The sequence below is a fragment of the Corynebacterium tuberculostearicum genome (assembly GCF_022347235.1).
GTDB classification, from domain to species: domain Bacteria; phylum Actinomycetota; class Actinomycetes; order Mycobacteriales; family Mycobacteriaceae; genus Corynebacterium; species Corynebacterium tuberculostearicum_F.
This window is the reverse complement of the sequence record NZ_JAKRDX010000011.1, coordinates 1-57,025: the sequence shown is the minus strand read 5'-3', so window position 1 is coordinate 57,025 and position 57,025 is coordinate 1. Positions and strand designations below refer to the sequence as shown.

At 58.9% G+C, this 57,025-nt stretch carries 55 protein-coding genes and 1 tRNA gene (1 of these 56 cut by a window edge); 14 read left to right on the top strand and 42 right to left on the bottom strand.

The window, feature by feature from the left end; genetic code table 11:
• Window positions 1-176, bottom strand: the beginning of a protein-coding gene (locus tag MHK09_RS07435) for an alpha/beta hydrolase family protein (RefSeq protein ID WP_250413113.1). It extends 982 nt beyond the left edge of the window; only the first 176 of its 1,158 coding nucleotides appear in the window; it begins with the start codon at window positions 174-176; its stop codon lies off the left edge, out of view.
• Window positions 177-263: 87 nt separating this feature from the next.
• Between MHK09_RS07435 and secA2 the strand changes: the two genes are divergently transcribed.
• The 5 genes from secA2 to MHK09_RS07410 all read left to right on the top strand — a co-directional run bounded on the left by secA2 (window position 264) and on the right by MHK09_RS07410 (window position 5,262).
• Entirely contained in the window at window positions 264-2,555 is a 2,292-nt protein-coding gene (gene secA2, locus MHK09_RS07430; protein WP_250413112.1) for an accessory Sec system translocase SecA2, read from the top strand.
• An 85-nt stretch (window positions 2,556-2,640) separates the two neighbouring features.
• Window positions 2,641-3,075, top strand: a complete 435-nt coding sequence (odhI, locus tag MHK09_RS07425; protein WP_005324732.1) for an oxoglutarate dehydrogenase inhibitor Odhl — start codon at window positions 2,641-2,643, stop codon at window positions 3,073-3,075.
• Window positions 3,076-3,173: 98 nt separating this feature from the next.
• Window positions 3,174-3,920, top strand: a complete 747-nt coding sequence (gene ftsR, locus MHK09_RS07420) for a transcriptional regulator FtsR (RefSeq protein ID WP_005324733.1) — start codon at window positions 3,174-3,176, stop codon at window positions 3,918-3,920.
• 38 nt (window positions 3,921-3,958) lie between these two features.
• Window positions 3,959-4,552, top strand: coding sequence for a bifunctional nuclease family protein (locus MHK09_RS07415; RefSeq protein WP_250413111.1), 594 nt, complete (start codon window positions 3,959-3,961; stop codon window positions 4,550-4,552).
• Between the two features lie 146 nt (window positions 4,553-4,698).
• The gene (locus tag MHK09_RS07410) at window positions 4,699-5,262 is read left to right on the top strand and encodes a MerR family transcriptional regulator (RefSeq protein ID WP_005324738.1); all 564 of its coding nucleotides are present in this window, start codon (window positions 4,699-4,701) and stop codon (window positions 5,260-5,262) included.
• Between the two features lie 283 nt (window positions 5,263-5,545).
• Here the strand turns inward: MHK09_RS07410 and MHK09_RS07405 are convergent, their stop codons facing one another.
• The 4 genes from MHK09_RS07405 to gnd form a co-directional block, all read right to left on the bottom strand.
• Window positions 5,546-6,391, bottom strand: coding sequence for a hypothetical protein (locus MHK09_RS07405; RefSeq protein ID WP_250413110.1), 846 nt, complete (start codon window positions 6,389-6,391; stop codon window positions 5,546-5,548).
• A gap of 40 nt (window positions 6,392-6,431) precedes the next feature.
• Window positions 6,432-7,280 carry a 3-methyladenine DNA glycosylase gene (locus MHK09_RS07400; RefSeq protein WP_250413109.1) on the bottom strand — a complete coding sequence of 283 codons (849 nt, stop codon included), beginning with the start codon at window positions 7,278-7,280 and terminating at the stop codon, window positions 6,432-6,434.
• A 19-nt stretch (window positions 7,281-7,299) separates the two neighbouring features.
• On the bottom strand, window positions 7,300-8,598 hold the full coding sequence (locus MHK09_RS07395; RefSeq protein ID WP_250413108.1) for a DEAD/DEAH box helicase: 1,299 nt from the start codon (window positions 8,596-8,598) through the stop codon (window positions 7,300-7,302).
• A 109-nt stretch (window positions 8,599-8,707) separates the two neighbouring features.
• Entirely contained in the window at window positions 8,708-10,159 is a 1,452-nt protein-coding gene (gene gnd, locus MHK09_RS07390; RefSeq protein ID WP_250413107.1) for an NADP-dependent phosphogluconate dehydrogenase, read from the bottom strand.
• A gap of 59 nt (window positions 10,160-10,218) precedes the next feature.
• Here gnd and MHK09_RS07385 point away from each other — a divergent pair, with 59 nt between their 5' ends.
• Window positions 10,219-10,665: a PaaI family thioesterase gene (locus tag MHK09_RS07385; protein ID WP_005329576.1), complete on the top strand. Its 447-nt coding sequence runs from the start codon at window positions 10,219-10,221 to the stop codon at window positions 10,663-10,665.
• Here MHK09_RS07385 and MHK09_RS07380 read toward each other — a convergent pair.
• Complete coding sequence (locus MHK09_RS07380; RefSeq protein ID WP_250413106.1) at window positions 10,662-11,828, bottom strand: saccharopine dehydrogenase family protein; 1,167 nt, start codon at window positions 11,826-11,828, stop codon at window positions 10,662-10,664. The two genes, MHK09_RS07385 and MHK09_RS07380, sit on opposite strands and share 4 nt — an antisense overlap.
• Window positions 11,829-11,851: 23 nt before the next feature.
• Window positions 11,852-12,925, bottom strand: a complete 1,074-nt coding sequence (locus tag MHK09_RS07375; protein ID WP_005329588.1) for a magnesium and cobalt transport protein CorA — start codon at window positions 12,923-12,925, stop codon at window positions 11,852-11,854.
• 108 nt (window positions 12,926-13,033) lie between these two features.
• Here MHK09_RS07375 and MHK09_RS07370 point away from each other — a divergent pair, with 108 nt between their 5' ends.
• Window positions 13,034-13,636: a class I SAM-dependent methyltransferase gene (locus MHK09_RS07370; RefSeq protein ID WP_250413105.1), complete on the top strand. Its 603-nt coding sequence runs from the start codon at window positions 13,034-13,036 to the stop codon at window positions 13,634-13,636.
• Here MHK09_RS07370 and MHK09_RS07365 read toward each other — a convergent pair.
• The 4 genes from MHK09_RS07365 to MHK09_RS07350 all read right to left on the bottom strand — a co-directional run bounded on the left by MHK09_RS07365 (window position 13,633) and on the right by MHK09_RS07350 (window position 18,193).
• Window positions 13,633-15,168: a bifunctional hydroxymethylpyrimidine kinase/phosphomethylpyrimidine kinase gene (locus MHK09_RS07365; protein ID WP_250413104.1), complete on the bottom strand. Its 1,536-nt coding sequence runs from the start codon at window positions 15,166-15,168 to the stop codon at window positions 13,633-13,635. The genes MHK09_RS07370 and MHK09_RS07365 overlap by 4 nt on opposite strands.
• On the bottom strand, window positions 15,161-15,790 hold the full coding sequence (thiE, locus tag MHK09_RS07360; protein ID WP_005329593.1) for a thiamine phosphate synthase: 630 nt from the start codon (window positions 15,788-15,790) through the stop codon (window positions 15,161-15,163). The genes MHK09_RS07365 and thiE overlap by 8 nt, the downstream gene beginning before the upstream one ends.
• The gene (gene thiM, locus MHK09_RS07355) at window positions 15,791-16,603 is read right to left on the bottom strand and encodes a hydroxyethylthiazole kinase (RefSeq protein WP_250413103.1); all 813 of its coding nucleotides are present in this window, start codon (window positions 16,601-16,603) and stop codon (window positions 15,791-15,793) included.
• Window positions 16,604-16,849: 246 nt separating this feature from the next.
• Entirely contained in the window at window positions 16,850-18,193 is a 1,344-nt protein-coding gene (locus MHK09_RS07350; RefSeq protein ID WP_005329603.1) for an NAD(P)/FAD-dependent oxidoreductase, read from the bottom strand.
• Between the two features lie 233 nt (window positions 18,194-18,426).
• Here MHK09_RS07350 and MHK09_RS07345 point away from each other — a divergent pair, with 233 nt between their 5' ends.
• The gene (locus MHK09_RS07345; RefSeq protein WP_005324757.1) at window positions 18,427-19,740 is read left to right on the top strand and encodes a class I SAM-dependent methyltransferase; all 1,314 of its coding nucleotides are present in this window, start codon (window positions 18,427-18,429) and stop codon (window positions 19,738-19,740) included.
• Window positions 19,741-19,766: 26 nt separating this feature from the next.
• Here the strand turns inward: MHK09_RS07345 and MHK09_RS07340 are convergent, their stop codons facing one another.
• The 4 genes from MHK09_RS07340 to MHK09_RS07325 all read right to left on the bottom strand — a co-directional run bounded on the left by MHK09_RS07340 (window position 19,767) and on the right by MHK09_RS07325 (window position 22,990).
• Entirely contained in the window at window positions 19,767-20,675 is a 909-nt protein-coding gene (locus MHK09_RS07340; RefSeq protein ID WP_250413102.1) for a Dyp-type peroxidase, read from the bottom strand.
• A gap of 1,089 nt (window positions 20,676-21,764) precedes the next feature.
• On the bottom strand, window positions 21,765-21,941 hold the full coding sequence (locus MHK09_RS07335; RefSeq protein ID WP_005324759.1) for a hypothetical protein: 177 nt from the start codon (window positions 21,939-21,941) through the stop codon (window positions 21,765-21,767).
• A 2-nt stretch (window positions 21,942-21,943) separates the two neighbouring features.
• Complete coding sequence (locus tag MHK09_RS07330) at window positions 21,944-22,645, bottom strand: YceI family protein (protein ID WP_005324760.1); 702 nt, start codon at window positions 22,643-22,645, stop codon at window positions 21,944-21,946.
• Window positions 22,646-22,648: 3 nt separating this feature from the next.
• Window positions 22,649-22,990: a hypothetical protein gene (locus tag MHK09_RS07325; protein WP_034655353.1), complete on the bottom strand. Its 342-nt coding sequence runs from the start codon at window positions 22,988-22,990 to the stop codon at window positions 22,649-22,651.
• A 130-nt stretch (window positions 22,991-23,120) separates the two neighbouring features.
• Between MHK09_RS07325 and MHK09_RS07320 the strand changes: the two genes are divergently transcribed.
• A complete protein-coding gene (locus MHK09_RS07320) occupies window positions 23,121-23,504 on the top strand; it encodes an RNA polymerase-binding protein RbpA (protein WP_005324763.1) in 384 nt (127 codons plus the stop codon).
• A 79-nt stretch (window positions 23,505-23,583) separates the two neighbouring features.
• On the opposite strand, the gene MHK09_RS07315 is transcribed toward MHK09_RS07320, so the two are convergent.
• From MHK09_RS07315 to MHK09_RS07305, 3 genes are read right to left on the bottom strand one after another with little or no spacing between them, the layout of a single operon-like run.
• Complete coding sequence (locus MHK09_RS07315; protein ID WP_005324764.1) at window positions 23,584-24,477, bottom strand: polyprenol monophosphomannose synthase; 894 nt, start codon at window positions 24,475-24,477, stop codon at window positions 23,584-23,586.
• Between the two features lie 5 nt (window positions 24,478-24,482).
• On the bottom strand, window positions 24,483-26,012 hold the full coding sequence (lnt, locus tag MHK09_RS07310; protein ID WP_005329610.1) for an apolipoprotein N-acyltransferase: 1,530 nt from the start codon (window positions 26,010-26,012) through the stop codon (window positions 24,483-24,485).
• On the bottom strand, window positions 26,012-26,614 hold the full coding sequence (locus MHK09_RS07305) for an FxsA family protein (protein WP_005324766.1): 603 nt from the start codon (window positions 26,612-26,614) through the stop codon (window positions 26,012-26,014). Before MHK09_RS07305 ends, lnt begins: the two co-directional genes overlap by 1 nt.
• A gap of 85 nt (window positions 26,615-26,699) precedes the next feature.
• On the opposite strand from MHK09_RS07305, the gene MHK09_RS07300 reads away from it, so the two are divergent.
• Complete coding sequence (locus tag MHK09_RS07300) at window positions 26,700-27,485, top strand: hypothetical protein (RefSeq protein ID WP_005324767.1); 786 nt, start codon at window positions 26,700-26,702, stop codon at window positions 27,483-27,485.
• A 14-nt stretch (window positions 27,486-27,499) separates the two neighbouring features.
• On the opposite strand, the gene MHK09_RS07295 is transcribed toward MHK09_RS07300, so the two are convergent.
• The 13 genes from MHK09_RS07295 to MHK09_RS07235 all read right to left on the bottom strand — a co-directional run bounded on the left by MHK09_RS07295 (window position 27,500) and on the right by MHK09_RS07235 (window position 42,742).
• Entirely contained in the window at window positions 27,500-28,246 is a 747-nt protein-coding gene (locus MHK09_RS07295) for an SDR family oxidoreductase (protein WP_005324768.1), read from the bottom strand.
• Window positions 28,246-29,373, bottom strand: coding sequence for a M24 family metallopeptidase (locus MHK09_RS07290; RefSeq protein WP_005324769.1), 1,128 nt, complete (start codon window positions 29,371-29,373; stop codon window positions 28,246-28,248). The genes MHK09_RS07295 and MHK09_RS07290 overlap by 1 nt, the downstream gene beginning before the upstream one ends.
• A 32-nt stretch (window positions 29,374-29,405) precedes the next feature.
• Entirely contained in the window at window positions 29,406-32,222 is a 2,817-nt protein-coding gene (locus tag MHK09_RS07285; protein ID WP_250413101.1) for a DEAD/DEAH box helicase, read from the bottom strand.
• A 21-nt stretch (window positions 32,223-32,243) separates the two neighbouring features.
• A complete protein-coding gene (gene tatC / locus MHK09_RS07280) occupies window positions 32,244-33,338 on the bottom strand; it encodes a twin-arginine translocase subunit TatC (protein WP_005324772.1) in 1,095 nt (364 codons plus the stop codon).
• A 108-nt stretch (window positions 33,339-33,446) separates the two neighbouring features.
• Window positions 33,447-33,710: a Sec-independent protein translocase subunit TatA gene (tatA, locus tag MHK09_RS07275; RefSeq protein WP_005324774.1), complete on the bottom strand. Its 264-nt coding sequence runs from the start codon at window positions 33,708-33,710 to the stop codon at window positions 33,447-33,449.
• 97 nt (window positions 33,711-33,807) lie between these two features.
• Window positions 33,808-34,764 (bottom strand): helix-turn-helix transcriptional regulator, encoded by a 957-nt coding sequence (locus tag MHK09_RS07270; RefSeq protein ID WP_150851347.1) that lies wholly within the window; start codon window positions 34,762-34,764, stop codon window positions 33,808-33,810.
• A 2-nt stretch (window positions 34,765-34,766) separates the two neighbouring features.
• Window positions 34,767-35,753 carry a helix-turn-helix transcriptional regulator gene (locus MHK09_RS07265; RefSeq protein ID WP_250413100.1) on the bottom strand — a complete coding sequence of 329 codons (987 nt, stop codon included), beginning with the start codon at window positions 35,751-35,753 and terminating at the stop codon, window positions 34,767-34,769.
• A 36-nt stretch (window positions 35,754-35,789) separates the two neighbouring features.
• Entirely contained in the window at window positions 35,790-37,169 is a 1,380-nt protein-coding gene (pafA, locus tag MHK09_RS07260) for a Pup--protein ligase (RefSeq protein WP_250413135.1), read from the bottom strand.
• A 38-nt stretch (window positions 37,170-37,207) separates the two neighbouring features.
• Window positions 37,208-37,399 carry a ubiquitin-like protein Pup gene (locus MHK09_RS07255; RefSeq protein ID WP_005329640.1) on the bottom strand — a complete coding sequence of 64 codons (192 nt, stop codon included), beginning with the start codon at window positions 37,397-37,399 and terminating at the stop codon, window positions 37,208-37,210.
• Between the two features lie 44 nt (window positions 37,400-37,443).
• A complete protein-coding gene (gene dop / locus MHK09_RS07250) occupies window positions 37,444-38,976 on the bottom strand; it encodes a depupylase/deamidase Dop (protein ID WP_250413099.1) in 1,533 nt (510 codons plus the stop codon).
• Window positions 38,973-40,538 carry a proteasome ATPase gene (arc, locus tag MHK09_RS07245; protein WP_250413098.1) on the bottom strand — a complete coding sequence of 522 codons (1,566 nt, stop codon included), beginning with the start codon at window positions 40,536-40,538 and terminating at the stop codon, window positions 38,973-38,975. The genes dop and arc overlap by 4 nt, the downstream gene beginning before the upstream one ends.
• Before the next feature lie 85 nt (window positions 40,539-40,623).
• Window positions 40,624-41,460 carry a tRNA (adenine-N1)-methyltransferase gene (locus tag MHK09_RS07240; RefSeq protein ID WP_005324783.1) on the bottom strand — a complete coding sequence of 279 codons (837 nt, stop codon included), beginning with the start codon at window positions 41,458-41,460 and terminating at the stop codon, window positions 40,624-40,626.
• Between the two features lie 28 nt (window positions 41,461-41,488).
• Window positions 41,489-42,742: a M18 family aminopeptidase gene (locus MHK09_RS07235; protein WP_250413097.1), complete on the bottom strand. Its 1,254-nt coding sequence runs from the start codon at window positions 42,740-42,742 to the stop codon at window positions 41,489-41,491.
• Window positions 42,743-42,788: 46 nt separating this feature from the next.
• Here MHK09_RS07235 and MHK09_RS07230 point away from each other — a divergent pair, with 46 nt between their 5' ends.
• A complete protein-coding gene (locus MHK09_RS07230; RefSeq protein WP_250413096.1) occupies window positions 42,789-43,619 on the top strand; it encodes a RecB family exonuclease in 831 nt (276 codons plus the stop codon).
• Between the two features lie 12 nt (window positions 43,620-43,631).
• Here the strand turns inward: MHK09_RS07230 and MHK09_RS07225 are convergent, their stop codons facing one another.
• The 9 genes from MHK09_RS07225 to MHK09_RS07185 form a co-directional block, all read right to left on the bottom strand.
• Window positions 43,632-45,299 carry a formate--tetrahydrofolate ligase gene (locus MHK09_RS07225; RefSeq protein ID WP_250413095.1) on the bottom strand — a complete coding sequence of 556 codons (1,668 nt, stop codon included), beginning with the start codon at window positions 45,297-45,299 and terminating at the stop codon, window positions 43,632-43,634.
• Between the two features lie 138 nt (window positions 45,300-45,437).
• Window positions 45,438-46,745 carry an anaerobic C4-dicarboxylate transporter gene (locus MHK09_RS07220; RefSeq protein WP_179386511.1) on the bottom strand — a complete coding sequence of 436 codons (1,308 nt, stop codon included), beginning with the start codon at window positions 46,743-46,745 and terminating at the stop codon, window positions 45,438-45,440.
• 353 nt (window positions 46,746-47,098) lie between these two features.
• Window positions 47,099-48,658: an aspartate ammonia-lyase gene (aspA, locus tag MHK09_RS07215; protein ID WP_005329649.1), complete on the bottom strand. Its 1,560-nt coding sequence runs from the start codon at window positions 48,656-48,658 to the stop codon at window positions 47,099-47,101.
• A gap of 110 nt (window positions 48,659-48,768) precedes the next feature.
• Window positions 48,769-49,614 carry an ATP phosphoribosyltransferase gene (gene hisG, locus MHK09_RS07210; protein ID WP_005324791.1) on the bottom strand — a complete coding sequence of 282 codons (846 nt, stop codon included), beginning with the start codon at window positions 49,612-49,614 and terminating at the stop codon, window positions 48,769-48,771.
• A 29-nt stretch (window positions 49,615-49,643) separates the two neighbouring features.
• Window positions 49,644-49,907: a phosphoribosyl-ATP diphosphatase gene (locus tag MHK09_RS07205; protein WP_005324793.1), complete on the bottom strand. Its 264-nt coding sequence runs from the start codon at window positions 49,905-49,907 to the stop codon at window positions 49,644-49,646.
• Window positions 49,908-49,959: 52 nt separating this feature from the next.
• Window positions 49,960-50,682, bottom strand: a complete 723-nt coding sequence (locus MHK09_RS07200; protein WP_366511712.1) for an HAD family hydrolase — start codon at window positions 50,680-50,682, stop codon at window positions 49,960-49,962.
• 124 nt (window positions 50,683-50,806) lie between these two features.
• Window positions 50,807-51,190: a hypothetical protein gene (locus MHK09_RS07195; protein WP_005324796.1), complete on the bottom strand. Its 384-nt coding sequence runs from the start codon at window positions 51,188-51,190 to the stop codon at window positions 50,807-50,809.
• 24 nt (window positions 51,191-51,214) lie between these two features.
• On the bottom strand, window positions 51,215-52,453 hold the full coding sequence (gene mshC / locus MHK09_RS07190; RefSeq protein ID WP_250413094.1) for a cysteine--1-D-myo-inosityl 2-amino-2-deoxy-alpha-D-glucopyranoside ligase: 1,239 nt from the start codon (window positions 52,451-52,453) through the stop codon (window positions 51,215-51,217).
• A 25-nt stretch (window positions 52,454-52,478) separates the two neighbouring features.
• Entirely contained in the window at window positions 52,479-53,333 is an 855-nt protein-coding gene (locus MHK09_RS07185; protein ID WP_250413093.1) for an undecaprenyl-diphosphate phosphatase, read from the bottom strand.
• 66 nt (window positions 53,334-53,399) lie between these two features.
• Between MHK09_RS07185 and MHK09_RS07180 the strand changes: the two genes are divergently transcribed.
• Window positions 53,400-54,446 (top strand): YncE family protein, encoded by a 1,047-nt coding sequence (locus tag MHK09_RS07180; RefSeq protein WP_250413092.1) that lies wholly within the window; start codon window positions 53,400-53,402, stop codon window positions 54,444-54,446.
• 4 nt (window positions 54,447-54,450) lie between these two features.
• On the top strand, window positions 54,451-55,566 hold the full coding sequence (locus MHK09_RS07175; RefSeq protein WP_250413091.1) for a quinone-dependent dihydroorotate dehydrogenase: 1,116 nt from the start codon (window positions 54,451-54,453) through the stop codon (window positions 55,564-55,566).
• A gap of 90 nt (window positions 55,567-55,656) precedes the next feature.
• On the opposite strand, the gene MHK09_RS07170 is transcribed toward MHK09_RS07175, so the two are convergent.
• Window positions 55,657-56,049, bottom strand: a complete 393-nt coding sequence (locus tag MHK09_RS07170; protein ID WP_005324805.1) for a hypothetical protein — start codon at window positions 56,047-56,049, stop codon at window positions 55,657-55,659.
• On the bottom strand, window positions 56,049-56,588 hold the full coding sequence (locus MHK09_RS07165; RefSeq protein WP_005324806.1) for a YbhB/YbcL family Raf kinase inhibitor-like protein: 540 nt from the start codon (window positions 56,586-56,588) through the stop codon (window positions 56,049-56,051). The genes MHK09_RS07170 and MHK09_RS07165 overlap by 1 nt, the downstream gene beginning before the upstream one ends.
• A 227-nt stretch (window positions 56,589-56,815) precedes the next feature.
• Between MHK09_RS07165 and MHK09_RS07160 the strand changes: the two genes are divergently transcribed.
• Window positions 56,816-56,901 (top strand) — tRNA-Leu (locus MHK09_RS07160).
• Window positions 56,902-57,025: the final 124 nt, after the last annotated feature.

Below are 57,025 nucleotides of genomic sequence, written 5' to 3'. Positions count from 1 at the left end.
GCGATGCCGAACTCAGTGAGCTGTTTCGCAGTGCGGGCGGCGCCGGGAGTGTGGCGGGAGCCGGCGAAGCAATGGGCAAAGATGGCATAGGCGATCGGGGGAGAATCCGGGAAGTCGATGGTTCCGGCCATCTCGGTACCCCGGCTCGAAGGCAGCTTTACATTGACAGATTGCATGAGAACTAGAATAACGGGCCTCTTACCCGCAAGCCATACCAGGTTGACTACAGTCGATAGGAGCAATCCAAATAAGGAGGATGAGGTATGGGCGCGTTTGATTGGTTCTGGAAGGCAATGGGCTCGCAAAGCGAACGTAACGATAAGAAATCCAAGGCCATCGTGGGTTCAGCCGATGAAGCGGCACGGGCATTGGGCCAGCAGGACGACGCAGCTGTAGCCCAAGCCGCACGCGATGCCGTAAAAGGCGGCGAGATCGCCGATAAGGCGCAGTTCCTCGCGGCCTTAGCAGTAGCGTGTGAGCGCACCTTGGGCTTGAATCCCTTCAACGTGCAATCCCAGGCAGTCCTGCGCCTGCTCACCGGAGACGTCATCCAAATGGCAACCGGCGAAGGCAAGACTTTGGTGGGCGCCATGGCGGCTACAGGTTTCGCGTTGACTGGCAAACGCGTCCACGTTGTCACCGTCAATAACTATCTCGCCGCCCGCGACGCCGAATGGATGCGCCCTGTCGTGGAGTTCTTTGGCTTAAACGTTGCCTCGGTAACAGAGGGCATGACACCGGACGAGCGCCGCGCTGCCTACGCGCAGGATATTATCTACGCACCGGTCAACGAACTGGGCTTTGATTTGTTGCGCGATAATCAAATTACCGACCGCTCCCACACGGTGCAGGCCGCTGGCGACGTTGCCCTCGTAGATGAAGCCGATTCCGTCTTGGTGGATGAGGCCCTTGTGCCCCTAGTGCTGGCCGGTAATCGGCCGGGTGAGGCCCCCACCGGGCACATCACCAATGTGGTTTCCCGCCTGCGCGAGAAGCTGGACTACTCCATCTCTGAGGACGGCCGCACCGTTCAGCTGACCGAGACTGGTGCACGCCGCGTGGAGCAAGAATTGGGCATTGATTCACTCTATTCGGAGGAGAATATCGGCACCATCTTGGTGAAGGTCAACCTCGCCCTGCATGCCAAGGCCCTGCTCATCCGGGACATCCACTACATCGTGGTCGATGGCAAGCTGCAGCTTATCGACGCCTCCCGGGGCCGCGTTGCCGACCTCCAACGCTGGCCCGACGGGCTCCAGGCGGCAGTAGAAGCCAAGGAAGGCCTAGAGGTTTCCGAAGGCGGGCGCATCCTCGACACCATCACGCTGCAAGAACTTATGCGGCGTTACCCACTCGTGTGCGGCATGACTGGTACCGCGGTGGAGGCGACCGATCAGCTGCGGCAGTTCTATGGTCTTCATGTATCCGTGATCGACCGCAATAAGCCGCTGCAGCGCTTTGACGAGCAAGACCGCATTTTCGCGACAGTCGATGATAAATCCGCCGCCATCGTGGAGGAAATAGCCACCATTCACGCTACGGGTCAGCCCATCCTCGTGGGCACGCAGGATGTCGCCGAGTCGGAAGATCTGGCGGATGCCTTGCGCGAGCGCGGCATTGACGTCAATGTGCTCAACGCCAAAAATGATGAGCAGGAGGCACAGATCGTCGCCGAGGCCGGCGATATTGGACGCGTCACCGTCTCTACCCAGATGGCCGGACGCGGCACCGATATTAAGTTGGGCGGCGCTAACGAAGCTGACCATGATGCAGTAGCGGAGCTGGGTGGCTTGGCGGTTATCGGTACCTCCCGCCACCGCACCGCCCGCTTGGATAACCAATTGCGCGGCCGTGCAGGCCGGCAGGGCGATCCGGGCCTGTCCCTATTCTTCGTCTCCCTTGAAGACGATGTAGTCCAGCAAGGCGGCGACGGCGAGACAGTGCGTGCCCAACCAGCAGAAGACGGGCGCATTGAATCCAAGCGAGTGAGCGATTTCGTGGCCCACTGCCAGCGCGTGACCGAGGGCCAACTACTCGAAATTCATGCCCAGACCTGGAAGTATAACCAGCTTCTGGCGGATCAGCGCATTATTATTGATGAGCGCCGAGCCAAGCTGTTGGATACTGATCAAGCCTGGCAGGAACTATCCGAGCGTGCCCCGGAGCGCGCAGCAGAGCTAACAGAAGTTCCTGAGGAAGCCCGCATCAAGGCCGCGCGCGAAATCATGCTCTATCACTTGGACTTGGCCTGGGCCGACCACCTGGAGCTTATGGACGATGTGCGCGAGTCCATCCACCTGCGCGCCATCGCACGTGAGACGCCGATCGACGAGTACCACCGCATTGCGGTGAGGGAGTTTAAGGACTTGGCCCAGCGGGCCGTCGACAAGTCTGTGGAGACTTTCCGCACAGTGCTTATCGACGCCGCCGGGGCACACCTCGATGACGCCGGCCTCGCTCGTCCGAGTGCTACATGGACCTACATGGTCTCCGATAACCCCCTTGCGGGCAAGGGAAATTCCGTGCTGAGCGGCATCGGAAACATTTTCCGGTGAAATTATTCCCCGCGAAGCGGTCACGGACTCACATGAGTCGCTAGTATTGTTATAAGTAACTCGTAACTAATCCCCGGAGGTAACAATGAGCGAGAACACCGGAACCCCGGAACCACAGGTAGAGACCACATCTGTATTCCGCGCAGACCTGCTCAAGGAGATGGAAAACGGCGCGAATGGCAATGATGCCACCGCTGCCGGCACCGACAACCTGGCGGAAGGTCAGGCCCTCCTCGTGGTAAAGCGTGGCCCGAATGCGGGTGCCCGCTTCTTGCTGGATCAGGCGACTACAACCGCCGGCCGCCACCCCGAGGCAGACATCTTCCTCGATGACGTTACGGTGTCCCGCCGCCACGCGGAGTTTCGCAAGAATGATGACGGCAAGTTTGAGGTAGTTGATGTGGGATCCCTGAACGGAACCTACGTTAACCGCGAGCCCCGTAACTCCCAGGTGCTCGAGGTGGGAGACGAAATCCAGATTGGCAAGTTCCGCCTGGTTTTCATCGCGAACCAGAGCTAATTATTTTCGTAGACTAGCCGCACTTCCTTACTAGGAGGGGCGGTGTAGTCTGCTTATGGCACGATAAGAACTTTCAGTACCCCTAAGAGATAGACACAGTGAGCGCAGCAGATTCTTCGGCAGCAGCAGTACGCCGCACCAGCCCTAAAGCTAAGAAGCCAAAGACCATGTCCATTGGCGTGGTTTTGGAGACGTTGAATCAGCAATTCCCAGACGTCACGGTGTCTAAGATTCGCTTCCTTGAATCTGAGGGGCTCATCAGTCCACAGCGCACGGCCTCGGGCTACCGTCGGTTCACCCAAGAGGACGTGGACCGGCTGCGGTATATTCTCACCACTCAGCGCGATAACTATACGCCGCTGAAGGTTATCCGTGAGCAGCTAGAAGCCATGGATTCCGGCCAGGTGACCGCCATCGTTTCCGCAGGAAATGCGGAAACCCTGCTCTCGCCGCAGCAGTTTAAGGCGCCTGTGGTCACCCGTCTGACCGATGTAGAGGTAGCTACCCAAGCTAGTGCCAGCGAAGATGATGTAGCCTCCTTGGTTAAATATGGCCTCATCCGCCCGGATGCCGCCGGCTTTTTCAATACCGACGACGTAGCCATTGTCTCTGCCGCAGTGGCGCTTAAGGCATTTGGTTTCGGCTCCCGTGAACTTAAGTCCCTGCGCAATAACGCCCGCCGGCAGGCAGACCTGATCTCCCAGGCGGCAGCTCCCGTGGCGCACTCCAACTCTGATACCGCGCATCAGAAGGCGGAGGAAATCTCCCAGCAAATGACCGCGCTCGTGGTGTCCTTGCACGCAACTCTGGTGAAATCGGATCTGCGCGACGAATACCACTCCTAATACACACACGCTCCCGTCTTTGTGGGAGAGTGGTAGTTATGAGTGATGTATCCCTAGAGTTCCACGGTATCCACCAGGTCGGCCCCGAAGACGATGTGTGCGCTTTGCTGCGCTGGCCGGAAGAAAATCGCTTGATTCCCGTGTGGATTTCTCCCATCGAGGGTATGCAACTGGCCGCAGTCTTGGACGGACACCAGCCAAACCGTCCCACCTCACACGATCTGATCTGCGAGGTACTAGAGGGCACTGGCGGGGTAGATGCGATTGAAATTGCCAATTACCACCAGGGAACCTTCATGGTAGATATCAAGGCTCCGAACGGAGAGGTTTATGACTCTCGGTTAAGCGACGCACTTGCAGTGTCCGAATATTTCAACGTCCCGATTTCAGCCGAAGCAGATCTCCTTGCCCAGGTGTCCGTTTATGCCAGCGATGCGGATGTGAAAGAGTACTTCGACCTGGAAATTTCCACCCCCGCCGCAGCCGATAATCTATCGACCAGCGAAAACAATGATTCCTCGACCTCGGCGTCAGGAAATGCGCAGGCAGATGCAGATTTTGAAGCCATGATGAGGTCTTTGGGTATGGACGAAAAGGATTTCCTTTCGGGGGATGACGACGAAAAAAATTAATGACACGCGTGTGACTAATGGTGACAATGGGGTTTGAGAAGTCTAAAGTTGTACTTGACAGTTGAGCAAGCAGCGCTTGACGGGCGTATGTGCGTGGCTTTTAATTGATCTTTAGAACTTCCAACAAACCCCATTGGAGTAATTACGTGAGCATTAACGAGGACTCCCAGTCCGAATCCACCTACGTGCAGGAATCACTTTTTGACGTCGGACCTGACGAAGAAGTGGGCTACCGCGTTCCCATCGCTTGCCAGGTAGCCGGCATCACCTACCGCCAGCTGGACTATTGGGCTCGCACCAACCTGGTCAACCCTTCCATCCGCACGGCGCGTGGCTCCGGCTCCCAGCGCCTGTACTCCTTCAAGGATGTGCTGGTACTCAAGATCGTGAAGCGCCTGCTGGATACTGGTATTTCCCTGCAGAATATCCGTTTGGCAGTTGAATCCCTGCGCGATCGTGGCGTAAATGACCTGGCAAAGCTGACCCTTGTCTCCGATGGCACCACCGTGTACGAGTGCCGTTCCAACGATGAGGTCATTGACTTGCTCGCTGGCGGCCAGGGCGTCTTTGGCATTGCGGTTCCGGGCATCTTGAAGGAGCTGTCCGGCACCATTTCTTCCTTCCCTTCGGAGCGCATCGATGACTTCGCCGAGGACAACGTGGTCGGCCTCGACGAGTTGGCTGCTCGTCGCAAGCGCAAGAGCTCCTAAGCTCGTCCACACAGAATCCACCCTCCTTCCCAGCTCACGGGGAAGAAGGGTGGATTTTTGATCTCTATCGTCTTGAGACAACAATGCAAGACAGTTCTTTTCCGCGCTGTGTGGCTCGCGGGATCGAGGTCGAGCTCTGCCTTAGAACCCGTGCCGGCCTTGTGCTTAAATTGGGTGGAGTGCCCGTGGGTGGGCTGTGTATGAGAGCTCTAGTCTTTTTAAGGGCAAAAAATTAAAGCACCGCACGAGACTTCGTACGGTGCTGGGAAAAATCGGTTCCTCGTTAAATGCCGACGGCCTTGTTGATTGCTCCCGAAAGCTGGGTCTCATCGGTGGAATCAACGGAAGTGAAGCTATCAGCCGCGGACTTCAGTGCGGCATCGACATTGCCTTCACCGACATGAACGACGCTGAGAGAAACGTCCTTGGAGGCGGCGTCGTCAAGAGCGGACGTGAATTGAGCATCATCCATGTCTTGCTCGGTGCCGGTAGTTACGACAAGCACGCGCGCCTTATCGCCGCTGCCTGCAGCTTGGTCGGCGGCATTGGCTACTGCCGCTACCACTGCGCTGCGCGTTTGCGGAACACCGCCAGTTCCAAAGCCACTGAGCGTGCCGGATACAGCGTTGCCATCGCCAAAGCCCAGGTTTTGACGGAAGCCAACCGTGGCGGTCTCTGAGATAGGAGAGGAGTAGTTCCACAACGAGACTGCCCCGCCGTCTGCGGCTAGGTCAGAAGCAGTGGTGCCCAAGGCTTCGGATACAGGGCCGTACATCGGCGCCATGGCCGAAGAAGTATCCAAGAGCAGGAGCGTATTTGCCGCCATCGTCACATCGGGCGTGGGAGCTGCTGCGGAACTCGTCGCTGGAGCGGAGCTCTTCGGGGACGAAGAGCTCGTAGGCGCAGCGGACGTGGAAGCACTGGAAGCAGCTGCCGTGCTGGTTTCCGGTGCAGCCTCGGTGCTGGTTTCCACTGCGCCGGGTGCGGCGGAGTCTTCGCCGTCGTCGTTGCCCGCGCCGCGTAAAAGGAAGGTAACCAGGGCGATTATGGCCAGCAGCGCGATAATAGCCACCGCAATAACCCATCCCGCTACTGCGAAGCTATTTTTCCCGTTTGAATGCCGTGCCATGTGGTGTTTTCCTCCCAAGCAAACTGCCGTTGTTAGTGGCTCATTCTAGCGGGGCAAGTGCCTGATCTATCACAGCGACAAGCCGTTCTCGCAGTGGTTCAGCTTTGTGCGCCAGCGTTCTTTGCCTCGAGACGTATTCGGCCTTGCCCTCAGGTGTTTCGATGGGCACGACGCCAAGTCCCCAATCACGGCAGTCATAAGGGGACGCCTCCATGTCAAGGATGCGCGCTTCAATCGCCAGATTCAGGCACTCAAGGAAAAGTTCGCCTGGAACCAGTGGTCCCAGCTTCCAGGCCCACTTATATAAATCCATTGTGACGTGTACGCAGCCTGCCTGGTCATTGTCGGGCTGATCCTCACGATGCAGGACAGTGAGGTTAAGAGGGCGAGCGGGAGGAGTAAAGAACCGGAAGGCATCATAATGAGAACACTTAATTGAGTGCTCATCGACAACCCGATTGGTCCCGTCCGCACCAAGCCGCAAGGGCAGCGAATGTCGCGGGGAATCCGTGTGGTAGACCATTGCCCATTCATGCAGACCGAAGCAGTCAAAGTGGGCCGGATTGGTAGCGGAACGCCGAAGCAGATTAGAAATATACCGAACCGAGTCACCACGACGCTCTAGAAAGCTGCCGATGTCGACGGTGATGCCGTCTGAGGTGGCGTGGTAATCCCGCCATTCGGCATGCGGAGGAGTGCCCGTTAGCGCAGTTCCTACACCTGGGTGCCAGCGCTTTAGGTGAGAAGGGCGTACGGGGTAGTACTCAAAGAGAAAATCGAAAACAGGGTGGTAGCTGCCAGGATGTCGGAAGCGCTCCAAGCGGTCGGTGGCTTGCTTTTCGTGTTCATGCTGTTGAGCACTCCATTCCTCAGGGCTCAAGATACGCATGAGAGTTAACCTCCTTGACTTAGCGGCGTCGGCGGCGGGCGACTTTGCCGCCTGAGCGGCGGCGTTGGGAATGAGATTTCTTGACAGATTTCGCCGGTTTCTGAGGCGCGTCCTGCCCCGGTGGCGGAAGCGCAGGACCATTGGGCTTGCGAGCACCCGTAATCTCCTTAAGTACCGGCGCACCTGCAGGATTGTCACGGTGAGAAATATCGTGCTCCGTAGCCGTGACACCAGCCTTCTTTATGAGTGCAGTTACTTCTTTGCGTTGTTCATCCATGACCAAAGTGATCACGGTACCCGCAGCACCGCCGCGTGCCGTGCGACCGGCGCGATGGAGATAGGCTTTGTGCTCTGCGGGCGGATCGACGTGAACGACGAGTGAAACGTCTGCAATATCGATACCGCGGGCGGCAATATCGGTGGCGACCAAGACTGGAATGCTGCCATCGGCGAAGCCTTCGATTGCGCGGGTACGCGCGCCTTGGCCTTTATCGCCATGCAATGGATAAGCGTTGATGCCGGAGCGACGCAATTTCTTGACCTGCCTGTCCACGCCGTGCTTCGTACGCATGAACATGATGGTTTTGCCTTGGCGGGCAGCAATGCGCAGCACCACCTCGTTGCGGGCGGTCCGCTCGCCGACGAAAAAGAGGTGATGGGACATGGAATCCACTGCAGCTTGCACCGGCGCAGTGGTGTGGACCACCGGTTCGTGGAGGAATTGCTCCACCAGCTTGTTGACGTCGCCGTCAAGCGTCGCCGAAAACAGCAAGCGCTGGCCTTTAGCCGGAGTTAGGCGCAGCAGCTTGCGTACCTGGGGCAAAAAGCCCATATCGGCCATCTGGTCGGCTTCATCCAGTGCAGTAATCTGGACCGCATCCAAATGCAGCTTGCCCTGGTCAATTAGATCCTGGGCACGGCCAGGGGTAGCGACAAGTACATCGACGGGGCGGGCGAGGGAGCGGATATGGTGATTGATATTTACCCCGCCCACGACAGCGAGCACTCTTAAGCCCAGCGTTGCCGCTGGTTCATCAAGGCGCTGGTGAATCTGAGTGGCCAACTCGCGGGTCGGGGCGAGGATAAGCGCACGGGGATGAGCAGGCTTGGATGCACCTGTTCCGGCAAGGCGGGCAAGTATGGGCAAGCCAAAGGTATAGGTCTTGCCCGACCCGGTAGGGCCGCGGCCGAGTACGTCTTTGCCGGCCAGGGCGTCGGGAATCGCGGCTTTTTGAATAGGAAACGGTTCGGTAATGCCTTCGTTGTGCAGAACGTGTACTAGGCGCTGGGGAAGGCCGAGATCGGCAAAGGTAGTCATCGCTTTCCCATCCTATCGGCAGCGCGGCGGATCGCCGCATTCCATGAGAAAGACCTGCTTGGAAAAGGCGAAAGGGCCCCGAAGGGCCCCTAATCACGTCACTGCGAATCTAGTCGGTTTGGGTCAGGCTGCGGTCACCGGACCACTCAATGTGGAAGGTACCTGGTTTGTCGGTGCGCTTGAAGGTGTGGGCGCCGAAGAAATCTCGCTGGCCCTGGATGAGAGCGGCCGGCAGGCGCTCGGCACGCAGGCTGTCGTAGTAGGAGAGGGACGACGCAAAGACCGGCGCCGGAAGTCCCAGCTGGGTAGCGGCGACGACCACGCGGCGCCAAGGGTCGATGAGGTCTTCCAGCTCGCCCTTGAAGTAGGGGTCGAGAATGAGGGCGGGCAGGTCCGCATTATTGTCGTAGGCTGCGCGGATGCGATCCAAGAACTTGGCGCGGATGATGCAGCCGCCGCGCCAGATGGTTGCTAGATCGCGCGGGTCAACGTCCCAACCGAATTCTTCGGACCCAGCCTTAATCTCGTCAAAGCCCTGGGAGTAGGCAATGAGCTTGGCAGCGTAGAGCGCGCGGCGCACATCCTCGATGAAATCTGCCTTGTCCACGTCCAGCGCCTTGATGGTGCCGGCGGGAAGCTGGCCTTCTTGCGCTGCGCTGCGCTGCGCGGTGGAGGAGGACAGCGCGCGGGCGAAGACGGATTCGGCAATACCGGTAATCGGAACGCCGAGCTCTAGGCCGTTGATGGCGGTCCAGCGGCCGGTGCCCTTCTGGCCGGCAGCGTCCACGATGACGTCGACAAGCGGGGCGCCAGTCTCCGGATCCTTTTGGGCCAGAACCTCGGCGGTGATTTCAATGAGGTAGGAATCAAGGTCGCCGGAGTTCCATTCGCGGAACACCTCTGCGATTTCGGCCGGTTCCATGCCCGCGCCATAGCGCAGCAGCTGATAAGCCTCGCCGATGACCTGCATATCGGCATACTCGATACCATTGTGGACCATCTTGACAAAGTGGCCGGCGCCGTCCGCACCAATGTGGGTTACACACGGAGTGCCGTCCACGTTGGCGGCAATGGACTCAAGAATCGGGCCGAGGGTCTCCCACGATTCCTTGGGGCCGCCAGGCATGATGGCCGGACCGTTGAGCGCGCCCTCCTCGCCGCCGGAGATTCCGGCGCCGACGAAGTGCTTGCCGCGGGCGGCTACGTCCTTCTCGCGGCGAATGGTGTCAGTGAACAAAGCATTGCCGCCGTCGATGATGATATCGCCCTCATCCATGGCCTCGGCCAGCTGATCGATGACGGCATCGGTGGCCTTGCCAGCCTTGACCATAATGATTGCCTTGCGCGGGCGCTCCAAGGAAGCCACAAAGTCCTCGATGGTTTCCGAGGGCACGAAGTTGCCTTCCTCGCCGTGGGCCTCAATGAGTGCATGAGTCTTTTCAGGGCTGCGGTTATACACCGCTACGGTATTGCCGTTGCGGGCAAAGTTACGGGCCAAATTAGAGCCCATGACCGCCAATCCCACGACGCCAATCTGAGCAAGTTCATTCTTTTCAATCATGCTGCCTATCCTACGTCACTAGGATGCGAGGCTGGCATCAATGGCTAGGCTGGTGGACTATGTCGGATACGCAGAAACTCAATGACTTGCTCCACCTCGCGCACACGCGAGTGCTCAATGCAGAAGAACTGGAGTCTCTCAACGCCTTAAACGGCGGCCTTGCGGAATTGCTAGGACTGCAGTTCACCCACGTGGGCCCGCGCGAGGCCCGTGCGAAACTGCAGGTGCGGCCGGAGCATCACCAACCCTGGGGAGTAGCCAACGGTGGGTTGTATTGCTCCATCGCAGAAACCGTGGCCTCCATTGCCAGCGTTGCGGCTGCCGACGCCCCCGCAGTCGGCGTCAATAACTCCAGCGACTTCATTTGCTCCACAGGAAAGGGCGAGTTAGAAGCCGTGGCTACGCCCGTGCAGCTAGGCGGCCGCACCCACGTGTGGAGCGTCGAGATGCGGCAAGGCCGCGAGCTTATCGCCCGCACCACCTTGCGCACTATGATTCTGCGCTAGTCCACCCGAGCGGCGGTAAAAGACATGCCGTGGGAGTTTAGCCGCTCAAGATAGGGCTTTCCAAGCCCGGTGGCCGGGGTGAGTACGCCGCCTGCACGGCCGGCATTAGAGCGCGACTCGAGCAAGCAGAGCGCAGCCTGGCTCAGCATCATTGCGGTGACTTCATATCCTGGGTCACCCTCGGCAGAAACAGTTGCCCGCCAGCGTTGGCCATCTTCGGTAATGCCGTGGTAGCTGACCTGGAAATGCGCGCCCTTAGGGCCGGGGGTGGGCAGGACCTTTTCCACCAGTGGGCGCAGGCGCGACTGAGTGCCATCAAAAAGTAGCTTGGTGGCGAGCGCCAGCCCATAGGCGCGGGCGCGCCCGGGAAGACCGGTGCCAGCCCACCATGCTTCCTTGTAAAACAGGCGTGTGCCCCACGCGCGCCCCAGCAGAGCGTTAGAGCGGCGCACCACGCGGGTATTGAACATGGACATGAAAAAGGGGCCTACCCAGCCCACGCCGTCGACTTCTTTGATTTCGAAGTCATTCTGGAGGCCGTCTAAGCGTGGACCGGCCTTGGGGTCCGGGTCCAGTGAGTAAGGATTGTGCAGGTTGCGGGCTACCTCTTTATCCGCGTGCGCGGCATGCGAGACCTGCAGGGAAGACTCGATGGTGCCCGGTGAGATTCCGCCTTTGAGCTTGTCGACGACCATCTGCACCCGTGCAAACGGCTTTCCTGCCGCCTGGTAGAGATTGAGCATGCCAATATCCGAGGGAACGGAATCAAAACCGCAGGAGTGGACGATGCGCGCACCCGTGGATTGGGCGGTGGCGTGGTGAGAATCGATGCTGCGGCGAATAAAGGGAACCTCGCCGCATAGGTCAACATAGTCCACGCCATGGCGCGCGCAAGCGGCAACGACGTGGCCGCCATACAGGCTATAGGGACCGACCACAGTGATGAGCACCTTGGTACCTTTCACCATGCGCTCCACAGCGTCAGCATCATCGGCGGCGGCGATGGCGATGTCCCAGTGCGGATTGAGTTCATCGCGCAGCGCGGCGAGCACCGGTCGGTTCCGGCCGGCCAGAGTCACAGAGGGCGCGTTAATCGAGGCAAGGTAGCGCGCCACCAATTGGCCGACCAGCCCGGTAGCGCCGTAAACAGTGATATCGCTCATAGTGCACGAGCGTACCGGAGGGTTTAGAGCCAGTGGTTCTTTCGGAACCACGCCCACAGGCCCACAACGACCAAGATCATGATGATGATAGCCATGGGGTATCCCTGCGCCCAGTGCAGCTCCGGCATGATATCGAAGTTCATACCGTAGATACCCGCCACCAAAGTAGGCGCGGCCCACATGCCAACGACCGCGGAAATGGTGCGCATATCCGAGTTTTGTTGCATCGTTACCTTGGCCACGGAGGCGTCGATAAGCGAGGTAAGGCGCTCATCGAAGCTGGATATTTGGTCCTTGACCACAAGCTCATGGTCGTTGACGTCGCGCAGGTAGGAGCGCAATTGCTTGGAAATTAAATCCTTGTGGTCAGAGACCATGGATTTCAGTGCCACCGAGAGCGGGTCAATGGCATGCTTCATCTCCAGCACCTCACGCTTGAACATGTAGATGCGGTCCACATCAAACTTGAGGTTAGGGGTGAAGATTTCTTCTTCTAGCTCATCGACCTCGATGCTAATGAGGCGGGAAATCTCCGAGTAGCGGTCCACCATCATATCCAGGATCTTCCAGGCCATGGCCACTGGGCCAAGCTCTACCAAGTCCTGCTCATCTTCTACCGTATAAGCCAGGTTGGGCAGCTTTGCGCCGTGGCGGACGGTGATGATGAAGTTGGAGCCCATGATCATCTGGATCTCACCGGTGGAAATGATCTGGCGCTTATCCGTGACCTCATCATGATCGCGGTAGTTCACGGATCGTGCGACCACGAAGAGCTGATCATCGTAGCGCTCGAGCTTAGGGCGTTGATGGGCCATAACGGCGTCTTCCACGATAAGTTCGTGGATGCCAAACTGGGAGGCCACCTTGGTCATCTGGGATTCATAGGGCTCGTGCAGGCCCACCCAAATAAATCCGCGGCCGTACTCCTCAATGGCTTCCAGCGCGGAGCTGGTGGAATACTCTCCAGGAAGCGCCTCGCCATCCACAAAGACGCGGCAATGTTCGATGGCGCGCTCTGGTGGTACCGGCAGGGAAGTAGGCTTACTAGGAGGCTCGGGTTTCTTGCGGCCCCTAAAGGGTGAAGGTACGGATGGCATCTTTTCAGCCTCCTTTGCGCGGTAGTGCGGATATTTTCCCAATGGGCAGGCGGCGATTTTACGCAGCGGGTAAATCTTACACCGAAGGCGGGTAATATAATCGAATCTATGCCTACGTGGAAAGAAGTAACCGACGCTAATCCCGAGCACTCCCATAACTTTGCTCGCAAATGGAAGGTGCTGGCCGCACAGGGTAAAGACATCAACGGCGAGGCCCGGCTTATCGACGCCATGGTGGAACGCAACTCCACCATCCTCGATGCCGGCTGTGGCACCGGCCGCGTCGGCGGCGAGCTGCTTCGCCGTGGCCACAGCGTTGTGGGCGTCGACGTAGACCCCATTCTCATCGAGCACGCAGAGCACGATTTCCCAGAGGGGCAATGGTTCGTGGGAGATCTGTGCGAGGAAGAGGTGCCCGAAGGCCCCTTTGATATCGCCGTGTCCGCAGGCAATGTCATGGGCTTTCTAGCAAAGGACGGCCGCGAGCCCGCGCTGCGCAATATCTATAATTCCCTCAAGCCCGGTGGCCGCCTCGTGACCGGCTTTGGCGAGGGCCGTGGGTGGGAATTTTCTGATTTCCTCGACATGGCGCAGAAGGTGGGCTACCGAGTCGACTTCACTTTCTCCTCGTGGGACATGAAGCTCTTCTCGGAGCATTCCACCTTCTTGGTCGCCGTCCTTTCGCGACCCGGCTCAGACCTGCTGGCCTAAAAGCGCCTATCCGCTTGGTCGAAGAAATCGACCTCATGGTGGCTGGCGGTGATATAGGCGCGCTCGGCACGCAGGCGGGTGCGCTCATCCGCCCCGGCGAGGGCTTGTTCGACGATGTCGAGGCTAGCGCGAACCCCGTTGAGGAAGTCCTCGCCGCCGTACATGGAAAGCCATGAGTGATAGGGGTGTTCGGGGGAATCAAATTCTGCGAGGTGGAGGCCTACCTCGGCGTATAGCCAGTAGCAGGGCAGTACCGCCGCAGCACCCACCACGTAGTCATCCGTATGCGTCGAGCGGATGAGGAAATCCGTATAGGCGCTAGTTACCCGGGAGGCTGCGGTCGTGATATCGCTTTCGAGCCAGCCGCGGTGCAGCTCGGCCTCCACCGCCAAGCAATCATGCGCTCCCTCAGCCCAGTGCAGCTGCTGTGCCGCTTCTGGGGCTTGGCTGGCGAGGCGAGCCAATGCCTTGGAGTATGCATTCAGGTACTGGGCATCTTGGTCGAGGTAGAAGCCAAAGGCATCCTTTTCCAACGCTCCCGTGCCCAAGGCCCGAATAAAGGGCAGAGCCTTGATGGCCTCCCAGTGATCCCCGGCGAGGTTCCACAGACGTTGCGTGTATGGGCCGGCTGCGGGAACGCGCGGCTGGTCAACGTTTTCCGGTTCTACCAGGTTGCCGGATAAGTACGGCTGGGGCAGGGTAGAGGCGGCCTGCATGAGGCGCTGCGAGCGGTGCAGGTGGTCCACGGGCCCGTGTCCCTTGCCCACGTGAAGCGCATCCGCATGGGCAATGGCCTCATGCAGCCACTGAGTGGACCAAACCAGAGCTGCCGCGGGACTATCGCCGGCTCCCAGGCGGGTGGCTAGGGCAGAGGAAAGGGAACACCCAGTTCCATGCGTGTTCTTCGTGTCCACACGGCTGGAAGCAACGCGGTGCACAGCCCCATCCGCATTAACCACCGCATTGTCGGCGATGTCAGCATCGAGGTGCCCGCCCTTGACGACGACCGCGGTACCAGCACTCTTCGCCCATTCCTTCGCCGTGGCAATGGCCTCTTCTAGGTCGCTCGCTTCGTTCGTGTGAGTAAGGACTGCCAATTCCTTCAAGTTGGGAGTGATGAGGTCCACCTGTGAGCAGAGATCGCGCACGGCCTGTTCTGCGTCGTTTTCCAGCAGACGATCTCCACTGGTAGCCACCATGACCGGATCAAGTACCACGGGAACATCGTCCGGCAGGCGGCGCAGGAAGTCTGCGACCTTGGCGGTAATGGCGGCGTCGGCAAGCATGCCAATCTTTACCGCATCAATCTCCACATCATCGATGACGGAGTCTAGCTGCTCCTGCAGAAAGTCCACCGGTGGTACGTGGACGCTGCGAACACCCTGGGTGTTTTGAGCCACCAACGCCGTCACCACGCTCATGCCGTAGCCGCCTGCGGCAGAGATGGATTTCAGATCTGCTTGAATTCCTGCTCCGCCGGTGGGATCAGTACCGGCAATGGATAGTACTCGGGGATAGATGCCTTTAGCCATGGAAAGCCTCCTTAAGGTGGGCGGCGGCTGCTGCGGGGTCCTCGGCCGCCATGATGTCGCTGACTACGCAAATTCCGGCAAAGTCGCTGCCCGCCAGCTCGTGCGCATTATGGGTCTTGATTCCGCCGATGGCGACGGATTCGATGCCACGCTCACGTGCGGCGTGAGCGAGTGCTGCGGCCGCAGCCGTACCCATGCCGGCCGGGGCGTTTTTCTTCGTTGCAGTCGAATGCACGGGCCCGATGCCAATGACATCTGGGCGCGCATCGTCCGCTATAGCAGCAAGCTCCTCGTTACTGCCGATGGATAAGCCAATAAGCTGGCCCTCACCCAGTTTCTCTCGGGCCTCGCGAAAGGCCATATCATCCTGCCCAATGTGCAGGTGGCAGCCGAGTTTTGCGGCCACCTCCACGCGGTCATTGATGAATAGTGGGACATCGCCCAGTACATCAAGCAACTCGCGTGCGGTGCGCTCGATCTGTTCATCGCTAGCTTCCTTGTCCCGGAGCTGGACAACGGTAACACCGCCGCGTACAGCCTCCTGCACGATGGGGACCACGTTGTCTCGCCCGCCAGCCAGATCAGGATCGGTGACCAGGTAGAGCGTCCAGTCAATAGACACTTAAACCTCCTCCACGTCAGTGAGCTTGACCAGGCCCTCGATATCCGCCGTCGGGACATCGTAGAGGGCATCCAGCCAAGCGACGGCAAAGGAGCCGGGGGCGTGGTGCTTTTCGGCGGCCAAGCTACCTGCCGCGCCAACGTGCGCGTGGGCGGCGATGATCGCTTCGAAAGGATCCTCCCACGCGGCCAGATATGCGGCGCAGATAGCACCGAGGGAACAGCCAGTACCGATGACGTTTTGGAGCATCGGGTGCCCCGATTCGAGGTAGACGGCACGGGTTGTATCGCCGACGTGGACGATAAGGTCCCGCGGGCCGGAAATGGCCACGACGGCTCCGGTATCCCGGGAAAGTGCTACTGCCGAATCCAGGGCGGCTTCCACGCCATCGGTAGATTCGACGCCACGGCCGCCCTGCCCAGTACCTGCGAGGGCGATGATTTCTGAGGCGTTGCCACGAATTGCGCCCGGGCCGAGTGGCAGCACCTCGCGCATGAATTCGGTGCGGTGGCTCAGTCCGCCGGCGCCTACCGGATCGAGTACCCAGGGGGTGTGGGCGGAGTTCGCCCCAGCGATAGCCTCGCGCATGCCGCCGTATTGCTCTGAGCTGGGCGTGCCGCAATTGATGAGTACGCCGCTGGCTACTTGGGCGAATTCGCGCGATTCCTCCGGCGTATCGACCATCGCCGGGCTAGCCCCGATGGCCAGCAGGGCATTGGCGGTGACGTTGCTGACGACCTTATTGGTCAAACATTGAATAAGCGGCGTGGACTCGCGCACAGCGTCGTGTGCGCGCAGAAAAGCATAATCCACAACTATCCCTTCGCTAGTTCTAACTGAGTGCAGGTTCGATGGGTATTTCTCAGCCGCACCGCGTGCGGCACCCCATGTTGCGTGTCTCAGCCTAACAAAGGTCACGGAAACTATGTGCGAAAATCGATGTCCGGGCTCCCCAGTAGTGGAATCGCCGGCGCTAGCAGCAGGTAGCCGAGGAAAATAAAAATCGCCGCCCAGAGCCTGCTTTGCAGCAGGTGGGGCGGCGATGCGAGCGAGGAGGTACTACTTCTCGTTCTTGTTAATGATGTTGCGTGCGATGCGCTGCTGGGTGGTGATCTCCAGGTTGCCGCGATCGCGGGAAAGGATATTGGTTGCCCAGTTAACCAGCACGGCCAAGCGGCTGCGCAGACCAATGACGTAGGTCAGGTGCAGGCCGAGCCATGCAACCCAGCCTGCAAAGCCACCGAACTCGGTCTTGCCCAGCTTAACGACGGCGTTGAAGCGCTTGACGATGGCCATGGAGCCCTTGTCAAAGTAGTCGAAGGCTTCCTTCTCATTTGCGGTAGATTCCTCGTCCACCTTGGCCTGGATGAGCTTTGCGACGTGCGCGCCACCCTGGATAGCAACCTGTGCCAGACCCGGCAGGCGGTTGAGGGAGATCATGTCACCGATCATGTAGACGTTGTTGTGCTCGCCCACGGTCAGGTCCTCGTTGACGGAGACGCGACCTGCGCGGTCTGCCTCGACGCCAGCCTGCTCTGCAACCATCTTGCCCAGTGGGGAAGCGGCCACACCAGCCGACCAGATCTTGGTAGCACCTGTCAGGGTGGTCTCCTCCTCGGTCTTCATGTCCTTGTAGGTGACGGTATCTGCGGTTACATCAGTCACCATGGCGTTGAGGTGAACCTGTACGCCTTCCTTTTCCAAGGTGCGCTGCGCCTTGCGGCCCAGGCGCTTGCCAAATGGTGGCAGTACCTGTGGGGCGCCATCGAGCAGGTAGATCTTGGCGGAGGTAGTGCCGTAGTTGGAGTAGACATCGTTGAGGGTACGGTTTGCCAATTCGGCAATCTGGCCGGTGAGCTCAACGCCGGTTGGGCCGGCACCAACGATGATGAAAGTGAGCAGGCGCTCGCGTTCTGCGGGGTCGTCAGTAAGCTCAGCCTTTTCAAAGGCCGAGATGATGCGAGAACGCAGCTCCAGGGCATCGTCCAAGGTCTTCATGCCGGGGGCGAACTCGGCGAAGTGGTCGTTGCCAAAGTAGGACTGACCGGAACCCGCGGCGACAACCAGGGAGTCATAAGCATAGGTGCGGGAGAACTCGTCCTGCTCGGCGGTCACCGTCTGGTCCGCCAGATTGATATCAGTTACCTCAGCGTTGACGAAGTGGACGTTGTCCTGATCGCGCAGCAGCTGGCGGGTGGAAGGGGCAACCTCACCGGCGGAAATCATGCCGGTTGCTACCTGGTACAGCATCGGCTGGAACAGGTGGTGGTTCTTCTTATCGATGAGGGTGATTTCCACATCGGCGTTCTTCAGCTTCTGAACGGTGTTGAGACCACCGAAGCCGGCGCCAACCACGACGACGTGGTGGCGGCCACCGTTGGGGCGATAAGGGGTATCAGTCATGGATTTAATGCGACCTTCCTTAAGAAAGCTAATGTTTTGTACCTGTACAGTCTAAACACTTCAAACAGAACGCGCATACTTAATGACTGATAAACTTCCGCCCCTGCGTTGCGGATTCCGTGGGAAGAACCGGCGCGGCTGTGCGGAGCGCCTAAACCGGGGTGCGCACAAAGCTGACTAAGGTTGTTCCGGATAGTGACTTCCTCCGCCCACCAAGGAGCGCACCTGGCATTATGTCTTTTACCCGCCCTGAGTATTTGAGCTCTATCGATGCAGAATCCTGGCCCAATGTGGCTACGGTTCCCGCACCTCGTTGGCCTGGAATGAAAGCCCGCCGGGCAGAGGCTGAATTTGCCAAGGCCTGCGATGATGCCGGTCTAGAACTGGACCTCGAAGCCGAAGATGGACCAGATCTCAAGGTGGGGCATGATGCCTTGTTTGAGCGCATTGCCGCTAGCGGTTGGTTGGGATTTGCGGAAAGCTACATGGCAGGAGAGTGGACCGTCACTTCCTCCTCGCAGCTGGTAAAGGTGCTCGGCCGCCTATTGGGAGCAGGCTACCTCCCCAAGTCCAAAATGCTTGGTGCTGGTAAGTCGGAGCCAGGGGAGCTGCCACTGGAATTGGTTCGGCTCTATGCCGGCGATGGATTAAGCCATGTAGGTGGGATTTTTTCCAGTGGCGTACCGACCACCATTAGGGAAACGGTGGAAAGCTATAGCCCCAAGGCCGGCCGCAAGGAGCCGAAGAGCCACTTCGTCGATGTCACGACGCTGAGTGAGCCCACGAGTGTGGACAGGGATGACCTGGGAGATGCGCAGCGCCGCGCAGCGGATTGGCTGCTTGACGGCACCCGCACCGGCGCCGGAACCCACCTGTTGGTGTACCCGGCTGCCGGAATGCAGCCAGCGATGCGGGCGACTAAGCGACGCGCTACGGTGGACGTTTTGACCAGTGATGTGGACCAAATGAGCCACATGCGCGAGGCCCTCGTACTAGAGGGGGCAGACGATTCCATCCATGTCGAGCGCATTCCCGGTGTCGTCCCGAACCCTAAGCAATGGCACGGGCACTATGACGCAATCGTCACTGTAGAAAAGGTAGAACAACTCAGCGCCAGCGAGCGCAAAGAATATATCCGCGCAGTCGATCGGTTTTTGACGCCTAATGGGCGGGCGGGAATCCAGTCCATCGTGGCGACCGAGTCGATGACGGAGGCCGGTAAGGCCTCGCTTCAGGCCTTGCGAGCCTATGTGTGGCCGGGGTTGGACTATCCGCGCACCACGGAGATGCACCAGCTAGTGGATAAGAACTCTAACCTGCGCATCGTGTCCGAAACACACGTAGGCACCCATTACTTGGAATCCCTGCGTCAGCAGCGATCCTTTTTTGACGGGCACCTGCGAGAAGCAGCGGCCGCTGGGTTCGACCCAGTCTTCCGTCGCTTATGGACCTTCCAATTTGCCCTCCGTGAGGCCCTTATGACGCTCGGGATGATTGACTCGGTGCAATTTGGGTTGGCTCACCGCAACCGCGGGGGCCGGCGTTAGGCGGCCGGCCGTAAGGCGGGCGGCCCTTAGGCCGGCGGCAGCTCGTCGAAGTTCTTCATCAGATCCGCACTGGGCACAAAGAAGTTGGTGCCAGTAAGCGCGGTGGAGAAGTCCAAGATACGGTCGTAGTTTCCCTCCGGCTTGCCAATGAACATATTGCGCAGGCGTTCCATGACGTTTTCGGGGTCCTTGGCATAGCCGATGAAGTAAGTGCCCATCTCACCCGCGGCGAAAGAGCCGAAGACCATGTTCTCACGGTAAATATCTTCCTCGAGGTCATTGAGGGCTACGTGAGAGTTAGTGGGCTTGGTATCGTCATCCAACTCGATATCGTCGGCCTTGGTGCGGCCGATGACCTTTTCTTGCTCCTCGGTGCTCAGCTCGTTCCACTTGGCCAGGTCGTGGATATATTTCTGGACGGTGACGTAGGAGCCACGAGGGTAGTCGGCGTCATCGCCAAGCAGCACGGTATCCAAAGCCTCTTCGGCGAGGGGATTGGCGGTGCCATCCACAAAGCCTAGTAAATCGCGCTGGTCCAAGTACTTAAAGCCGTGCGTCTCATCGATAACCCTGACGGCATCGCCCAGCTGATCCAGTACCTGGCGGGCCATCTCATGGCACAGGTCATAGGTATTCGCACGGAAGTGGAGAAGAATATCGCCTGGCGTGGCCGGGGCCTTATGCGCGGCATCGATTGCCTCAAATTCCTTCAGGCGTTCCGGCATAGGTGCGCTGGTCAAACGTGGCCACATGGAGGCACCAATGCCGACTACGGTATAAAGTTCGCCTTCGTTATAGCGAAAGTTGACGGACTTAAACAGTCCGGCAAACCCCGTGAGCATATCGCGGGTGGCTTGCTCGCCGCCGTCCTTGATTTCAAGGACGAGGAAGAGAGCTGCGCGGGAAGGCTTATCTACTACATGCTGAATCGTCATGATGCCAATTTTACGCACCCTGTGGTAATCAGGCCCGTTCGCCGGCTTGGAATCGCCCCTGATAGAGGCCATCTTGGTCGTTATATGAGCTAGTGTGCGTATTGGTCGAAGACTAACCGATAGCCGGGTGAGAAGATGTGGACAAGGATACGAAAGAGCAGAAGAAAAAGCACCGCGCGGATCTTCGTATTATTTGCGCGGAACGACGATTCATATGATGAGTCTTTTGCAGGCGTTGCACTGACGCGCGCCCAAGAAAAAGCCATGGGGCAATGCGTAGACCGCTCGGGGGTAACCTGTTGGACTGAAGAGGCACACCTGCGTGGGTGGAAAGGTCCACTGGATGTAGAACACCATCCGGAAGTGGTTTATATCGTATTTAGCGGTGGACACGCGCAGGGATCGGATCCGTCGAACGCTGAATTCGATCCAGAGCTTAAGGCCGCATGTGCTACGAGAGGCCTAGCCGAGAAAGAAGTCATCCGCCGTATGAGAAATGACGAGAGCCCAATTGTCGTGAAGGAATGGCACATCTGGGAAGCTTCATTCGGGCGCGTGTTGTCAGGAGCGAACGACAGAAGCGAGGTGCAGGTATCGATCTATGGAGTCAGGAGCTAAAAGGGGGAATGCCACCCCTGGTTAAAATGACATAATGTACATTATCGGACAAATACTGATATCGGGAGGGTCATCGTTCGTCGCCACCATAAGCGCCCGAGTGCTTACACATCTTCCCGGCCCATCTATTGGTTTCCGGTTCAGCTCCCTTAACCCTCCACGCGATGTTACGACGCTTTGCTTGGCGACGCCCCGCGGTCTCTGTCGCGCCCTCCGCCGACCGCCAGACTCAGGCGCAGGTATGGATTCCGGCTGTAGCTCATTGGGGCTCGGTTTTACTACAGCGGGCCCCATCTATCTTTCGGGACTTCTTCATTCAGGGGGTCAACCGTTGGTGGCGGTGTTTCGTTCGGTGACCGAAAAACCTGATATTGGGCGAAAATACGCCCTACTGGCGGTGCCAACTACACCACTATATAACGTCACACTGACGTTATTCGGGGAACTCTACCCACGCCGTGAAGGCCTCAACTAGGAATTACGGTAAGCGCTCCACAGCTGCCACATAGTCAACAGCGCCAAAAGAACCGAGATGGCCACAATGACCCACATCTGTTGAACGGCTACGAAAATGGTAAAGCCGATGACGACGACGAGGCGCAGCCACATAAACGGGATAATCTGACGGGAATTCACTGGCTTGACCATCGCTAGTTTTTCTCAAAGGAAATGCGGAGATTTACCTCGCCCTTTTCCTCGACTTTCGCGGCGAGCATCTCCGGGGTCTCCACGCCATAATCAAGGCGATCAACTGGCACGGTGCCGCCGATGACGATCTGATCGCCATCGCGAAGAACGTCGAAGTCTTGGGAAATCTCGTGCGTTTCATCCTTGATAGTCAGATCTCCGGTGAGCTTGACTGTGCCAATGGTGCCGTCATCCGGGACGTCGGCAAGCGAGGCTGGCTCGGTGAGCTCAAAGGATGCCTCTGGGAAAAGCTGGGTCTCAAAGAGCTTGGACTTCATGTTCTGATCGCGGACCTTCTTGTCCGTGGTCAGCTCGTCCATATCAACAGTGACCGCGGCGGTTTTCAGGGTGGAATCAGAAATATCCGCCTGGCCGGTGACCTCCGTGGTTGAACCCGATGTGGTGGTCTTTTCCGCAGGTAGAACCTCATTAAAGGTAAAACCAACCGAGGTATGGTTATTGGCGCGTCCCTTGGCTACCTCCCAGGTGCCATCGAGCTCCGTTGATGCGGCCTTTGCGCCGTCGGCGGAAACTGGTTCGGTCTTTACTCCGGCGCCCTTGAGGAGCGAATACACCATCGGGCCAATGGCCACGGCGGTGAGCAACACAATCAGCACCACAAAGATGGTGATGACGAGCTTGCGGTTATAAAAAAGCTTTTTCATCTGCTATCGAAGTCCTTCTAGGCGTCGCGCCAGGGCAACAAGCTCTTCGCACAAACCGGCAAGCTCCTGCGCACTAGCGCCTTCCTCCGCGGCGGTATTGATATCTTCTGCGGAACAACGTAGTTCAAAAAGTCCGTCGCGCAAACTCTCTGCCTTTTCTGGAGTAAGGATCACGGCATTGGCGGGAATCCCCGTGCCACTGACGTTATTTCGCTGCTCATAAGCGCGCTGCTTGCAGGAGGCGCTGCAAAACTTCCGTGGCCGTCCCCTACCGCCTTGGTCAATGTCCTTCCCACACCATTGGCAGGAACCGACGTTGCGTTCACGACTAGCTGTACGGATCACCCGATACACTTTAGTCCATTTTGGGCGGGCTGGGAACAAAGACGCGTGGGTGTTCGTTATAATTAGTAGCTCTTAGGCGAAGTTTTGCTTCGCACTCAATCAGGGATCTCTTTGAAAAGGATGATGTTGCATGGCAGATCGCGTACTCCGTGGCAGCCGTATGGGCGCAGTCAGCTACGAAACCGACCGCGACCACGACCTCGCACCGCGCCAGATGGTGAAGTACCGCACCGAAGACGGCGAGATTTATGAGGTGCCTTTCGCGGATGATGCTGAAATCCCTGAAGAATGGATGTGCAAGAACGGCAAGCTGGGCCACCTAGTAGAAGGTGAAGGCGTTGAGTCTAAGCCCGCTAAGCCACCACGCACCCACTGGGATATGCTGCGTGAGCGCCGCTCCATCGAGGAGCTCGATGAGCTGCTTGAAGAGCGCATTAACCACCTGCGCTCCCGCCGCCGTTCCGCAGCTCGCCTCTTGAAGGAACAGCAGGAGCAGCAGCAAAATAACTCTTAAAGTTCTGCGGCAGCAAAAAGGCCCGTACCTCCCTAGTCTGACTAAGGGACGGTACGGGCCTTATGCGTTGCGGTGGCGCCTACTTCTTCAGCTGCGCAATCTGGTGCTTTGCCAGATGGCCAATCTCGCTGGCGAAGTCAGAAACCCAGCCGGCGCCCTTACGGGCCTGAACGCCTAGGTCATGAATGGAGCCGTCCTTGACTTCACGGTTGACCAACTTGGACACCGCGCCGCCAAAGTCCTGCAGCTGCTCAGCGCGATGAGCAACGCCCCACTTGGTGACCTCGAGCAAAGAATCCTTCACGAAGGAACCATCCAGCTTGGACTCGCCATATTCGCGCTCGGTGAAGGTAATGGGAACTTCGCGAACGTCAAAGCCAGCCTTGACGGCACGGAAGGCCAAATCGACCTGGAAGATGTAGCCGGCCTTGGACAGCTCATCAAAGTCGATGGACTCGAGCAGCTCGCGGCGGAACGCACGGTAGCCGGCGGTCATATCGGACAGCCCAGCGCCCAGCGCTACGGAGATGTAAATATTGCCCAAGCGGGAGAGGTACTCACGAGAAGCCGGCCAGTTGACGGTCTCGCCACCCGGAATGTAGCGGGAGCCGATAACTAGGTCCGCGCCCTTGTCCACCTCTTCCAACAACAGGTGAAGCTGTTCCGGCGCATGGGAGCCGTCTGCATCCATCTCACACAGCACCTGGTAGTCGCGCTCCAATCCCCACTCAAAGCCGGCGATATAAGCGCCTAGCAGACCGCCCTTGCCCTCGCGGTGAAGAACGTGGATGTGGTCATCCTGTGCTGCGAACTCATCGGCCTTGTCACCAGTTCCATCGGGAGAGTTATCGTCCACGATGAGGATATGGACCTCTGGGACGGCCTCACGGACGCGTCCAGTAATGAGAGGAAGATTTTCGATCTCGTTATAGGTCGGGATGATGACCAAGGTCGAGGATTCAAGCGTGCTCACAGTGTTTATGCTCCTACGTATGTATCTGTGCCGGAGCGGCGCGGGGTGCGTCGCAGGCGGTTTGTGCGCAAAGCTACCAGTGCGCAGACTGTTCCAATAATAACCATGAGCCATTGCAGGGGCGAACCAAACCTCACGGAAAAGGTCTCTCCGCTACGCAAGGGCAACTGCTCTACTAACGCGTCCGGCGTGAAAATCTCCGTGGACTGGCTAACGTGGCCATCTGGGTGAACAATGGCGGATACTCCAGAGGTCGCCGCCACCACCACGGCTCGGTCCGTCTCCATGGCGCGCAATCGGCTCATGGCCAATTGTTGGTAGGTCATATCGGAATAGCCAAAGGTGGCGTTATTGGTGGGAGTAGTCAGTAGTTGTGCACCATTTTTCACCGACTCCCTAAAGGCGTTATCGAAGGAGACCTCGTAGCACGTTGCCACGCCTACCGGCACTCCCGCCATGGAGACAACGCCTGGGCCGTCGCCGGGTTTGAAGTCACCGGCTAGATTCACATAGTCAGAAAATTTGGCAAAGAAGTCCCGCATGGGCATGGTTTCACCGAAGGGCTGCAGGTACTTCTTATAGTGGTGGTCTCCTACCGTATGCCCGGGAGCAAAGACCTGCATTGTGTTGCGGGCTCCCACCTCATCCCGCGTAGCGGTGCCAACCAAAACAGGTGCGTCTATCGCATCGACGGCGCCACTGATCGCCGAGGCTGCCTTGCCGTCACGGAATGGGTTGATATCAGAGGAGTTTTCGGGCCAGATGACTAGGTCAATGTCCTTGTCGCGTGCGGCCAGCTTCTTTGTCTCAGCCACGTGGTTGTTAAGGACCGCTTGGCGTTGCCCGGCAAAGTCTAGGCCCATGCGTGGTACGTTTCCTTGGATAGCGGCAACCTTTGCTTCCCCGACAGTGGAATCGTCTCGGTTGATTCCCAGACCTGCCACCGTTGCGCTTGCAAGGGGAAGGATAGCTGCTAAGAATGCGGCGCTTTTGGCTTTCCATCCGCGTTGAATCAGCAGTGCAGCGAGACCGCAACCGCACAGAACCGTGGCTGCGGTAATGAGCGAGGTTCCACCCCACGGAGCCAGGTTGGCTAGCGGTCCGTCGATTTGTCCCCAAGCCAATTTCACCCAAGAAAAACCGCCGAAAGGTACCGAAGAACGCAACACCTCCACCGCGAGGTAGAAGAACGGGAAGGCAATAAAACCGTATTTCCACCGCGCTACTGCCGCGCCGCCAATGCCCAGTAGAATCGCGTATACCGAAAGCCATATAGCCAAAGCGATGTATGGCCCACTGCCCACTAATTCGCCGATCCATGGCAGCGTCAGCAGGTACAGCACGAGCGAATGCGCGACTGCAAGAAGCGCGCCCACACGGGCGGTAACGTGCCTAGTTCCCCACGGCAGCAAGCTCGCGTACAGCAAGCCCACGCCCACAATGGCAGCCCACCACCAGCCACGGGGCTCTATGGCGGCATATGTGAGCAGACCGGAAAGGCCCGCCACTACGAGGCGGGCAAGAGTTAGCACCACTAGCTCTTTCCGCCCTTGGACTCGCCACCGGAGGGTCCGAAGTCATCTGGATCCAGGTTCTCGCTCCAACGGCGGATCTCTTCCTCATCCAACACTTCATGCGGGCCAGCATCCTGCATGCTGGGGTGCCCACTTTGTGTTGCTTGGCCACGACCAAAGGAGCCAAAGTCGCCATAAGAGTCGTGCTGCTGTGCCATTGGGGTGGCCTCGTAGATCTTAACGCCCATGTTTTCGATCTTGCGGTACAAGGAGGCCGCTAGCACCGTGCGCAAGACGGCGCGGGTCGGCGAGAAGATAAAGAGGGCTCCGAGGATCGTCGTCAAGAAGCCCGGCAAAGAAAGCAACATGCCGCCTACCAAGGTAAGGCCCACATTGCTGGCGGTCTTGCCCACATTGCCGGCGTGAACGACGTATGTACCGTCCCCTGTGCGTTCGACCTGCTTTCCCATCAAGCGGCGCACTTCAAGGCCAGCGATGGACATTCCGAAGAACATGGTGACAAAGAGTGCGATAAGCGCCCAGCCAACGCCGATCCATTTTGAGACGGCCCAAAAAGTCAGGGTCTCTGCGACCATGTAGAGAGCAAAATACATAAACGGCATGGCCTCAGTCTAACGAGGCAGACTGATAAAGTGCTGGCAACACTCATGCGCGAGGCTGCAGCCGCGGCAGGTTAAACTAGTGCGCATGTTTACTCCTGCGCTTTTTGAAGACCCCCAGTACGGCACGTGCATCCGCATCCACGTTGCCGGCGGCAGCACCCATGCCCAGGATTGGGTCACTTTGGCGCAGTGCGCCAGTGCTGTTGCGGATGGGTATGTCTACATCGACCGGTTCTCCGCAATCGAGTTGCGCGGTATTAAGGATGCGGAGGCGCTCAATCAGCAGCTCCAGGAGTTGCGATTGCGCGCCACGGCGATGCCGGTGCTGGCTTCGCCTTTGTCGGCGGAGGCCAAGCACACGGCCCAGGACATCGCGGCTGAGCTGGAAGCGGCGGAAGGCGGTCCCGGGATTGCCGTCATTGCCCACGACGACGTACCGACCGGCGCAGCAGCAGTCAGCCTTAGCATCGACGGGGACGGTGCCCTGCGCCTTGAGCGTTCCCCGCTTGGCGACGCCCCCTCGGCCCCACTGACTCCACAGGCTGCTGCCCACCACTATGAGGAGGCCCTCCAAGGCACCGAATCCCTAGAGCATGATGCCTCCGCCCTGGCAGAACCAGGCCCTATTGGCTGGTTAGATGATCATTTGCCTGCGGGCGTTGTAGATCTGGGGGCGGGCGTGCACCGCGGCGCCATCCCTGCTGAGTTTGCGCAGCTCATCGGCCAGTTAGAGGTTGACATCACCGTCACCCCGTGGGGCGGATTAGTCTTTCACAATATTGCCGAGGGCGACGCCGAAGTGGTACTGCGCGTACTCGCCCCGCGCGGTTTTATCTTCGATATCAACTCTCCCCTGCTGCGCGCAGAGTAGAAAGAGCGCAAGGTTTAGCGCGGCATGTGCCGCCAGATTGGGCGCGGTACAAGCCGCATGACCCACGCGAGGCACTGGAGGGCGCGAGGAATCCACACGGTGCGCGAACGCGGCTTACCGCGCCGTGCATCTCGGGCAATGCAGCCGACAACTGCCTCAGCCACATCTGCCGGACGCACGGAAAGCGGCGCCGGCTTCATTCCTTCGGTCATGCTGCCGATGACAAAGCCAGGGCGTGCGGTAATAAGGCCTACCTGGCTGCCGTGCAGCTTGTCCGCCAGCCCCTGACAGAAGGCATCAAGACCGGCCTTGGTAGACCCGTACACGTAGTTTGCCCGGCGGGCCCGCCAGCCTGCTATCGAGGAAAAGGCGACGATATGGCCGCGGTGCATACGCTGGGAAACGAGTGTAAGCAGTGAAATCTGCGCGGCATAATCGATTGTGGCGATGTCGACCGCGTGGGAAGCATCGCGTTCCGCCCGCTGCTGATCGCCCAAGATGCCAAAGGCGACGACAGCAAGCTCAAGGGGGCCTGCCAGCTCTATGGCACGCTCAACCACACCGGTGTGGGACGGAAAATCTGCGGCGTCGAAATCAAGCAGATGGACGCTGCGCGCACCCGCCGCCCGGAGCCGGCCTTCCACGCCTTCCATACCGTGGGTGCCACGAGCGGCGAGCACAATGTCTTGGCCTGGGGCTACTCTCCTAGCGATTTCTCCGCCGATATCGCTACGGCCACCCAGAATTAGTACGCCAGCCATTAACGGACGTCACGCGGAGCTTGGTTGAGGGACTCGTAGCCATCGTTGGTCAGCACCACGATGTCTTCCAAGCGCATGCCCCACTTGCCTTCCAAGTAAATACCCGGCTCAATGGAAAAGGCCATGCCCTCTTCCAAGGCGAGATCGTTGCCTTCCATGATGAAAGGCTCCTCGTGCGTGGACAGGCCGATGCCATGTCCGGTGCGGTGGACAAAGTAGTCGCCCCAACCGGCTGCCGAGATCGCCTGGCGGGTGATGGCATCGATGTCTGCGGCGGTGCTGCCGGGGTGGGCTGCGGCGCGGGCGGCAGCTTGGGCGTCGGCAAGCACGGCATAGGCATCCTGGAAATCCTGCGGGGCCGTGGAAATATCCCCGCCCACTACGTAGGTGCGGGTGCAATCGGAGTGGTAGCCGGAAGGCAGAGTGCCTCCGATATCGACGACCACCGGCTCACCTTCAGCCAACACGCGATCCGAAAAGCTATGGTGCGGGTTGGCGCCATTCGGGCCCGATCCGACGATGACGAAATCGATAACAGAGTGCTCCTGCAGGATGAGCTTTTCCAGTTCGTGGGCCACCTCGGCTTCGGTGCGGCCGGCCTGCAAAAGCTGTGGAACTTGCGCGTGGACTGCGTCGATGGCATGGCCAGCCTTGCGCAGCTCAGCAATCTCAGCCTCATCCTTGCGGGTAAAGAGTTCGGCCAGCGCGTAAGTGGCCAGTTCATAGCTGGCGTGTGGAAGCAGCGCTTGGAAACGCAGCACGTGGTCTGCAGTCAGCGACTGTCCCAGCGCTACCTTGCCTAGTCCGTCGCCTGCGCCACGCAGTGCAAACTCATAAGGATTTTCTCCGTCATTCCAGCCACGCAACTCTACATCCAGCTCACCTACTGGAGCAGCCTTGATATCGGTGATATCGGTATTGGGCGCGGCGATCCATGCATTGCCCTGCTGCGGCACAACCAAGACCGTCAAACGTTCGTGGGAAGAGACCCAGGAGCCGGTGAGGTAGGCAAAGTCTGGCCCCGTGCCAATGAGGAGCAGATCGATGCCCTTGTCTGCAGCCGCCTTTTGGGCGGCGTGCAGACGCTGGGCGTAGACATCAGCGGAAAAAGTCTGAGTATCAGTCATGCCCCAGAGTCTACTCGTCCGCGCCGCGGATATTAGGCGCCAATGGCTACGACACCGCGCTGAATCGCGTCGATGGCTCGGCGGGCGTTGCGTTGAATCTCGCCGTCGTACCCCGTTTTAGCCACTTGTTGCAGCAGGTCGATGACTTGGCGGCACCAACGGACAAAATCACCCGGGGTGAGTTCGGCCCCGGCTTCATTGGCCGCAGCCATGCAGTAGCCCAAGGGCGCCCCGGCCGCCCATTGGTGTACAGCCAAAGCGAATCCGGCCTCTGGTTCACGGGTGGGCGGCAGCCGGTGGCGCTGCTCATCAGCGGTAAGTTCGGTGTACACGCGCCACGTGGCATTCATAGCGTCAGCCATGCGCTCGGTGGCAGCTTCCGGTTGCCCACTGGTGGCCTTGCGGTTTTCGAAACAGCACAGGGAGGCAACGCCGGCAAGCTCTGCGGGATCGAGTTCATCCCAAATTCCGCGCTTGAGGCATTGGGCAACGAGCAAATCGGATTCGCTGTGAATTTTGGCAAGGCGTTCGCCTTCTTCGGTGATGACCGGCGTGCGGTCCGCGCCAGCCCCGGTGAACTCGACGTAGTCCATCTCAGCGAGGAGATCCACGATGCGTTCGAAGGTGCGGCCCAATGTATCCGTAGCCTTATTGACCTTGGATTGCAGCTTGTCCCGATCGCGCTCGCGCCGTGCAAGCTTTTGTGCCAGGCCCGCCAGCTGTTCGCGGTCAGTAGCCGGCCAATCGTGAGCTGGATGACCACGCAGTGCGTCGCGCAACTGCCCCACTCGCTTATTAGGCCGGGCGCGGGTGTGCGACTTCATGCGCTTAGGACGGTCAAAGTGTTCGCGGTGCAAGACATCCTGCACATATCGGGTATTGCGGCGCGGATTCTTGCGCACCGGCTTGGGGATCTTGATGCTACCGACTTGGATCGGTGGGTTATTGATTCCGGCTGCATCGATACGTCCCGACCACCCGGACTCAGTGGTAATCCACGGGCGGGGATCCGCGGTTTGGTTAGCGGGAGTAACAACCGCGGCGAGAATTGGACGCTTCTTGCCGGGCATGGCAATAACATCGCCCAGCTGCAGGCGTCCCAGTACCGCAATCACCTCTTGGTTGCGCTGGTTGGCACTATCGATTTTTGATTGCTTTTCTTCCGCTGTGAGCTCGCGGCGCAGGCGGACATAGTCCATGAGAACCTCGGCGGGATCTTCCCCGTCTTTAGCAGGTGGTGCAAGCGACGCCACGGCATCATCGAGCTGGTTGCGCAGTTCTCGCACGCGATGCTCGGCGCGTTCAATCTCGCGAGTTTCCTCCACGACGGAGCCATCGGCCTGGAACTGTGCGAAGGACTTTTCCAAAAGGCGGAGAGATTCCTCGAAACCAAGCATTCCCAGCAAATTGATCGCCATATTGTAACCCGGTGCAAAAGTGGAAATGAGAGGATACGTACGGGTAGAAGCAAGGCCAGCTACTTGACGCGGATCCATGGCGGGTGCCCATTGCACAACTGCATTGCCCAATGTATCGATGCCACGGCGTCCTGCCCGGCCAGTCAGCTGCGTGTACTGGCCTGGGGTGAGATCGACGTGCGCCTCACCATTGAACTTAATGAGCTTTTCTAGCACCACGGTGCGCGCCGGCATATTGATGCCGAGAGCAAGGGTTTCGGTTGCGAACACGGCGCGGACGAGCCCGCGTACGAATAGGTCTTCCACGATATGCCGGAAGGCGGGCAGCATACCTGCATGGTGCGCGGCAAAGCCACGGGACAGGGCTTCGCGCCAGCGTTTGAAGTCTAGAACCTGCAGATCTTCTTCAGGGATACCTTCCACACCCGCATCGACAATGTCTTTAATCTGCTGTGCTTCCTCTTGGGAGGTAAGCACCATCCGGCTGCGCAGGCACTGATAGAGAGCGCCATCGCAGCCTGCACGGGAGAAGATGAAGGTGATCGCCGGAAGCATGTCCTGCGATTGCAATACCTTCAATACCTCTGGGCGGCCCAAGGGGCGATAGCGATCCTGCTGCCGGGCGGCGCCGGAGCGTCCCCTTCCCTTACCGTGGAATTCGCTGCGTCCGCCGCCCTTGTGACGGGCGCGGGCGCGAAAACCTTTGCTGGACTTATAGTCCGCGCGACCATCGTCCGTATCGCCGGCTTCGAGGCGCTGGATCCTACGCTCTAGCTCGGCGTTGACCTGGCCGCCAGATTCTGGCTCGAAGAGCGGATAAATCTTGCGCCCCAGCATCATCCATTGGTCGAGCGGAACTGGGCGGTGTTCGGAGACGATGACGGTGGTATCGCCGCGCACGGTAGAAAGCCAATCGCCGAATTCTTCCGAATTGGACACGGTAGCAGATAGGCCAATGATGGAGACATGATCCGCGAGGTTGAGGATGACCTCTTCCCACACTGCGCCGCGGGAGGCATCAGCCAAAAAGTGGATCTCATCCATGACCACGTGGGTCAAGCGATCGAGGGCCGCGGATTCTGCGTAAATCATATTGCGCAGCACCTCTGTGGTCATGACGACGATCTCAGCGTCAGAGTTGATCGATACATCACCGGTGAGCAGGCCTACGGCTTCTTCGCCATGCTCTTCCACCAAGTCGTGGTACTTCTGGTTGCTCAAGGCTTTAATCGGCGTCGTATAAAAGCACTTGGTTCCCCGGCTCAGTGCCAAGGAAACCGCAAATTCACCCACGATGGTTTTGCCGGCGCCAGTCGGCGCGCAGACCAGTACGCCGTGACCGTTTTCCACGGCCTGGCAGCCCTTTACCTGGAACTCATCCAACGGGTATGGCAGGGCTGCGGTAAAAGAATCCAGATGAGTTTCAGTCATGACTCCCCAGGCTACCCGTGCCTAAAGGACATCGTCGAAAAAGCCGCCGCTTGTCGACGGAGCGTTCTTGCCACCGGTGGTCCACGTCTGCTGCGGCTGCTGCTGTGCCTGTTGTACTGGATGTGAAACGGGCTGAGAGGGTCCCGGTGAAGGGCTTACTCTGCTCGGCGCCTCGACAGGAGTTGGCCCTCCAACGGCTTGTGGTGCAGCGCCAAGCGGCGAAGCAGTCTCATCATCGAGATCCATCCACTCGGGGCGTTCGCGCTGCATGCGCTTATCGTGGAGGCGGCAGAACTGGAATGCGATCTCGATGAGCAAGATGAGTGAACCAGCCAGTACCACCATCGAGAAAGGATCCTGGCCTGGGGTGACGAAGGCGGCGAAAATCATCACGACGACAATGATGATGCGACGCTTGTCTTTGACGTGTTCATACTCGAGCACGCCAATAAGGTTCAGGGACACGATAAGCAGTGGGATTTCAAAGCTGATGCCAAAGATGAGCAGCAGGGCCAGGAGAAAGTAGAAATATCGCTCACCGGTCAGGGCCGCTGTTTGGTACTCGGCGCCGATACCCATGAGGAATTCCAAACCCACGGACAAGATGAAATAGGCCAGCACGGCACCGGCAACGAATAGGCCCACCGCGGCGCTGACAAAGCTCAACGTGTAGCGGCGCTCGTTCTTATGGAGACCTGGCACAACGAAGGCCCAGACCTGATACAGCCACACCGGAGAAGACAATACGGTGCCGGCCAAGGCACCTACTTTTAGGCGCAACAGGAGCATTTCAAACGGGCTGGTGGCCAATAGTCGGCACTCGCCGTCCGCACTGAAGGATGCTCGCTTATCGGGGGGCAGCGCACAATACGGCTCTCGTAGAATTTCACCCAACGGAGACAGCCCGAATGGTGCTCGCTGGTACCAAATGAACCCAATGATGGCCCCGACGACAACCGCTAGCACGGAAATAATGATGCGGCGGCGCAGCTCCTGCAGGTGCTCCACCAAGGTCATCTCCCCAGTAGGGTTTTTCTGCTTGCGCGAAAAGCGCAGCTTACCCTTCACGCTCTTGCTTGCCTTCTGGGGAGATAGAGGCTGTGACTGTGACGACATCAGTGTGGCTCTTTCAACGCAAAGAAGCGAACACTTCCCTATCGCACGGATTGCGGGTGCATATCCGCGCGCTGCAGGGGTGTTCGCGCGACGACAGGTTAGGGGCGTTTACTGCTGAGTATTGGTGTTGTTCTGCTGGCCCGGCTGCATGTCTGGTCGGTTCCAGAATTCCTCATCGGACTGCTGCTTCTGGTTCAGCTGCGCCTGAGACTGAGAACGCTGGGCATCCTCGGAATGCATCTCATTGACCTCAGACTTGAAGATGCGCGCGGAACGGCCAATAGAGCGTGCCAATTCCGGCAACTTCTTTGCACCGAAAAGCAAGACGATGGCAAGAACGATCAGGCCGATTTCCATAGGTCCTAGGCTCATGGAGAAACCTCTTTCAACTAGTGCACCAGCATGCCGGAAAGCATCACCGCCAACTTATGTGCCGGCGGGCGGGCGCAGTGAACGGGCAAGTAACTGGCTACTGAGTATAGCCGCTCAACGCGGTGTTTCCTCGCTCCGCAATGAGGTTTACTACGGATTGAGGAGCCACTACCCGCAACCTATCAGCTTGACCAAGGGCAAAGCGAATAAGCCAATCCACTGATCCCATAGGCATCGTTGCAGCTACTTCCCCATTTCCTAAGTCTTCACCCAGCCGCATATCGTAATACTCAGCCAGCCACGTGAATTCTTGGTTAATTGCTAGTTGCACGGTGTCCGCATCGCCCAAATTAAAGGGTGATGCGGCATCAAAGTCGAGATCTTTCAGGTGCGGCTGGGATTTTTCCTCCACGATACGAGCCTTACTAATGCGGTCGATGCGGAAGGTGCGATGCGCTTGCTTTGCTTCCTCCCAAGCGGCCAAGTAAGGCTCGGAATCGACGATGAAAATGCGGGCTGGGTCCACCACCCTCTCGGATTCAGCATTTGAGGAAGCACTCCAGTAACGCAGCCGTACCCGCTTTCTTTCATTGACGGCTTGGGTCAAAAGCGCCTGGATATCCGTCTCTTCAGGGGCTGGAGTAGACAGCGACTCATAGATGGCGACTGTCTTTTCATCCATGATGCCGCGCAGCTTAGCGGCTGCGGATTCGACAGCGTGGGCGTCGATTAGCCCGGGCATCGCCTGCAAGGACTCCAAGGTAAGGAGCAAAGCACCGGCTTCCGTCGGGGTAAGTCGCAGCGCTTGGCTCAAGCCCTGATCGTTGTGAATGGTTACCCCATCGCGATAACTGAAGGTGAGATCAATGAGATCCTCGGTATTGCGCCCAGTGCCGGAACAAAAGAGCCGATCGAGGGCTTCTTTCAATTCGCCAGGATCCATACCCAAATCTTTGGCCGCTTCCATGGGCGTCTTGTCGGGGTGATTTTTGAAGTATGGAATCAGGTTTAAAGAGCGCACGAGCGCCTGAAGCTTTAGTGATCCGTCAGCCATGACTAGCCTTCCTCCTGCGATTGTGACGCCATGCGCAAAAGGGAGATGACCTCTTGGCGGACCCCGGCTGGTTCGAGCACCTGTACCTCTGGGGCATAGCCGGCCGCGGTCCGCACGAGCCAGTCCTTTTCTACCTTCTGCAGCAGCACCGTGCCATCGGGTTGTGGCTTTCCGGCATCTAAAAGCTCTCGCGCCTGCCCCTCTGGGATGACCAGGCGGGCGTCGATCTTTTCCCCTCGTTGCAGTGCGCGCTCTACTAGCACCTGCAGGTCTTCAGTTGGATTGGGGTGCTCCGCGGGATCGTGCGAGCGTTTGATGTCAGAGACGCGGAGGGCGCGAAAGACGCGCGGTTCGTTGCGGTCCACATCGAATCCCACGATGTAGATGCGACTGTCCCGGTTGACCACTCCCCACGGGTCCATGACACGGCGTACCGGCTCAGTAGCCGGATTAGCACGGTAGGAAAACGTAATGCGCAGCTGATTGCGCACCGCAGCGAGCACCGCGGTGATGATTTCTGGGGCGAGTCGCGTGATGTCATTGACCGCCGTGTAAACCGGTGCGCCTGCGAGGTTGCGGGAGGCGCCGCTGGCGGCAATCTTGGTCCAACCGGACAAGGAGAAATCGCTCAGGCCTCCAGTTGTGCCTACTCCCCCAGCGATGCCCAAAACCATGGCCTCTTCTGGGGAAAATTCTACCGGCGGTAGCTGATAATTACTCGCGTCGAGGCGATAGCGCGCCCCGTCTTCGCCGCCTGAGTGCACAATGGGCACCCCGGCGCGCTGGAGGGTTGCGATATCTCGTGCCAGAGATTTGGCGAAGGCTTCATCTGACTTATCGCCGTATCCTGCTACATGACGGCGAATCCAGGAGGCGGTGCGGTCCGGGCTACCGCCGGAGTTTGCGGCGCCCTGTAGCGCGAAAGAGAGGTTGGTAAGTCTTTCTACCGCCTCATCATGCCGTTTCGGCGCGGGGTTGTGTGCTGCCACGTGTTGTGTTGTCTCCCTGGTGCTGCTCGTATGCTTCTAGCTGTGGTGTAGACGCATATAGTCTAGCAACGCCTCGACCCGATCATCGTTGGCCACGAAGGGGTCTAGGAGCTCTTCGGTGCGTGGCTCAGGCCGGTTGACCTTGAGGCGCGTCCAGTCAACGGTGACGTTGGCCCCGAGGCTGCGCGCAGCGGCAAGGAACTGGCCGCGCAGCGCAGCACGGGTGGTGGCAGGCGCTGTGTCCATGGCTCGTTCGATTTCGGAGTCTGTGATCCAGCGTTCGATAAGGCCCTTGTGCAGCAAGACATGGTAGAGCCCGCGGCTCGGCCGGATATCGTGGTAGGTCATATCAATCTGGGCGAGCTTGGGGTGGTCCCAGTGACCGCCCAGCCGTGCGCGGTAGCGCTCGAGCAGTCCCAATTTAATGACCCAGTCGATTTCTCGGTCCACGCCGGAGAAGTCTTGAGTCTCAATGGCGTGCAGCGTGCGCTGCCAGAGGTCAACCACGCGCCGCATTTCTGCCGTGGGGGTTCCGGCGTCTTCGCGTTCTTCCAACCATTGGGTTGCGCGCTGGCACAGTTGCTGTTGGACCTCGAACGCGGTGACGGATCCCCCTCCTGCGAGTGGTAGTTCGGTCAACCCCGTCATATCGCGCGCGATGGCGCGAATATGGTGAATGGGCTTGTCGATGTCGAACTCCGGCAACTCAAATCCTGCCTCCAGCATTTCCAAGATGAGCAGCGTCGAGCCAACTTTGAGCGCCATGGTGGGCTCGGACATATTGGAGTCACCCACGATGACGTGCATGCGGCGGAAGCGTTTGGAATCGCCGTGTGGTTCATCCCGGGTATTGATGATGGGGCGCGAGCGGGTGGTGGCAGAAGACACGCCTTCCCAGACCTGGTCTGCCCGCTGCGAGAGCAGGAATTGGGCCGGCTTATCGCCCTTAGCGGGCTGGATCATGCCGGCGCCGCAAATGAGCTGGCGGGTAATAAGGAACGGAAGAAGCGCCAGCCCCAAATCCTTGAGCACCATGTGGCGGCTGATGAGGTAGTTTTCGTGGCAGCCAAAGGAATTTCCGGCTGAATCCACGTTGTTTTTAAACAGGTACACCGCGCGCGGGTGCCCCTCGGCGGCAAAGGCCTGCTCTGCTTGTTCGCCCAGCCGGTTGACTATGGCATCGCCAGCGCATTCATAGGCTAGAAGCTGGCTCAAGCTATCGCACTCGGCGGTGGCTACCTCGGGGTGGGATCCGACGTCGAGGTACAGGCGGCTCGCGTTGGTGGAAAAGATATTAGAGGAAGAATGTTCCTGGACGATGGGCCGGAAAAGCACGCGCGCCACTTCATCGGGGCTCAGGGCGCGTTCTCCTGGGCCCGCGCTGGTGGTTAAGCCATATTCCGTCTCGATGCCCATGATGCGACGGGCGAAGACAGGGTGCTGGTCACTCACCCTTACTGCCCGCCCTTTTGGACATAAGAGCGCACGAATTCCTCGGCGTTGTTTTCTAGCAGCCCATCGATCTCATCGAGCAATTCATCGGTGCCGGTGGTGTTGATGCTCAGCTGCGTAGAGGTAAATTCCTCATCTCCGGTGGAGTCATCGCCGCCATTGCCGCCAGTGACCTGGGACTGGTGAGTAGACATAGGGAGGAAGTCCTTTCTTTGGCTTCTGCCTAATTGCTTGGTTATCAATTACGGTACTCGGGCTGAATCCCGCTGTCAGTGAGTCCCTGGAGGAGATCCTCCACCGTACGTGCGGTGTCGATGATCTCCTCACACTGGGCGCGGGTCAGGCCGGTGGTCTCATCCATCGGAACCGTGGCCCAGGGTGCCGCGGTTGTCTCGCCTGCCCGAACGGTGAGGCTTTGCCAGCTCGCGGCGATGATGTCCTCGCCGAATTTCTGCGTCACTCGGCCGCGGAAATACGCGCGGGTATCCTCCGGAGGGGTGCTGGCGGCGTCTTCAATCTCTGCAGCGCTAAAGAGCTGCCGCATCTGGCCTTTACGCACCAGCGCGTGGTGTAGCGACTTTGCCGGATCGATCTCCGCGTATTGCAGGTCAATGAGCCGCAGCTTAGGGTCTGCCGGATCGATACCGCGGTCGAGGTAGCCCTTAATCAAGCGATACTTCGCCACCCAATCCAACAGGTGCGCGGCCTGCATGGGCTCTTCCGCCAATAGTGCAACTGCCTCGTCCCAAGCCGCGAGAACCTTGTGGTCTGCGTCGGTGCGTGGGGTGACGCGAGCGCGGTATTCGGCGAGGATTTCTAGGGCGGTGAGCTGGCGGGCGTCGGCAAGCTCGAGGCGATGTTGAAGGGAGAGATCGCGGCTGACGCGGGGGACCTCCGCCACGGCATCCTGCAAGCGGAGATCGCTAAAGTCCACACCCTCCTCAATCGCATCGAGCACCAGCGAGGTCATGCCTAGTTTGAGCAGCGTGGAGGTCTGCGACATATTCGCGTCCCCAATGATGACGTGGAGGCGCCCATAGTCCGCGTGCACCGCATGCGGCTCATCGCGGGTATTGATGATGCCGCGATTAAGGGTGGTCTCCAGCGAAATTTCCTGCTCAATATAGTCAGCGCGCTGGGAAATCTGGAATCCCGGCTCCTCGCCAAACTCGCCGATCCCCATGCGCCCGGCGCCGATGACTACCTGGCGGGCCACGAAAAACGGGATAAGGGCCTGCGCCATGGTGTCAAAATCCGTGGCACGGGAGTACTGATAGTTCTCGTGTGAGCCATAAGACGCGCCCTTGCCATCCACGTTGTTCTTGTAGAAACGCAAGGCAGGGCACGGGTCGTGATTGGCGAGCACGGACTTTCCTTGCTCAGTAAGCCCCGCTACGGCCGCTGCTGATTGCAGGAGCGTGGCGTCCCCTGCGGCGTCGTAAAGCGTGGCATCCCAGGCATTGGTGCACTCTGGGGCGGAATATTCTGGGTGCGCGTGGTCCACATAGAAGCGCGCGCCATTGGCCGTGACCACATTGGCCACCCCGATGGCGTTGGGATCCACCACGGGAACTGTCTGGTAGCGCTTGAGATCGAAACCGCGGGAATCGCGCAGCGGGTGCTCCTCGGCAAAGTCCCAGCGCGAGCGCGCCCCAGTGTGCAGCGCGGCATACGCTACCACGGCGTGCGTGGACGAAATGATGGGCGAATACTCCGGCAGCTCCGGGGTGGCAATGCCGTACTCGGTCTCGGTACCTACAACGCGGCTCATGCGCTCCTCCTAGCGGTCAGTAGCTCCGCCCGCTCAACGCGGGCACCTGCATGGTCTTGGGAGATGATCTTGGTCCACTCCTCCGGGTTGGTAGAGGTGGGCACGTACTCGGATTCGGCGCGCTCGGCCGCGATGGCCTGGAGCAAATGCTGCTTGGCGATGCCCCCGTGGCGCCCGCCTATCCCCTGCTCACTGCCCGCACGCTGTTGCAGTTCGTCCTTAATAGCCAGCGTCTTGGCGCGGGAGAGGATATTGGCAATCATCGCGCCGGAGACAAAGTCCCGGTAGTGCAATACCTCGCGCTCGCCGCTGGAAAAGTGCAGCTGCACAAAGGGGCGATCAGCATAAAGCTCGTCCACCGCGGCGCCGATGAGTTCCTCTAGCGTGCCCTGGTGCGGCACGGATTCTGCAAAGTGGCGGGCAAAGATCTCGCGGGCGCCCTCTTTATTCGGGCGGTTGACCCGGATCTTGATATCCAGCCGGCCGGGGCGCATGATGGCGGGATCGATGAGCTCCTCGCGGTTGGTCGCGCCGATGACTATCACATTGGAAAGGCTTTCTACTCCGTCGAGTTCCGTAAGCAGCTGCGGCACCACCGTGGTTTCCATATCCGAGGACACGCCTGAGCCACGGGTGCGGAAGATGGATTCCATCTCATCAAAGAAGATGACCACCGGCCGATCAGCGCTGAGCTGGGCTAGTTCGCGGGCGCGCTCAAAGATGAGGCGAATGCGGCGTTCCGTCTCTCCTACATACTTATTGAGCAACTCTGGGCCCTTGATATTGAGGAAATAGCTCGGCCCATCACTGCCCAACTGTTGCGCCAAGGAATGGGCCACGGCCTTGGCGATGAGCGTCTTACCGCAACCTGGCGGGCCATAGAGGAGGACGCCCTTAGGCGGCTGTAGCTCGTATTGGTGATAGAGGTCCGGATGGATAAACGGCAGTTCCACGGAATCGCGGATCTGGGAAATCTGTTCGTCCAGGCCACCGATGTCCTCGTAGCGCACATCGGGGACCTCCTCAAGGGAGAGCTGGGAGACCTCCGTCTTTTCCACCTTTTCCAGCGCGATGGCAGCCTTGGGATCAACGAGCACAATTTCGCCTGCTGCCACGCGGGCTTCCTCGCGCAGTGCCTGCGATAGCAGCACCACTTTTTCTTCGCCGGAGGAATTTGCCACGATGAGGCGGTGATCTCCTAAGCGCTCTACCACGGTGGCGAGCTCGCCCGTGCGCTCGGGCGCGCACCCTTCCACCACTACGAAGCCATCGCCCAAGCGAACTTGCTGGCCGGCTGCTAGGCTGCCTGGTTCCACGTTGGGCGAGACTTTTAGCTGCATCACACGGCCGTTGGTGTAGACCTCCGCGGTGGTTCCCACCTCGCTGTGGGAAGAAGAATAGCCTAAGAAAACGCCATAGGTCGATGCCGGCTCGGCCAGCGCATTGACCTCCGCAAAGAGCTGTTCCAGCTTCACGCGAGATTCTTTTAATAAGGCCGCCAACTTCTGATTGCGGGCGGCAAGCTGGCTGACCTGCCGCTTATAGTCCGTGGCTTCATCCATGCCCACTACTCTAACGCGGCCCAGTCGGCGAAAGAGGGCAGTTGCGCTTTAAATTTTGGGCGCTGAGGTGAACCTATTTCCAGCTCTACTTGCGGGCGCGGCGCTGCGGGCGCGGCGGAGTGACGCCATCGGCCAGGCGGCGGGTCCAGATAAGGAAGGCGGTATGCGCATTCATGCGGTGCTCCGGGCGGGTAGCCAGGCCTTCCACCTTCCATTCGCGCACCAGAGATTCCCAGGCCTTGGGCTCGGTAAAGCACTTGAGCTCACGGATGCCTTCCATGACCTTCATCAACTGCGGCACCGTTGCCACGTAGGTCATGAAGACACCACCCGGGATGAGAAGATCGCGCACGGTCTCCAAGTGTTCCCAGGGCTCGAGCATATCGAGGATCACGCGGTCGACCGGACCGCCCAAGTCCTCAGCGGTGACATCGCCTAGATCGCCGAGGCGCGGCGACCACCACTCGGGCTGCTCGCCAAAGTATTCCTTGACGTTATCTACCGCATACTCCAGGTGATCATCGCGCACCTCATAGGAATACACATGCCCCTCTGGGCCCACGGCGCGCAGCAGCGACATGGACAGCGCACCCGAACCGGCACCGGCCTCGAGCACGCGCGCACCCATGAAGATATCGCCCTCTACCAAAATCTGCGCCGCATCCTTGGGGTAGATCACCGCGGCACCGCGCGGCATCGACAGCACGTGGTCCACCATCAGGTGGCGGAAAAGCAGGAAGGAGGAGCCAAGCGTGGACTCAATAACCGAGCCCTCGTCCATACCCACGATGTCGTCATGGTTAATGATGCCCTTGTGGGAGTGGAACTGGCCTCCTTCTTCCAAAATGACCGTGTAGTGGCGCCGCTTGGCGTCGGTAAGCTGCACGCGGTCGCCATAAGCAAAGGGGCCGGAATAAGCCATGTCTCAAGACTCCTCGAGGTTGCGGTTACTATCCCACCAAGTATGCCTCAAGTGCCTGCGCGAGCCATACTTGGTCCCGCTCGCCCACCATTTCCCGCGCCGAGTGCATGGACAGCATGGGCACGCCCACATCCACGGTGTCGATGCCCAGACGCGTCGCCGTAATGGGACCAATGGTCGAGCCACAGGGCACATCGTTATTGCCCACAAAGCGCTGTACTGGCACGCCTGCCTTCTCGCACGCTGCTTCCCACAGCGCCACCGTGGTGGCATCGGAGGCATAGCGCTGATTGCCGTTGATCTTGGTCACCGGGCCCTTGCCAACGATCGGATGGTGCGTGGGATCGTGCTTGCCCACGTAGTTTGGGTGCACCGAATGCGCCGCATCGGCCGAGACACAGCTCGAGCGGGAGAACATCTGAAAGCGTTCCTCCTCGTTGACCCCCAGCGCCCGCGCCGTGCGGGTAAGTACATCCGCCAGGATGGGACCGCCCGCACCATAGCGCGAGCTGGAGCCCACCTCTTCATGGTCAAAGGCCATCATGACCAAGATATCCTTGCCCTGATATTCCTCGGCGGCCTTCTTCATCGCTGCCAACGAGGCATGTACGGAAGAAAGGTTATCCATGCGTCCGGCCGCGATGAACTGCTCGCCCGCGCCAAAGACTTCGCCGCGAGCAGCATCGGCCGTAATCAGGTTAAAGGAAGCAATATCCTGCTTGGCGACGCCCACCTTCTCCCCCACTACCTGCAAGATCGATGCCTCTGGGTCACCGACGCTCAGAACCGGCTGCATGTTGTGCTGGCGATCCGGCTTAAACTCATCCTTGCGGTAGAGGTGGATGGCAAGGGACGGAAGGCGCAGTACCGGGCCAGTATTGACCAGGTGTCGTGTGCCATCCTTGGTGACAATCTGCCCGGCCACGGTCAGCTCCCGGTCAAACCAGGTATGCAGTAGCGCGCCACCATAGACCTCTACTGCCACCTGCTGCCAGCCGGCCGCGGAAAAGTCCGGCGTGGGTTTCAGCACCAGGCCCGGCGAATCTGTATGGGACCCCACGATGCGGAAACCAGAATTCTTATCTGCACCCTCTGGCACGTACCATGCTGCTACCGCGCCGCCGCGCACCATGACGTGGCCGCCAGGCGCAGCGGACCACTGCGTTCCCTCATCCTGTACCTCAAAACCCGCCGCGCTCAGCTGGCGGGATACCTCATCGGCAGCGTGGTACGAAGAAGGAGAAGCAGCAATGAAATCTAGGAAATCTGCGGTATAACTCATACCTTCTAGCTTGCCACGAATCGCGCGGCGATAGGCTAGATACACCATGGCTACTTCATCTACACCCCGCCCACTCGCCCTGTCGCCCTCGCGCGCCTCCGACTATAAGCAGTGCCCGCTGCTCTATCGCTTCCGCGCCATTGACAAGTTGCCCGAGCCCAAGACCATCGCGCAGGTCAAAGGAACCCTCGTGCATGCCGTCCTGGAAGAGATGCACAAACTGCCGCGCGAAGAGCGGACCTATCCCGCTGCGGTGAAGATGATTAAGCCCTCCTGGGCAGAGATGACCTCCAAGGATGATGAGCTGCTTGAGCTCGTGCCAGAAGAAGACACCTACGACTTCTTCGTCGCTGCCAGGCAACTGCTCAAAGGCTATTTCCAGATGGAAAATCCACAAGGCTTTGATTGCCAAGAAACCGAGATGTACGTCAACACGGTCCTGCCCAATGGCGTCCCCGTCCGCGGCTTCATCGACCGCGTGGACCGCGCACCAACCGGCGAGGTCCGGGTCGTGGACTATAAAACAGGCAAGAAGCCCCTGCCCCGCTATTCCCACGATGCACAGTTCCAGATGCGCTTTTATGCGCTGGTCTACTGGCGCATTCTAGGCACCATTCCCCACCAGTTGCGCCTGATGTATCTCAAGGTGTTGGACTCGATGTTTCTTATGCCTAACCGAGAGGAGCTCGAATACTTCGAGCGCGATCTCGGCGAGCTGTGGGCCAAAATTGAGGCCGATGGGCGCGCCGGGGACTTCCGCCCGAAGCCCTCTAAGCTTTGCGGCTGGTGCGCCCACCAGGATCTCTGTCCGGAGTTTGGCGGCACTCCACCGCAGTACCCGGGCTGGCCGGGTTCCGCGGCGGACGCAAAGGACTAGCGCCCCACCTGCCTAGAAAAGGCCCGAAATGGTGCCCTGCTTATCGACGTCGATATTATTGGCCGCCGGCTTCTTCGGCAGCCCCGGCATCGTCATGACGTTGCCCGTGAGCACGACGATAAATCCCGAACCGGTGCGCGGCAGCAATTCGCGCACGTGCAGCGTATGGCCTTCCGGCGCCCCTAGGGCGGAGGCATCGTCGCTGAAGGAGTACTGCGTCTTAGAGATCACCACGGGCAGCTTGTCCCAGCCATTGTCCTGGATGTACTTAAGATCCTTGAGCGCCTTTGCCCCGTATTCCACACGGTCTGCGCGATAGATCTCGCGCGCGATGGTCTCGATGGAGGCCTCGATTCCCTCTTGCGGATCATAGAGCTGCTTGGCGCCTCCCTGCAGGTTCTCCAGCAAGGTCTCTGCCAGCGTGGTAGCGCCCGCGCCACCCTCGGACCACACGTTGGCTTCCTCCAAGGCCACGCCGAAGTCTTCGGCCCACTGCCGCATGAACTCGCGTTCTGCCTCGGTATCGGACCAAAAGAGGTTGAGCGCTACTACCGGTTTGATCCCGAACTTGCGCAGGTTTTCTACGTGGCGCTCTAGGTTGACTATGCCCGCCTTGAGGGCATCCAGGTCTTCCTCGGTGAGCTTATCCTTGGCCACACCGCCGTTGTATTTCTGCGAGCGGATGGTGGCAACGACCACGGCACCGGCAACATCTAGGTCCCCAAAGCGCGCCTTGATGTCGACGAATTTCTCGCCACCTAGGTCCGAACCGAAGCCGGCCTCACTTAAGACGATATCGCCAAATTGGAGCGCGGTTTGGGTTGCCAGCAGGGAGTTGCAGCCGTGCGCAATATTGGCGAATGGCCCACCGTGCACCAAGGCCGGCACGCCGCCAAGGGTCTGTACCAGGTTGGGGTTGAGGGCATCACGCATAAGCGCCGTGAGCGCACCTTCCGCATTCAAGTCACGCGCAGTAACAGGGCGCTGATCATAGGTGAAGCCGATGGTGATATCGCCGAGGCGCTTCTTTAGGTCCTCGAGGTTCGTGGCCAAGCACAAGATGGCCATGATTTCGGAGGCCGCGGTAATGGTGAAACCGGTTTCTGCAGGCACACCGTGAGCTGGCCCGCCCAGGCCGGTCACCACGTTGCGCAGGGCACGGTCGTTGACGTCCATGCACCGCTGCCACGTCACGCGCCGCGGGTCGATGCCTAGGGCGTTGCCTTGGTGGATGTGGTTATCAATGATGGCGGCCAGGGTGTTGGTTGCAGAGGTAATGGCATGAAAATCGCCGGTGAAGTGAAGATTGATGTCTTCCATGGGGACAATCTGTGCATAGCCGCCGCCAGCCGCGCCGCCCTTAATACCCATGACTGGTCCTTGGGAGGGCTCACGCAAGGCAACGATGGCCTTCTTGCCCAGCTGATCCAGGGCGTCGGTAAGGCCGATGAGCACGGTGGACTTGCCCTCGCCGGCAGGTGTGGGCGATACGCCGGTGACAAGCACCAGCTTGCCCTGGTTTTCCTTTGAATAGTCCACCTTGGTGATATCTACCTTGGCTTTGGTGGTGCCGTAGGGAATCACGGCGTCGGCAGGAATGCCCGCCTTGGCCGCAATCTCCGCGATTGGCTGGAGGTGGTGGGCTTGGGCAATTTCAACATCGGATGGCTGAGTAGTCATGTTCTTAGCCTACCGAGCTCGCAAGTTAAATAACCCGCATTTTTCCAAGAAAGTGAAGTGAATCAATTTGCCCGTCCTTGCTGCGATCCAAGAAGGCGCCCTACAGGGCGCCTTGTGGGTGGACTCGGTGGCTTTCTTTTAAAGGATGACCAGGCCGAATGCGTAGCCCAAGAGGACAGAAACCACGATGCTGACCGTGCCTGGGATAAGGAATGGGTGGTTGAATACAGCCTTGCCGATTCGAGTCGAGCCGGTATCGTCCATCTCCACCGCTGCCAGCAGCGTTGGGTAGGTCGGCAGGATAAATAGTGCCGAGACGGCTGGGAAAGCAGCGACTGCGGTAAGGGGGCTTACGCCCAGAGCCAGGGCTGCTGGCATCAGGGCCTTGGTCGTAGCGGCCTGCGAGTACAGCAGCGCTGCGGCGAAGAACAAGACCACCGCGAGCAGCCACGGCGAGGACTCAATAACGCTGCCAGCCATGGACTGAATATCGTCCATGTAGTGGTTAATAAGGCTAGTACCCAACCAAGCAACGCCGAGCACACAAATACATGCGGACATACCGGACTTAAATACCGGGGTATTGAGAACATCCCCCGCCGGGATCTTCGTCATCATGACGATGATGGTGGCCGCGGTGAGCATAACCGTCATAATGGCCTCATTACGTGGCAGGGTTGGTTCGGCGATGAGCCCGACCTGCTCCGAGGTCAGCGTGGCCCATGCCATCACGATGACGATGGCTACCAGGAAAACCAGAACAGAGGCCTTGGCGCCCTTCTGCGGCTGGAAGTTTTCAGCGCCAAGTGGCTCCTTAACCAGGCCTTGCGCCTTGCGCTCCTGGTACACCGGGTCATCTTCCAGCTCCTTGCCAAACTTATTAGCAATCCACGCAGCTGGGAAAATAGAAAGGAACGTTGCCGGAATGACGACCGCCAGTACCTGCAAATAGCCCGCTCCGGCCGGCTCCAACAGGCTGGCTAGGAGAACCACTGCGGCAGAAATAGGCGAGGCACAAATTGCCATCTGGGAGGCAACTACCGCAATGGAAAGCGGGCGTGAGGGGCGAACCTTGCCTTCTTTAGCTACCTCAACAATGACCGGCAGCGTGGAAAACGCAGTGTGGCCGGTACCGGCCAGCACCGTCATCAACCACGTAACGATGGGCGCGTAGAACGTAATCCGCTTCGGGTTCTTGCGCAGAAACTTTTCTGCGATGTGCACCAGGTAGTCCATGCCACCAGCCCGCTGCATTGCGGCAATGGCGGCAATAACGGTCATGATGATACCGATGACGTCGAACGGGATGTCTTCCCTAGTAATGGGGACACCGGTGAGACCAAGGGCCAACACACCGAGGCCGCCGGCCATGCCGATACCAATTGAACCAATCCTCGCGCCCAAGAAAATGGCGGCGAGAACGATGACTATATGAACAATAACCATGGACATACTCCATACGCTCTGTATGCAAACTAAGGGCACGCATCTCCACACAGAGTGCATGCCGTCCTCAACATCTTCTATTTTGCACCTGTCACGTCGATTTATTCACTCGAATTGTCCGTTTGTGTTGATTCCCACATGTATTATGCGTCTCGCTATAAGATGGTCGGTATCCTTCTCCGCATTCGCCCAGCACAGGGACGTAAAAGGAAACTAGCTACCGCCAATTCCATGCAGTCAAAAGACCCCCACAGCCTTCGCCAGTTTTCCTTCTCATGAAGTGAAAGTGGCAAAGACCGCGGGGGCCTAAGATGCGGGGCGCTATGCCCTACTGCTTCTCAAAAGCCGCGACTTTAGTCCTCGTCGATGAAGAGCTGACCGCGGAACTCTGGGTGCATGAGGTTTTCAACGGACAGGACCTTGTTCAAGGTTGCTTCATCCAGCAGGCCCTTCTCCAGGACGAGTTCCTTGACGCCCTTGCCGGTCTCCAGGGACTCCTTGGCAATCAGGTCACCGTTGTGGTGGCCGATGAACGGGTTGAGGTAGGTGACGATACCGATGGAGTTTTCCACGTAGGCACGGCAGACATCCGGGTTGGCGGTGATTCCGGTGACGCACTTTTCCTGCAGGGCATCGACGGCGTTGCCCATGATGCGAATGGACTGGAACAGTGCCTCGCCGATGACCGGCTCCATGACGTTGAGCTGCAGCTGGCCAGCCTCAGCGGCCATGGTGACGACGTGGTCATTGCCGAAGATCTTGAAGCAGGTCTGGTTCACAACCTCCGGGATAACCGGGTTAACCTTACCCGGCATGATAGAGGAGCCGGCCTGACGTGCAGGCAGGTTAATCTCAGCCAGGCCAGCGCGTGGGCCGGAAGACAGCAGGCGCAGGTCATTACAGATCTTGGCGAGCTTCATCGCCGCGCGCTTGATGGTGGCGTGCAGCAGCACGTAAGCGCCACAGTCAGAGGTTGCCTCAATGAGATCGCGGGCGGTCTTCATCTCCAGGCCGGTGACCTCAGACAGAGCTGCGGTGACCTGGTGGCGGTAGCCGGCCGGGGTGTTCACGCCGGTGCCGATCGCGGTTGCGCCCAAGTTGATCTCGAGCAGGCGGCGCTGTGCATCGCGCAGCAATGCCTGCTCCTCGTTCAGGTTATTGGCAAAGCCCTTGAACTCATCGCCCAAGGTCATCGGAACCGCATCCTGGAGCTGAGTACGGCCCATCTTCAGGATGTCCTGGAACTCATTGCCCTTGACCTGGAATGCGGCACGCAGGCCATCCATGCGCTCAATGAGGTGATCAACTGCTGCGTGCAGACCCAAGCGGAAGCCGGTCGGGTAAGCATCGTTGGTGGACTGGGACATGTTCACATCATCATTCGGGTTGATGATGTCGTAGGAGCCCTTCTCCTCACCGAGGTACTCCAGCGCGAGGTTAGCAACAACCTCGTTGGTGTTCATGTTCAGCGAGGTACCAGCGCCACCCTGGAAAACGTCCAGCGGGAACTGATCCATGCAGCGGCCCTCTTCCAGGATCTGGTCGCAGGCCCAGATGATGGCTTCAGCCTTCTTCTTCGGCAGTACGTGCAGGCGGCGGTTTGCCATGGCGGCCGCCTTCTTGACCTGGACCATTCCGCGAATGAAGTGCGGGATGGTGTTGATGGTCACGTAAGAAATCTGGAAATTCTCCATGGCGCGTACGGTGTGCACACCGTAGTAAGCGTCAGCGGGAACTTCCAAAGAGCCAAGAAGGTCGGTCTCGGTGCGAGTCTTCTTGCTGGAGTTCTTAGGTGCCTTTTGTTCGGCCACCTTCTGCTGTGCGGCGTGAGTGGAAGTGTCAGCTTCCTTCTTCTTCACGTCCTTTGCTGCAGACTTGGTGTCCTTTTCTTCTTTCTTAGAGGACTTTGCCATGATGGCTCGGCTCCTTTGCCTGTCGAGACTTATATTCGAATGAGTAACCTCAAGCGCTAATGTTAGCCACGACTGAATCTATTTGGGCCGACCCAGAGAAATTGATCCCCCTAAAAGCGGGCGATGCGCAAATCGGAAGCCAAAATTGCCTCCGCTCCAAGTTGGGAAAGTCGGTCCATGACTTGGTTGGCTTGCTTCTTCGGAACCATCGCTCGCACTGCCACCCAGTTCTCACGCGCCAACGGCGACACCGTAGGACCGGTTAATCCTGGAGTAATACCAGTGGCTGCGTCGAGGTTGGATTGAGCAATGTTGTAGTCGATCATCAGATAGGTGCGAGCGTGCAGAATTCCCTGAATGCGGTCGAGCACTACCTGTTCTTCCTCGGTAACTTCTACCCCTGTGCGCTTAATGACTACAGCTTCGGACTCAATGATCGGCTCCCCGAACGGCGCTAAGCCTTGCTGACGCAAAGTAGTACCAGTTGACACGACATCAGCAATAACATCGGCAACGCCTAGCCGGATGGAGATCTCTACGGCGCCGTCCAATCGAATAACATCGGCCTCAATCCCATGTGCGGCAAGGTTGGCGCGGACGAGATTGGGGTACGACGTCGCGATCCGCCGCCCAACCAGTTGAGAGATATCCCACTCCTCCCCCTGCGGGGCTGCGTACCGGAACGTGGAGCCGCCGAAGCCTAAAGGCAGCACTTCATCAAAGCTCGCTTTAGAGTCAAGCGCCAAGTCTCGGCCAGTGATGCCTAGGTCTAAGACCCCGCGGGCAACATAGATGGCGATATCTTTCGGCCGCAGGAAAAAGAACTCGACCCCGTTATCGGAATCCACTACGTTGAGCGCCTTGGAATGCCCGCGGCCCTTGTAACCGGCCTCTGAAAGGATCTCCACGGCAGCTTCTGACAACGTGCCCTTATTCGGTACAGCAATCTTGATCATGCGGATCCTTCCATCCTGTGGGGAGTTACCTAGAGGTACTTATAAAGGTCTTCAGGGGTAAGTCCGCGCTTAAGCATCATGACCTGAGTCCAATAAAGCAGCTGGGACATCTCTTCCGCCAGCTCATCGTCGGACTGATATTCGGCGGCGATCCATACTTCCCCGGCTTCTTCGATGATCTTTTTACCGATGAAATGCTCGCCTTTATCCAGCGCGGCAACGGTGTCAGAACCAGCTGGACGCTGGTCGGCCTTCTCGGCTAACTCGGTAAAAAGAGTCTCAAAGTTCTTCACGCCTACCTATTGTTCCACAGGTAGTTAGAGAATGTAGGGGAACTCTGAATTTCTACTGCCCCGCCGAAATCTTAGCGAACCACTCATATACGTCGGTGGCCTTAGCCCCAGCGAGATGCCGCGAATCGCGGAGGCGAGAAATTTCGGTGATCTCTGGCGGTATCTCAACCTGGTTATCTTCTGGCAGCCCGATCACCGCACAGCCGGCATCAACTGCAGCGCGCATGCCGGTTGCGGAATCTTCGAAAACTAAGCACTCTGCGGGATCTGCTCCGATGCGGCGGGCGGCTTCGCGGTACATATCCGGTGCTGGTTTGCCGGCAGGAACCTCACCCCCGCAGATAGTATCGACGAAATACTGCCGCCCCAACGCAGTGATGGCAGCGTCAGCGACATTGCGCTCGGTATTGGTAGTGACCATCATGGGCACCCCATCCGCTTTCAGCTCCTGGAGCAAGGCGGGAATTCCCGGAAAGATCTCCAACTTGCGAGCAAAAAGGCCTTTGACATAGTCAAACATTCGGGCGCGGTAACGCTCGCTGTCACCAGGTTGCAGCGTCACCCCCGCATTATCCGCACAGATTGCCAAGGTGGTATCAAAGGTCGCGCCCACAGTAGCCAGGCGTTGGGTGGGAGTGAGCCGTTTGCCCAGCAGTTCTGAAAGATAAAACGTTGCCTCCGCCCAGAGGGGCTCCGAATTGGTGAGGGTGCCATCCATATCCCAGAAGATGGCGGCGGGCTTAGTCCGGCTGGAAGCGGCGGTGGAGTTCGACACGGGAATAAAGCTAGCTTTCTCTATCAGGAAAAAGTGGCACCGTCCACGTTGGAGGCACACGGCGGTGAGCGCTAGGCTGCGCGGATGGCGCAAACTAGCACTCACTAATGCGGAAGGAAAGGACCTAGAAGTCCAGTTCCGGAATCTGCGACAGGGCTTCGTCGTCTGCTCCGGTGGCCGCGCTGGCGTTATAGATAAGCTCAGAGAGCTCTTCCTTTTCCTCTGGCTCGAGAACGGCATCGTGCTGAGCGCGATTAAAATCTGCCAACTTACGAACGGTCTTGGACAAGACGGTGACCAACTGTGGTCCGTCTGGATCGTCCGGAAGAGCATCCAGCCCATCGAGCATCTGCTCAAGGTGGCCGCGCAGCTCTGGGAGGACGTTGGCGTCAAACGGTGCCTCCCAAAACTCCTTTTCCTCTTCCTTGAGGTAATCGCCGGTGGCGAAGGACTTCAGGTCACTAATGAACTCATCTACGGTGGGCTGGAAATCGGCGCGAATGCTCATGCTGTAGATACTGCCCTATCTTGCCTAAGCCTGCACGCCGAGGAGCGAATTTAGTGCGGTGCGAACCAAATCGGCCGCGCCGTCCTCGTCTGCGCCACGGTCGGCCTCTGCCCACTCATCCACGGCAGCGAGCGCGGCCGGGGTATCAAGGTCGTTGGCGATTGCGGCACGCAGCTTACCGACGACCTCTTCGGCCCCTGCCATGCTTCCCGGCTGCTCAAGGGCCTCCCGCCATGCGGAGAGGCGGCGCTTAGCGGCGTCGAGCACCTCGTCGGACCAGTCGCGCTCGTCGCGGTAATGGCCAGCAAAGACGCCCAGGCGGATAGCGGAGGGATCCTCACCCGCTCCGACGAGCTTGTGAACGAAGACGAGGTTGCCCAAGGACTTAGACATCTTGACCCCGTCGAGGCCGATCATGCCGGTATGCACGTAGAACTGTGCCATGCGCTCAACGTTGAGGGCGGCCTCGGCGTGGGCAGCGGAAAACTCATGATGTGGGAACTTCAGGTCGCTGCCGCCACCCTGGATATCAAAGGTTGATCCCAAGCGGTTGGTAGCGATGGCGGAACATTCAATATGCCAACCCGGGCGACCAGGCCCAAAGGGCGAATCCCATGCCGGCTCGCCCTCGCGGTGGGCACGCCAGATGAGTGCGTCGAGCGGATTCTTCTTCCCTGGGCGGTCGGGATCGCCGCCGCGCTCGGCAAAGAAGGTGCGCATCTCTTCGGCAGAGTAATTGGACTCATAACCAAAGCGCTCGGTGGCCTCGATGGAGGCGTAGATATCTGGGTGCTCGGGATCGTCTACGACGTAGGCCGCTCCGACATCAAGCAGCTTTTGCACCATCTCCACAACCTCATCGACGGCTTCCATGGCGCCGATATAGTCCTGCGGCGGGAAAACGGAGAGCAGCTCCATATCGGAACGGAAGAGGTCAATTTGAGAAGTGCCGAGCTCACGCCAATCTACACCGTCACGTTCGGCACGTTCGAAAAGCGGATCATCGACGTCGGTGATGTTTTGGACGTAGTGAACCTTCTTCCCGGCATCCAGGAACGCACGGTAGATGAGGTCAAAGGTCAGGTACGTGGCGGCATGGCCCAAGTGGGTGGAGTCATAGGGCGTGATGCCACACACGTACATGGTGGCGGTATCTCCTGCGACCTCTACGGGAGCGATGGTTTGGTTCGCAGAATCGTACAAGCGCAGCTGTGCCGCATCACCCGGCACAGGGCGGAAGGAAGGTATTGGCCAAGAATGCATAGCCACCATCCTAACGCGGTGTGCCTTAGAGCGGCTGCAGGACTCCCAATGCCAGGAGGATCATGACAAGTACGCCGACCGGGATGCGGTATGCGGCAAACCACGAGAAGGAGTGGTTGCCCACGAACTTTAGTAGCCACGCAATAGAGGCGTAGCCCAATACAAAGGCGATGCCGGTGCCGACGAGAAGCTGCAAGCCGGAGGCGGACTGGCCGGATTCGGGAGAAAAGGCGTCGGGAAGCGAGAAAAGGCCCGAAGCCAGCACGGCTGGAATGGCGAGCAAGAAGCTAAAGCGAGTGGCCACCTCGCGGTCCAGACCAAGGAATAGACCACCGGAAATGGTGCCGCCGGAGCGGGAAACGCCCGGAATGAGCGCCAAGCATTGGCACAGGCCCATAATAATGGCGTCTTTCATGGTCAACTGGTCAAAACCGCGCTCCTTTTTACCCATCTTTTCTGCAGCGATGAAGACGAAGGAGAAGAGGATGAGCATTGCGGCGGTAATCCACAGGTTGCGCAGGGCGCCACGGATTGCATCCTCGAATGCGAGGCCGATAATTCCGATGGGAATGGAACCCACGATGACCATCCACCCCATGCGCCAGTCCTGGCCACGAGAGGACTTATCGGCCCAGCCGCGGAACCAACCGGAGAGAATCTGCCAAATCATTGGGGCGAAATAGACCAGCACAGCCAGCTCCGTACCCAGCTGGATAACTGCGGTGAAGGACGCGCCGGCGTCGTTGCCCCAAAAAAGTTCGGAAACAATGCGCAGGTGACCGGAGGAGCTTACCGGAAGAAACTCGGTAAGCCCCTGCACGATGGACAAAACAATGACCTGCGCCCAAGAAACAGCGTCAGTTGCAGTATTAGAAATCACCCGCTTCACACTACAGCCGCACTGGGCTTCGAGTTTTTACAACGCGCGCTGTTAGGATTAGTAGCCGTGAAATCTCAATCTGGCTCCGCACTTATCCTTTCCAGTTTGCTGGCGCTTAGCGCCACCGCGTTGGCCGCCTGCCAGCCCGAAGTGGGCGTGGGCGCCGATCCAGAGACCGCGGTCAAGGGCAATGCCACCCCAGCGGCCTCCCCGGCTAAGGCGGATCCGGAAGGCACTGTGGTCGACCTTAAGGGAGACATCACTGACCTTGCCGCCTTTGATGACTCGCTAGCAGTGCGCACCAAAGACGAGCTTCTCATCGGTAGCCAGAAGGATTTTGAAGAGAAGAAGGCTACCTCGCTAGACATTTCTGCGGAGTGTGGTGACCTCAGTTCTTCGGAGTCGGGTTTCGTCCTCGCCTGCCCAGATAAGGTTCTCCTCATCGATCCTGCATCACCGGATTCTCCCCAGGAGGTCCACATGGAGGAGGACTCCCCAGTTACCGCCGCCACCCAGCTATCTAGCGGCGAGATCTTTGCCACCTCGGCCGATTCCACCACGGTAGGCATCTATAAGGACGGAAAGCGCGACGGAGATATCGAGGTGGAAGCCGGCTCGGACCAGCTATTGGCCGTACCCAATTCCTCGGGCGATGACGGAGTGGTGCGCATCCACCGAGAGGATTCCACCATCCAGAACGTGGACTGGACGAATGATCGCGCGGGCGGCCGACTGCGCGTTGGCCAGGGAGTCGGCAGCATCGCGGTGGGCGATAACGGCGTGGTCCTCGCCTCCGATACCGAGGGCGGCCGCTTGGCCGTCTACACCTCAGATGACGTCGTCCGCCTGCATCAATACGGCAACGTTGAGGGCACCCCATGGGGCGTAGCCTGGGATAATAAGCGCAATCTGGCGTGGGTGAGCGCCACCGATACCAATAAGGCTTATGCCTATGAAATTGGCAAAGGCGTACCAGAGCTGCGCGGAGATCTCTCCACCGTGCCGGATGCGCAGAATATTGCCCTGCTTGGCGACGGCACCTTTGTCGCCGCCTCCGCCACCGGCCACGGGCTGCAGTTCGTGGACGCCCCGCACCTGAAGAAGGAGTCTTAACACTATGACCAGCACTATTGACCAATTGCGCGCGCAGGCTTACCAGCTTGCCTTGCGGGGCATGTTTAAACTGAGCCCGGAGCGCATCCACGAGATTATCAACACTGCGCTCAGCGGACTCCAAGCCGCCGGGCCAGCCAACCGAGCCCTGGCAAAGATCCTGCCGGTCAACGATCCAGTGCTGCGCCAAGAGGTCTTCGGAGTAGAATTCCCCCGCCCGCTGGGACTTGCCGCCGGGTTTGATAAAAACGCCGCGGCTGCTGATACGTGGACTCCCATTGGCTTTGGTTATGCAGAGTTGGGCACCGTCACCGCCCAAGCACAGCCCGGCAATCCTGCTCCGCGACTCTTCCGCCTGAAGGCCGATAAGGCCATCTTGAACCGGATGGGCTTTAACAATAAAGGTGCAGCGGCCGCCGCGGAAAACCTGCGCAAGCGTCGCTACAGCGATGTCATTGGCATCAATATTGGCAAAACCAAAGTCACCCCTGCCGAGCATGCTGTAGAAGACTACCGCCGCTCCGCGTCGGTGTTGGGCGACTTGGCAGATTTCTTGGTGGTCAACGTTTCCTCGCCGAACACCCCGGGCCTGCGCGACCTGCAAGCAGTAGAATCGCTGCGCCCCATTCTCTCCGCCGTGCAAGAATGCACCGCGGTTCCGGTGCTGGTGAAAATTGCCCCAGACCTTTCCGATGCCGACGTTGACGCCGTGGCAGACCTAGCCCTTGAACTCGGGCTCGACGGAATCGTAGCGACAAATACCACCATTTCCCGCGAGGGCCTTAAGACCCCAGCTGCCGAGGTAAAGGACATGGGTGCCGGTGGCGTATCCGGCCCTCCGGTAGCCGAGCGCTCCCTAGAGGTACTGCGCCGCCTTAATGAGCGAGTCGGCGACCAGCTCACTCTCATCTCCGTGGGCGGCATCTCCACGCCAGAACAGGCATGGGAGCGCATCACTTCCGGTGCTTCCCTACTGCAGGGCTACACCGGTCTCATCTACGGCGGACCGGACTGGATCCGCGATATCCACCGCGGCATTGCCGCTCAAATCCGTGCCCACGGTTTGAGCAATATTTCCCAGGCCGTAGGCTCCGGCCTCCCCTGGAAGCCCTTGGATTAGTCCAGCCCAAGGCTTTTCAACACAAGGTCCGCCTACTTCTCCTGCTGCACGCAGAGGAAGTAGGCGGCCCCTTTGTCTTTGCGGTGTTAACTAGGTCTGCGACATGGCGCTGCGCCTGAGAACCAGTGCGCACAACACCGCGAAGCCGGCGTAGAACACGACCCAATACTGCGGTTGAGCAAATAAGACATCGCCGGGCACAAAACGGCTGGCTGCAATGATCACAATGGCGATGACCAATGCGGCAACCTGCGCGCGGCTACCCGCCTGACTTTTGCTCATGGTACTAAAGGCCCCGACGATGACCGCGGCGACAATAATCGCCACTTTGGAATAGGTCCATTCGAAATCGGCGCCCCAGCCATCCGTGAAAACGGAGATCAACGCAAAGAGCACTAGCACGAATGCGCCCACCATGAAGGCGCCGCCCACCCGCAGCGCCGTCGGCGGGCTAGGCTGCGATGAAGTAGAGCTACTCGCCATTACTTCGCCTCGTACCAGCCCCACAAAATGGCGCGGCCAAGGGCGTGGAAATGCAGGTTGAACCCAAGCACGGTCGGCGAAGCATCTGGGTCGATGTCGAGCTTTTCTACGTCAACTGCGTGGACGGCATAGAGGTAGCGGTGCGGGGCGTGTCCGGCAGGCGGGTTAGCGCCGAAGTAGGTGCGCTCGCCGGAATCGTTGCGCAAGCTGATGACGCCGTCAATGCCCAAGTCCTCCGCGGCGCCGGCATTGGTAGGCAGCTCGCTTACCTCGACGGGGATATTGAACGCCGCCCAGTGCCAGAAACCAGAAGCCGTTGGTGCATCTGGGTCGAAACAGGTCACGGCCAGGGACTTAGTGCCTTCCGGCAGTCCGGACCACGCTAGCTGAGGCGATACACTCTCCGGGGCGCGGAGCTTTTCCTGCAGCTCGTCTCCTTCCACCACATCGGTAGACGAGAGAACGAAGGAAGGAACATCGCGTAGCGGTGCGTAAGGATCTGGTCCAGGAAAGCGGGAATCATCTGCATAAGAAGTCATAGACCCCTTTGTACCCCACCTCACAAGCCGCTGTCGATGTGGTGTAACCGCCGCACCCTGCATATATTTTGCCGCACACATGGAAAGCCCCCACCCAGACTTACAACCATGTATTTCCACACGCCGTTAACGGTAGCTTTTTCACGCCACACGCTGGCGATTTGTAAAGCAAGCCTCGAGCAGGATACAGTATCGGAGTGCCCAGCCGAGAGGCTGATAAACACCCTGCCCGGGTGGCGGAATGGCAGACGCGCTAGCTTGAGGTGCTAGTGTCCTATTAACGGACGTGGGGGTTCAAGTCCCCCCTCGGGCACAATGTGAAGTCTCGAGACATCGTTCCGGTCGATGCCTCGAGATTTTTCGTTTTCAGTTGCCCTGTTGGGGGTCAAGTTCGTTGTCTTTCTTGTTGTAATAGATTTTTTCTTCGGTGAGTGTGT

Coding starts and splice junctions, on each gene's coding strand:
- secA2 (WP_250413112.1), top strand. CDS start 264: ATGGGCGCGTTTGATTGGTTCTGGAAGGCAATGGGCTCGCAAAGCGAA.
- odhI (WP_005324732.1), top strand. CDS start 2,641: ATGAGCGAGAACACCGGAACCCCGGAACCACAGGTAGAGACCACATCT.
- MHK09_RS07415 (WP_250413111.1), top strand. CDS start 3,959: ATGAGTGATGTATCCCTAGAGTTCCACGGTATCCACCAGGTCGGCCCC.
- MHK09_RS07405 (WP_250413110.1), bottom strand. CDS start 6,391: ATGGCACGGCATTCAAACGGGAAAAATAGCTTCGCAGTAGCGGGATGG.
- MHK09_RS07400 (WP_250413109.1), bottom strand. CDS start 7,280: ATGCGTATCTTGAGCCCTGAGGAATGGAGTGCTCAACAGCATGAACAC.
- MHK09_RS07395 (WP_250413108.1), bottom strand. CDS start 8,598: ATGACTACCTTTGCCGATCTCGGCCTTCCCCAGCGCCTAGTACACGTT.
- gnd (WP_250413107.1), bottom strand. CDS start 10,159: ATGATTGAAAAGAATGAACTTGCTCAGATTGGCGTCGTGGGATTGGCG.
- MHK09_RS07385 (WP_005329576.1), top strand. CDS start 10,219: ATGTCGGATACGCAGAAACTCAATGACTTGCTCCACCTCGCGCACACG.
- MHK09_RS07380 (WP_250413106.1), bottom strand. CDS start 11,828: ATGAGCGATATCACTGTTTACGGCGCTACCGGGCTGGTCGGCCAATTG.
- MHK09_RS07375 (WP_005329588.1), bottom strand. CDS start 12,925: ATGCCATCCGTACCTTCACCCTTTAGGGGCCGCAAGAAACCCGAGCCT.
- MHK09_RS07370 (WP_250413105.1), top strand. CDS start 13,034: ATGCCTACGTGGAAAGAAGTAACCGACGCTAATCCCGAGCACTCCCAT.
- MHK09_RS07365 (WP_250413104.1), bottom strand. CDS start 15,168: ATGGCTAAAGGCATCTATCCCCGAGTACTATCCATTGCCGGTACTGAT.
- MHK09_RS07350 (WP_005329603.1), bottom strand. CDS start 18,193: ATGACTGATACCCCTTATCGCCCCAACGGTGGCCGCCACCACGTCGTC.
- MHK09_RS07345 (WP_005324757.1), top strand. CDS start 18,427: ATGTCTTTTACCCGCCCTGAGTATTTGAGCTCTATCGATGCAGAATCC.
- MHK09_RS07340 (WP_250413102.1), bottom strand. CDS start 20,675: ATGACGATTCAGCATGTAGTAGATAAGCCTTCCCGCGCAGCTCTCTTC.
- MHK09_RS07335 (WP_005324759.1), bottom strand. CDS start 21,941: ATGGTCAAGCCAGTGAATTCCCGTCAGATTATCCCGTTTATGTGGCTG.
- MHK09_RS07330 (WP_005324760.1), bottom strand. CDS start 22,645: ATGAAAAAGCTTTTTTATAACCGCAAGCTCGTCATCACCATCTTTGTG.
- MHK09_RS07320 (WP_005324763.1), top strand. CDS start 23,121: ATGGCAGATCGCGTACTCCGTGGCAGCCGTATGGGCGCAGTCAGCTAC.
- MHK09_RS07305 (WP_005324766.1), bottom strand. CDS start 26,614: ATGCCGTTTATGTATTTTGCTCTCTACATGGTCGCAGAGACCCTGACT.
- MHK09_RS07300 (WP_005324767.1), top strand. CDS start 26,700: ATGTTTACTCCTGCGCTTTTTGAAGACCCCCAGTACGGCACGTGCATC.
- MHK09_RS07295 (WP_005324768.1), bottom strand. CDS start 28,246: ATGGCTGGCGTACTAATTCTGGGTGGCCGTAGCGATATCGGCGGAGAA.
- MHK09_RS07290 (WP_005324769.1), bottom strand. CDS start 29,373: ATGACTGATACTCAGACTTTTTCCGCTGATGTCTACGCCCAGCGTCTG.
- MHK09_RS07285 (WP_250413101.1), bottom strand. CDS start 32,222: ATGACTGAAACTCATCTGGATTCTTTTACCGCAGCCCTGCCATACCCG.
- tatC (WP_005324772.1), bottom strand. CDS start 33,338: ATGTCGTCACAGTCACAGCCTCTATCTCCCCAGAAGGCAAGCAAGAGC.
- tatA (WP_005324774.1), bottom strand. CDS start 33,710: ATGAGCCTAGGACCTATGGAAATCGGCCTGATCGTTCTTGCCATCGTC.
- MHK09_RS07270 (WP_150851347.1), bottom strand. CDS start 34,764: ATGGCTGACGGATCACTAAAGCTTCAGGCGCTCGTGCGCTCTTTAAAC.
- pafA (WP_250413135.1), bottom strand. CDS start 37,169: ATGGGCATCGAGACGGAATATGGCTTAACCACCAGCGCGGGCCCAGGA.
- MHK09_RS07255 (WP_005329640.1), bottom strand. CDS start 37,399: ATGTCTACTCACCAGTCCCAGGTCACTGGCGGCAATGGCGGCGATGAC.
- dop (WP_250413099.1), bottom strand. CDS start 38,976: ATGAGCCGCGTTGTAGGTACCGAGACCGAGTACGGCATTGCCACCCCG.
- arc (WP_250413098.1), bottom strand. CDS start 40,538: ATGGATGAAGCCACGGACTATAAGCGGCAGGTCAGCCAGCTTGCCGCC.
- MHK09_RS07240 (WP_005324783.1), bottom strand. CDS start 41,460: ATGGCTTATTCCGGCCCCTTTGCTTATGGCGACCGCGTGCAGCTTACC.
- MHK09_RS07235 (WP_250413097.1), bottom strand. CDS start 42,742: ATGAGTTATACCGCAGATTTCCTAGATTTCATTGCTGCTTCTCCTTCT.
- MHK09_RS07230 (WP_250413096.1), top strand. CDS start 42,789: ATGGCTACTTCATCTACACCCCGCCCACTCGCCCTGTCGCCCTCGCGC.
- MHK09_RS07225 (WP_250413095.1), bottom strand. CDS start 45,299: ATGACTACTCAGCCATCCGATGTTGAAATTGCCCAAGCCCACCACCTC.
- MHK09_RS07220 (WP_179386511.1), bottom strand. CDS start 46,745: ATGGTTATTGTTCATATAGTCATCGTTCTCGCCGCCATTTTCTTGGGC.
- aspA (WP_005329649.1), bottom strand. CDS start 48,658: ATGGCAAAGTCCTCTAAGAAAGAAGAAAAGGACACCAAGTCTGCAGCA.
- hisG (WP_005324791.1), bottom strand. CDS start 49,614: ATGATCAAGATTGCTGTACCGAATAAGGGCACGTTGTCAGAAGCTGCC.
- MHK09_RS07195 (WP_005324796.1), bottom strand. CDS start 51,190: ATGAGCATTCGCGCCGATTTCCAGCCCACCGTAGATGAGTTCATTAGT.
- mshC (WP_250413094.1), bottom strand. CDS start 52,453: ATGCATTCTTGGCCAATACCTTCCTTCCGCCCTGTGCCGGGTGATGCG.
- MHK09_RS07175 (WP_250413091.1), top strand. CDS start 54,451: ATGACCAGCACTATTGACCAATTGCGCGCGCAGGCTTACCAGCTTGCC.
- MHK09_RS07170 (WP_005324805.1), bottom strand. CDS start 56,049: ATGGCGAGTAGCTCTACTTCATCGCAGCCTAGCCCGCCGACGGCGCTG.
- MHK09_RS07165 (WP_005324806.1), bottom strand. CDS start 56,588: ATGACTTCTTATGCAGATGATTCCCGCTTTCCTGGACCAGATCCTTAC.